The 57,671-nt window shown below is 34.7% G+C and carries 62 protein-coding genes (2 of these 62 only partly in view); 39 read left to right on the top strand and 23 right to left on the bottom strand.

All coding sequences use genetic code 11. The annotated features are described in order from the left end of the window. From QE431_RS11100 to QE431_RS10995, 22 genes are all read left to right on the top strand, one after another. On the top strand, window positions 1–152 hold the end of the coding sequence (locus QE431_RS11100; protein ID WP_307295748.1) for a sigma-70 family RNA polymerase sigma factor. 232 nt of this gene lie to the left of the window's left edge; 152 of the gene's 384 nt are visible here — the last part of the coding sequence; its start codon lies off the left edge, out of view; the stop codon is at window positions 150–152. 315 nt (window positions 153–467) lie between these two features. Next, the gene (locus QE431_RS11095) at window positions 468–923 is read left to right on the top strand and encodes a transposase (protein WP_307295746.1); all 456 of its coding nucleotides are present in this window, start codon (window positions 468–470) and stop codon (window positions 921–923) included. After that, a complete protein-coding gene (locus QE431_RS11090) occupies window positions 907–2,112 on the top strand; it encodes a phage terminase large subunit (protein WP_307295744.1) in 1,206 nt (401 codons plus the stop codon). Before QE431_RS11095 ends, QE431_RS11090 begins: the two co-directional genes overlap by 17 nt. Before the next feature lie 11 nt (window positions 2,113–2,123). Beyond that, on the top strand, window positions 2,124–2,363 hold the full coding sequence (locus QE431_RS11085) for a hypothetical protein (protein ID WP_307295742.1): 240 nt from the start codon (window positions 2,124–2,126) through the stop codon (window positions 2,361–2,363). Further along, window positions 2,364–2,753, top strand: a complete 390-nt coding sequence (locus QE431_RS11080) for a hypothetical protein (RefSeq protein WP_307295739.1) — start codon at window positions 2,364–2,366, stop codon at window positions 2,751–2,753. It begins immediately after the preceding gene. 273 nt (window positions 2,754–3,026) lie between these two features. Further along, window positions 3,027–3,479, top strand: a complete 453-nt coding sequence (locus tag QE431_RS11075) for a hypothetical protein (RefSeq protein ID WP_307295736.1) — start codon at window positions 3,027–3,029, stop codon at window positions 3,477–3,479. Continuing rightward, entirely contained in the window at window positions 3,473–3,895 is a 423-nt protein-coding gene (locus tag QE431_RS11070; RefSeq protein WP_307295734.1) for a hypothetical protein, read from the top strand. The genes QE431_RS11075 and QE431_RS11070 overlap by 7 nt, the downstream gene beginning before the upstream one ends. Further along, window positions 3,867–4,244: a hypothetical protein gene (locus QE431_RS11065; RefSeq protein WP_307295731.1), complete on the top strand. Its 378-nt coding sequence runs from the start codon at window positions 3,867–3,869 to the stop codon at window positions 4,242–4,244. The genes QE431_RS11070 and QE431_RS11065 overlap by 29 nt, the downstream gene beginning before the upstream one ends. Beyond that, on the top strand, window positions 4,237–5,442 hold the full coding sequence (locus tag QE431_RS11060; protein ID WP_307295730.1) for a hypothetical protein: 1,206 nt from the start codon (window positions 4,237–4,239) through the stop codon (window positions 5,440–5,442). The genes QE431_RS11065 and QE431_RS11060 overlap by 8 nt, the downstream gene beginning before the upstream one ends. Beyond that, entirely contained in the window at window positions 5,442–7,934 is a 2,493-nt protein-coding gene (locus tag QE431_RS11055) for a hypothetical protein (RefSeq protein WP_307295727.1), read from the top strand. The genes QE431_RS11060 and QE431_RS11055 overlap by 1 nt, the downstream gene beginning before the upstream one ends. Before the next feature lie 26 nt (window positions 7,935–7,960). After that, window positions 7,961–8,476: a hypothetical protein gene (locus QE431_RS11050; protein WP_307295726.1), complete on the top strand. Its 516-nt coding sequence runs from the start codon at window positions 7,961–7,963 to the stop codon at window positions 8,474–8,476. Further along, on the top strand, window positions 8,476–10,800 hold the full coding sequence (locus QE431_RS11045; RefSeq protein WP_307295723.1) for a hypothetical protein: 2,325 nt from the start codon (window positions 8,476–8,478) through the stop codon (window positions 10,798–10,800). The genes QE431_RS11050 and QE431_RS11045 overlap by 1 nt, the downstream gene beginning before the upstream one ends. Window positions 10,801–10,930: 130 nt before the next feature. Continuing rightward, complete coding sequence (locus QE431_RS11040; protein ID WP_307295721.1) at window positions 10,931–11,422, top strand: hypothetical protein; 492 nt, start codon at window positions 10,931–10,933, stop codon at window positions 11,420–11,422. Window positions 11,423–11,580: 158 nt separating this feature from the next. Further along, entirely contained in the window at window positions 11,581–12,681 is a 1,101-nt protein-coding gene (locus QE431_RS11035) for an XkdF-like putative serine protease domain-containing protein (RefSeq protein ID WP_307295720.1), read from the top strand. Between the two features lie 14 nt (window positions 12,682–12,695). After that, window positions 12,696–13,712, top strand: coding sequence for a hypothetical protein (locus tag QE431_RS11030; protein ID WP_307295718.1), 1,017 nt, complete (start codon window positions 12,696–12,698; stop codon window positions 13,710–13,712). An 82-nt stretch (window positions 13,713–13,794) separates the two neighbouring features. Next, window positions 13,795–14,346, top strand: a complete 552-nt coding sequence (locus QE431_RS11025) for a hypothetical protein (protein ID WP_307295716.1) — start codon at window positions 13,795–13,797, stop codon at window positions 14,344–14,346. A gap of 72 nt (window positions 14,347–14,418) precedes the next feature. Then, complete coding sequence (locus QE431_RS11020) at window positions 14,419–14,757, top strand: hypothetical protein (RefSeq protein ID WP_307295714.1); 339 nt, start codon at window positions 14,419–14,421, stop codon at window positions 14,755–14,757. After that, the gene (locus QE431_RS11015; protein ID WP_307295712.1) at window positions 14,717–15,916 is read left to right on the top strand and encodes a hypothetical protein; all 1,200 of its coding nucleotides are present in this window, start codon (window positions 14,717–14,719) and stop codon (window positions 15,914–15,916) included. Before QE431_RS11020 ends, QE431_RS11015 begins: the two co-directional genes overlap by 41 nt. Then, entirely contained in the window at window positions 15,916–16,398 is a 483-nt protein-coding gene (locus QE431_RS11010; RefSeq protein WP_307295711.1) for a hypothetical protein, read from the top strand. The genes QE431_RS11015 and QE431_RS11010 overlap by 1 nt, the downstream gene beginning before the upstream one ends. A 4-nt stretch (window positions 16,399–16,402) precedes the next feature. Beyond that, complete coding sequence (locus tag QE431_RS11005; protein WP_307295710.1) at window positions 16,403–19,075, top strand: pyocin knob domain-containing protein; 2,673 nt, start codon at window positions 16,403–16,405, stop codon at window positions 19,073–19,075. A gap of 77 nt (window positions 19,076–19,152) precedes the next feature. Beyond that, complete coding sequence (locus QE431_RS11000) at window positions 19,153–19,407, top strand: hypothetical protein (protein WP_307295707.1); 255 nt, start codon at window positions 19,153–19,155, stop codon at window positions 19,405–19,407. Further along, window positions 19,407–19,616, top strand: a complete 210-nt coding sequence (locus QE431_RS10995) for a hypothetical protein (RefSeq protein ID WP_307295705.1) — start codon at window positions 19,407–19,409, stop codon at window positions 19,614–19,616. Before QE431_RS11000 ends, QE431_RS10995 begins: the two co-directional genes overlap by 1 nt. A gap of 2 nt (window positions 19,617–19,618) precedes the next feature. On the opposite strand, the gene QE431_RS10990 is transcribed toward QE431_RS10995, so the two are convergent. Next, the gene (locus QE431_RS10990) at window positions 19,619–20,266 is read right to left on the bottom strand and encodes a hypothetical protein (protein WP_307295703.1); all 648 of its coding nucleotides are present in this window, start codon (window positions 20,264–20,266) and stop codon (window positions 19,619–19,621) included. A gap of 399 nt (window positions 20,267–20,665) precedes the next feature. Here QE431_RS10990 and QE431_RS10985 point away from each other — a divergent pair, with 399 nt between their 5' ends. After that, a complete protein-coding gene (locus QE431_RS10985; protein WP_307295702.1) occupies window positions 20,666–21,043 on the top strand; it encodes a hypothetical protein in 378 nt (125 codons plus the stop codon). A 42-nt stretch (window positions 21,044–21,085) separates the two neighbouring features. Next, window positions 21,086–21,412: an SOS response-associated peptidase family protein gene (locus QE431_RS10980; RefSeq protein ID WP_307295701.1), complete on the top strand. Its 327-nt coding sequence runs from the start codon at window positions 21,086–21,088 to the stop codon at window positions 21,410–21,412. A 78-nt stretch (window positions 21,413–21,490) separates the two neighbouring features. Here the strand turns inward: QE431_RS10980 and QE431_RS10975 are convergent, their stop codons facing one another. From QE431_RS10975 to QE431_RS10965, 3 genes are all read right to left on the bottom strand, one after another. Then, a complete protein-coding gene (locus QE431_RS10975; RefSeq protein WP_307295699.1) occupies window positions 21,491–22,222 on the bottom strand; it encodes a hypothetical protein in 732 nt (243 codons plus the stop codon). Window positions 22,223–22,426: 204 nt separating this feature from the next. Beyond that, entirely contained in the window at window positions 22,427–23,011 is a 585-nt protein-coding gene (locus QE431_RS10970; RefSeq protein WP_307295698.1) for a glycoside hydrolase family 19 protein, read from the bottom strand. Between the two features lie 6 nt (window positions 23,012–23,017). Continuing rightward, window positions 23,018–23,497, bottom strand: a complete 480-nt coding sequence (locus QE431_RS10965) for a hypothetical protein (RefSeq protein ID WP_307295696.1) — start codon at window positions 23,495–23,497, stop codon at window positions 23,018–23,020. A gap of 148 nt (window positions 23,498–23,645) precedes the next feature. Between QE431_RS10965 and QE431_RS10960 the strand changes: the two genes are divergently transcribed. Next, window positions 23,646–24,143: a hypothetical protein gene (locus tag QE431_RS10960; RefSeq protein WP_307295695.1), complete on the top strand. Its 498-nt coding sequence runs from the start codon at window positions 23,646–23,648 to the stop codon at window positions 24,141–24,143. 31 nt (window positions 24,144–24,174) lie between these two features. Here the strand turns inward: QE431_RS10960 and QE431_RS10955 are convergent, their stop codons facing one another. Further along, window positions 24,175–24,528 carry a hypothetical protein gene (locus QE431_RS10955; RefSeq protein ID WP_307295693.1) on the bottom strand — a complete coding sequence of 118 codons (354 nt, stop codon included), beginning with the start codon at window positions 24,526–24,528 and terminating at the stop codon, window positions 24,175–24,177. 40 nt (window positions 24,529–24,568) lie between these two features. Continuing rightward, window positions 24,569–25,327 (bottom strand): hypothetical protein, encoded by a 759-nt coding sequence (locus QE431_RS10950; protein ID WP_307295691.1) that lies wholly within the window; start codon window positions 25,325–25,327, stop codon window positions 24,569–24,571. 611 nt (window positions 25,328–25,938) lie between these two features. Between QE431_RS10950 and dcm the strand changes: the two genes are divergently transcribed. The 6 genes from dcm (at window position 25,939) to QE431_RS10920 (ending at window position 31,682) form a co-directional block, all read left to right on the top strand. Next, the gene (gene dcm, locus QE431_RS10945; protein WP_307295690.1) at window positions 25,939–26,838 is read left to right on the top strand and encodes a DNA (cytosine-5-)-methyltransferase; all 900 of its coding nucleotides are present in this window, start codon (window positions 25,939–25,941) and stop codon (window positions 26,836–26,838) included. A gap of 143 nt (window positions 26,839–26,981) precedes the next feature. Beyond that, entirely contained in the window at window positions 26,982–27,296 is a 315-nt protein-coding gene (locus tag QE431_RS10940) for a hypothetical protein (protein ID WP_307295687.1), read from the top strand. Window positions 27,297–27,558: 262 nt separating this feature from the next. Continuing rightward, the gene (locus tag QE431_RS10935) at window positions 27,559–27,891 is read left to right on the top strand and encodes a hypothetical protein (RefSeq protein ID WP_307295685.1); all 333 of its coding nucleotides are present in this window, start codon (window positions 27,559–27,561) and stop codon (window positions 27,889–27,891) included. A gap of 74 nt (window positions 27,892–27,965) precedes the next feature. After that, entirely contained in the window at window positions 27,966–28,304 is a 339-nt protein-coding gene (locus QE431_RS10930; RefSeq protein ID WP_307295683.1) for a hypothetical protein, read from the top strand. A 971-nt stretch (window positions 28,305–29,275) separates the two neighbouring features. Further along, complete coding sequence (locus tag QE431_RS10925) at window positions 29,276–29,926, top strand: recombinase family protein (protein WP_307295681.1); 651 nt, start codon at window positions 29,276–29,278, stop codon at window positions 29,924–29,926. Window positions 29,927–30,197: 271 nt separating this feature from the next. Beyond that, complete coding sequence (locus QE431_RS10920) at window positions 30,198–31,682, top strand: AAA family ATPase (RefSeq protein WP_307295679.1); 1,485 nt, start codon at window positions 30,198–30,200, stop codon at window positions 31,680–31,682. A gap of 343 nt (window positions 31,683–32,025) precedes the next feature. On the opposite strand, the gene QE431_RS10915 is transcribed toward QE431_RS10920, so the two are convergent. From QE431_RS10915 to QE431_RS10900, 4 genes are all read right to left on the bottom strand, one after another. Next, window positions 32,026–32,313, bottom strand: a complete 288-nt coding sequence (locus QE431_RS10915; RefSeq protein ID WP_307295677.1) for a hypothetical protein — start codon at window positions 32,311–32,313, stop codon at window positions 32,026–32,028. Next, on the bottom strand, window positions 32,313–32,678 hold the full coding sequence (locus QE431_RS10910; protein WP_307295675.1) for a hypothetical protein: 366 nt from the start codon (window positions 32,676–32,678) through the stop codon (window positions 32,313–32,315). The genes QE431_RS10915 and QE431_RS10910 overlap by 1 nt, the downstream gene beginning before the upstream one ends. A gap of 115 nt (window positions 32,679–32,793) precedes the next feature. Next, window positions 32,794–34,521, bottom strand: a complete 1,728-nt coding sequence (locus tag QE431_RS10905) for a recombinase family protein (RefSeq protein ID WP_307295673.1) — start codon at window positions 34,519–34,521, stop codon at window positions 32,794–32,796. 104 nt (window positions 34,522–34,625) lie between these two features. Continuing rightward, window positions 34,626–35,543, bottom strand: coding sequence for an OmpA family protein (locus tag QE431_RS10900; protein WP_307295672.1), 918 nt, complete (start codon window positions 35,541–35,543; stop codon window positions 34,626–34,628). Between the two features lie 184 nt (window positions 35,544–35,727). Between QE431_RS10900 and QE431_RS10895 the strand changes: the two genes are divergently transcribed. Together QE431_RS10895 and QE431_RS10890 are read left to right on the top strand one after the other, a co-directional pair. Next, on the top strand, window positions 35,728–36,201 hold the full coding sequence (locus QE431_RS10895; RefSeq protein WP_307295670.1) for a CYTH domain-containing protein: 474 nt from the start codon (window positions 35,728–35,730) through the stop codon (window positions 36,199–36,201). Between the two features lies 1 nt (window position 36,202). Next, window positions 36,203–37,174, top strand: coding sequence for a YpdA family putative bacillithiol disulfide reductase (locus QE431_RS10890; protein ID WP_307295669.1), 972 nt, complete (start codon window positions 36,203–36,205; stop codon window positions 37,172–37,174). Window positions 37,175–37,331: 157 nt separating this feature from the next. Here the strand turns inward: QE431_RS10890 and QE431_RS10885 are convergent, their stop codons facing one another. Together QE431_RS10885 and msrA are read right to left on the bottom strand one after the other, a co-directional pair. Further along, on the bottom strand, window positions 37,332–38,900 hold the full coding sequence (locus tag QE431_RS10885) for a YdiU family protein (protein ID WP_307295667.1): 1,569 nt from the start codon (window positions 38,898–38,900) through the stop codon (window positions 37,332–37,334). Window positions 38,901–39,004: 104 nt separating this feature from the next. Next, complete coding sequence (gene msrA, locus QE431_RS10880; RefSeq protein ID WP_281865675.1) at window positions 39,005–39,538, bottom strand: peptide-methionine (S)-S-oxide reductase MsrA; 534 nt, start codon at window positions 39,536–39,538, stop codon at window positions 39,005–39,007. A gap of 182 nt (window positions 39,539–39,720) precedes the next feature. On the opposite strand from msrA, the gene QE431_RS10875 reads away from it, so the two are divergent. Continuing rightward, window positions 39,721–41,208: an aminotransferase class V-fold PLP-dependent enzyme gene (locus tag QE431_RS10875; protein ID WP_281865674.1), complete on the top strand. Its 1,488-nt coding sequence runs from the start codon at window positions 39,721–39,723 to the stop codon at window positions 41,206–41,208. Window positions 41,209–41,421: 213 nt separating this feature from the next. Here the strand turns inward: QE431_RS10875 and QE431_RS10870 are convergent, their stop codons facing one another. The 6 genes from QE431_RS10870 to QE431_RS10845 all read right to left on the bottom strand — a co-directional run bounded on the left by QE431_RS10870 (window position 41,422) and on the right by QE431_RS10845 (window position 46,150). Then, complete coding sequence (locus QE431_RS10870) at window positions 41,422–43,164, bottom strand: APC family permease (protein ID WP_057117923.1); 1,743 nt, start codon at window positions 43,162–43,164, stop codon at window positions 41,422–41,424. Window positions 43,165–43,258: 94 nt separating this feature from the next. Continuing rightward, window positions 43,259–43,729 (bottom strand): nuclear transport factor 2 family protein, encoded by a 471-nt coding sequence (locus QE431_RS10865; RefSeq protein ID WP_134141227.1) that lies wholly within the window; start codon window positions 43,727–43,729, stop codon window positions 43,259–43,261. 48 nt (window positions 43,730–43,777) lie between these two features. Continuing rightward, the gene (locus QE431_RS10860; protein WP_057117925.1) at window positions 43,778–44,302 is read right to left on the bottom strand and encodes a hypothetical protein; all 525 of its coding nucleotides are present in this window, start codon (window positions 44,300–44,302) and stop codon (window positions 43,778–43,780) included. An 11-nt stretch (window positions 44,303–44,313) separates the two neighbouring features. After that, entirely contained in the window at window positions 44,314–44,796 is a 483-nt protein-coding gene (locus QE431_RS10855) for a hypothetical protein (RefSeq protein ID WP_307295665.1), read from the bottom strand. A 6-nt stretch (window positions 44,797–44,802) separates the two neighbouring features. Then, window positions 44,803–45,480: a peptidoglycan DD-metalloendopeptidase family protein gene (locus tag QE431_RS10850; protein WP_057117927.1), complete on the bottom strand. Its 678-nt coding sequence runs from the start codon at window positions 45,478–45,480 to the stop codon at window positions 44,803–44,805. Window positions 45,481–45,484: 4 nt separating this feature from the next. Further along, window positions 45,485–46,150 (bottom strand): spermidine synthase, encoded by a 666-nt coding sequence (locus QE431_RS10845; RefSeq protein WP_057117928.1) that lies wholly within the window; start codon window positions 46,148–46,150, stop codon window positions 45,485–45,487. Window positions 46,151–46,214: 64 nt separating this feature from the next. On the opposite strand from QE431_RS10845, the gene QE431_RS10840 reads away from it, so the two are divergent. Beyond that, window positions 46,215–46,766 carry a 1-acyl-sn-glycerol-3-phosphate acyltransferase gene (locus QE431_RS10840; protein ID WP_307295660.1) on the top strand — a complete coding sequence of 184 codons (552 nt, stop codon included), beginning with the start codon at window positions 46,215–46,217 and terminating at the stop codon, window positions 46,764–46,766. Window positions 46,767–46,851: 85 nt separating this feature from the next. On the opposite strand, the gene QE431_RS10835 is transcribed toward QE431_RS10840, so the two are convergent. Further along, window positions 46,852–47,298, bottom strand: coding sequence for a helix-turn-helix transcriptional regulator (locus QE431_RS10835; protein ID WP_057117930.1), 447 nt, complete (start codon window positions 47,296–47,298; stop codon window positions 46,852–46,854). 312 nt (window positions 47,299–47,610) lie between these two features. Here QE431_RS10835 and QE431_RS10830 point away from each other — a divergent pair, with 312 nt between their 5' ends. The 4 genes from QE431_RS10830 (at window position 47,611) to QE431_RS10815 (ending at window position 52,544) form a co-directional block, all read left to right on the top strand. Further along, window positions 47,611–48,765 carry a M14 metallopeptidase family protein gene (locus tag QE431_RS10830; RefSeq protein WP_307295659.1) on the top strand — a complete coding sequence of 385 codons (1,155 nt, stop codon included), beginning with the start codon at window positions 47,611–47,613 and terminating at the stop codon, window positions 48,763–48,765. Window positions 48,766–48,842: 77 nt separating this feature from the next. Continuing rightward, entirely contained in the window at window positions 48,843–49,322 is a 480-nt protein-coding gene (locus tag QE431_RS10825) for an Lrp/AsnC family transcriptional regulator (RefSeq protein ID WP_008468989.1), read from the top strand. Window positions 49,323–49,414: 92 nt separating this feature from the next. Then, window positions 49,415–52,000, top strand: a complete 2,586-nt coding sequence (locus QE431_RS10820; RefSeq protein WP_057117932.1) for a phosphoenolpyruvate carboxylase — start codon at window positions 49,415–49,417, stop codon at window positions 51,998–52,000. 28 nt (window positions 52,001–52,028) lie between these two features. Then, window positions 52,029–52,544: a DinB family protein gene (locus tag QE431_RS10815; protein ID WP_307295616.1), complete on the top strand. Its 516-nt coding sequence runs from the start codon at window positions 52,029–52,031 to the stop codon at window positions 52,542–52,544. Between the two features lie 48 nt (window positions 52,545–52,592). On the opposite strand, the gene recQ is transcribed toward QE431_RS10815, so the two are convergent. From recQ to QE431_RS10795, 4 genes are all read right to left on the bottom strand, one after another. Next, entirely contained in the window at window positions 52,593–54,707 is a 2,115-nt protein-coding gene (gene recQ / locus QE431_RS10810; protein WP_307295614.1) for a DNA helicase RecQ, read from the bottom strand. Window positions 54,708–54,853: 146 nt separating this feature from the next. Then, a complete protein-coding gene (locus QE431_RS10805) occupies window positions 54,854–55,264 on the bottom strand; it encodes a DNA primase (RefSeq protein ID WP_134141247.1) in 411 nt (136 codons plus the stop codon). A gap of 8 nt (window positions 55,265–55,272) precedes the next feature. Further along, window positions 55,273–56,241, bottom strand: a complete 969-nt coding sequence (locus tag QE431_RS10800) for a deoxyhypusine synthase family protein (protein ID WP_057117936.1) — start codon at window positions 56,239–56,241, stop codon at window positions 55,273–55,275. A gap of 99 nt (window positions 56,242–56,340) precedes the next feature. Beyond that, on the bottom strand, window positions 56,341–57,671 hold the 3' portion of the coding sequence (locus QE431_RS10795; protein WP_281865664.1) for an arginine decarboxylase. It continues 73 nt past the right edge of the window; the window shows 1,331 of its 1,404 coding nt (coding positions 74–1,404); its start codon lies beyond the right edge, outside the window; it ends in the stop codon at window positions 56,341–56,343.

The following is a 57,671-nucleotide window of genomic DNA, read 5'->3' as shown; positions in this document are numbered from 1 at the left end:
ACCCCGAAAAGAAAAATAAGTTTTCAACCTATGCAACGAGGAGCATCACCAACGAAATAAAAAGAGGGTTGAGGCAGGTTAACAATATCGTAACAGTACCACTTGCGGCCCAAAAGAAAGAAGACTACACCAAACCCAGCTCAGCTTTTTAGAAATTGAAGACATTGAAATCGACCCCGAAAACCAAAGCGATTTTGACAGGCAACTATTTTGGATAATTGTACAGCAGATTTGCAATGAAGAGGAAACCGATATTTTGCTTAAGAGGTTTTGTTATGAGGAAAAACTAACACTTCTACAAATCGCCAATACTTGGAAAAACGACCCCGAAAATGAAAGGAGCGCACCGAAACAGTCAATGTGGGGCAAGCTAAATCGAATCCTTAAAAAGCTCAGAGATAACGAAATATTGAAAAAACACTATCAATAGGTTTTACTTATCTCAAACCTCATACTATAATATCAGTATGAGTAAATACAAAAAATACACAGAAGAAGAAAAACAGGACGCAGTAAGACGTATTTGTGACGATATAGCCAGCGGTAACCCGCTAACGGTTACGTTGCAGACATTCGGGGTTGTTTCACCGTCAACGTTTACGATGTGGCTTAAGAAAAATCCTGAGTACAACGAAATGTACAAGGAGGCGCAAAAGCATAGGGAGAATTTTTTGTTTGATGAAATGATGCGAATTGCTTTCAGTGAAAGCCCAAAGGAAACCAAAAAATACCGCAACGGTGAACTTGTCGAAACCATTGTAAAAGACAGTGTTGATGATAGACGATTAAAAATCAATACTCTTAAATGGATGCTTGGGAAAATGAACCCAGCCAAATACGGTGAAAAAGTAATCGTTGATGAAGCAGCCACAACACCAATAACAGCTATTAGATTTATTGATGTGAATGATTCTACAGATTAAACCACTTAAACACCAAAAAGAATTTTTACTATCCAATTCGGTACATACGGCTTTAATAGGTGGTTACGGTGCTGGGAAGTCGCACGCAGGTGTACTGAAGACCGTAATCAAGAAAATAGAATTTTGCGGGCTGAATGTGGCGTATTATCTACCAACATATGCACTTATCAAAGATATTGCTTTGCCAAAGTTCAGTGAGATTCTAACCGATTTTGGTATTAAGTTTAAAATCAACAAGCACGATAATACAATTACTACGGATTACGGTAAAATCCTATTGCGTAATATGTCCGACCCTAACAAAATAGTAGGTTACGAGGTTGCATATTCAATGATTGATGAAGCCGACACGCTACCAAAGGGCAAAATGAGCGATATTTTCGTTAGAATCCTTGGACGCAACAGGTTAAAATTGCCAAATAACCAGCCGAATTGCGTCGATACGGTTTCAACGCCTGAGGGTTTCGGCTGGTTGTATGAGTTTTTTGTCAAAGAATGGACAACCAACAAGAAAGTTATTAGAGCGAGAACATATGACAATCCGTATTTACCTGAAAATTACATTGAAACACTAAGAGAGTCTTACAGCGAGGCGTTATTTAATGCGTATATCAACGGTGAGTTTGTCAACCTGAACAGTGCGAGCGTATATAAATCGTTCAACCGCAAGATTAACAAGAGCGTTGAAACAATTCAACCTAACGATATTTTGTATATCGGGCTGGACTTCAACGTTACCAAAATGAATGCCGTAATACACGTGTTGAGGGATAACGTTTTGCACGCAGTGGACGAGATAGCCAACGGGTTTAACACTCAGGACATTTGCGATATTTTGAAAACCCGTTTTGCTGAGTTCAAAATCTATGTAATACCCGATGCGTCAGGGAATGCAAGAGCCAGCAACGGGGCGAGCAATTTCGATATTATTAGAAGCAACGGTTTTATTATCGATGCACCACGTAAAAATCCAAGTATCAGCGACAGGGTTAACGGTTTGAACCTAGCTTTTGAAAACGGCACATACTACGTCAACGATGACAAGTGCCCGAATTTCACCGAAGCACTGGAAAACCAAGTTTACAAAAACGGTGTTCCTGACAAGGCGGGCGGTTATGACCATATCACAGAGGCGGGCGGTTATGCTTGTTTCAAAAAGTTGTACGGTATGAAATCACAAGTACTTTAAAAACAGCTAAAATGAAAAATTCAAGTTGTACAGGTTGCAAATCGCAACCGACCGACACAAAAGAAAATACAATAAATATGCTTATTAACTTTTTCCCGATTCTGAAAAACGAATACAGGGAACTAAAAAAAGCAGAGCTAGAAAGCGAAAAGGTTTTCAAAGAACTTTTTCCCGATAATGATAAAATCGATTTGGGACTACTTACCGCAGTGTACCAATACCAACGATTAAAAAATGATACCAGCAAGTAAATGAAAGTCACTGATAGAATCTATAAAACAAAAAACGACATTCCATATTTGACGCTCGTTAAGTTTGGCGAAGAAATCAAAGGTAACGAAGCAGATATTGAACTGGTTACGGCAAAGGTTAAGGAACATTTCAAAACAAGCGATTTGGAAGCGTTTAATAAGGCGATAACTACCAACCCAAAGCGTGTTAAATTCCGATATAAATACGACGGTGATTTGAGTGTTATTGAAAAGTTTATTGACGTTGATACATTCCAGCGTGAAAATGATTTTGAGGCACTTTTGCAAATCCTGCTTAAGCCTAAATACAAGCTTATACCCGTAGATGTCCATAAAGTGAGCCTTGCCGAAGTTGAAGTAATTACGAGGTCTTTCTTACCTGCTTATTAAGCTATAAAGAGCGTTACCCGTACATCTTTAACCCGCCTTTTATTCATCAACCACAACAGGAGGAAACACAGGGATTGTACGAGCGTAGGGCGTTTAATGAGCATTATGGCGGCTATATGGAAATGTTTTATTTGCTAACAGCTGGCGACTTTACAAAATTCCCTCAGGTTGAAAAATGGGACACAGACCGCTTTTTATTCCAAGCCGAATACTTGCTAAGAAAGCGACTTGTTGAAAGCATAAAATAAAAGAATACTAACACTTAAAGAGTTAATGAATGAAATATACAATATCAACGATTGGTTAATAAAAGAGTTTCAAAAAGATGAATTGGTAAACACAATTTCAACTTTGCCAACGCTTCAAATCGATACGCAGATAGCTAACATTTACCCGCTGGTAAACCTTGACCTGCTAGATACTGACATAACAGCAACGCAAATCTTGGCAAACTATCGCATTACTATAGTCCAACAGCGTGACACAAGAACAGACATAACAGACAACAAACTGCTTACCAATTCGAACTACATTGACAACCTGAGCGAGACACATTCAATCGCTCACAAGCTATTAAATAAACTGCTTAGAGGCTATAACGATTTGAACATCGAAATTGCTTCACAATCAACTCTTAGACAATTAAAAAACTGGTCTCGCAATTCGCTTGATGGTGTACAATTCGAATTAGAGCTATCAATACCAAACGAGGGTACAATATGTTAACAGATGCGGAGATTAGAGCAATAGCCCAGCAGATTGTTGACGAATCGAAGCGAACCGCACACGTTGACCAAGGTACGCTTAAGCGTTCCATCAGCTACACAGTTGACAGGGGCAAGTACATTTTTAGACAGATGTATTATGGGTTTTACGGAGAGGACAACCTAAGCGGGATAAACTCGCAATTGGAAGCAAATGCACGACGTTTGATGCCGAAAGGGGTCGAATATCAAGTAATAGGTACAGACTTCAACGGCAAGACCAAAGAAAAGACAGTATTAAGAAGCGGGCGTGCGTTGGAGAAATCACCGACGGCAAAGACCGAAAATAAGCAAACAACATCGAACCTCAGAAAGTTGTTAGACACACTTAAAAGAACACGTGCGAAAGATGGCGATAGCGAGAACGAGAAGAACTAAAGAACAGATTCAAGCCGACAAGATTATCAAAGAAGAACTTTTAAAGCTGGGTGAAATAATCTATGAAGAAGCAAAACAAAATTCACGTGTTGCACGTGACACGTATTACACGACCGACCGAGTGCGCCCAGCTGGAACACTCAACAAAGCAGGGGGAACGCTAAGAGATAGTATAAACTACAGAGTGCAAGGCGATACAACGCTAATGCTTGGACAAGTTTATTACGGAGCATACCAGCAACCAAATGAGTTATTAATGTCAGTTGATAGGCATACGCCCGAAGCGACCAAGACCATTATAACCAACATAACGCAAATACTTTTACAGCCTTTTACAAGTAATGCCTAATTTAACAAATGACTTAAAAACAATAATCGATACACCTGACAAAATCCAATTTTGCAACAGTCCAATCCACATTAGACAAACGGCACTTAACGTTGGCAATCAGATAAAAAAAGTAACACATTATCTTTGGATTTGGAACACCGACCAAAGCAAAACACTTGGCGATGCAAACCAAATAATTGCAAAAGAAATTGTAAGCCGTACAGATGAATACATTACGGTAAATATTGCGGATTTAATCAAAGCTTGGCTTGTCAGTCCTGAGAATGCAAGAAACACAAACCAACCGCAATTTGCTTGGAATCCCTACGCATTGCCAGCCCAAACAGGACAAGGCGTATTTTATCAGTTAATCAGCGAGGTTTTAGAAGAAGAGCCAACAACCAGCGCAATTGTTGCCAGTACGGTTGTCAGCCCTACATATTTTGCTACGCTAGGCTATCGCTGGAACTACGAACAAAATTCGGGTTCAAATAATGGATTGACACCGAATAGTTCAGACATATTTAAAAACACACCTTGCCGATTTTACAACCAGTCAATTGACAACTATTTTGAAAACACTTTCAACCTTGGTCAAAGCGTTGAAACCTGTACAAGCGGTAATATGATATTGCAAAGTAAAATCACACCACCAGCTAGACAAACATTTTGTGCATTGGACAGTTATTTGATTGTCTTTTTAAATAAGCTTGGCTTATGGGATTATGTGACACCGTTCGGTAAAACCATCATTTCGAATAAAGCGGAGACAGCCAACTCTAACCGAATGTTTAGAGACCCAAGCACAATTAACAACTCGCAAGTGCATTCGAGCCTTAGAGATACGATAAACGTTTCTCTGTCTTATATCATTAATACGGGGCATATCGACGAAACAGCAACGCAGTTAATCGAAGAGCTGGTTTACAGTCCAAAGGTTTATTTAATTCGTTTCAGTGGTGAGAAAGTGACCAGCACATTAACTGGGATTACAGTTGATAACACATTTATTACGGTAGATAACACCAACATCACAGTTGACAATGATACCATTACGAGTGAAAGCGTTGGTTATTTTTCAACGTTCCAGCAAATACCCGTAATCATAACCAATCCAGAAGAACTTATAAACCTAACGAGGCTAAACAATAAAGTTAACATCGAATACACCTTAAAATTCGATGAAACTAACAACAAAATATTAGATATAAAATAATGCAACAGGTAGTTACAGAAATTTATATAGCGCCTTTCAGCGGTTCAACGGATTACGTAAAACTAGACCTTTTCAATAATGAATCAATCAATTTAAAATATACTCAAAAAGACCTTACGGATTTGAGCAAAGTTTTTGCGCCTTATTCGCTTTCTTTTACAATTCCAGCAACACCGAAGAACAGACAGGCACTCTTATTTTTTGGTGATACTGACGTACAGAAAGCCAATATTACTGGTTCGTTTCCCTGCAAGATTTATACGGATGGAAATTTAAACTTAACGGGAAATTTCACCGTTGAAGATGCAAAATATGACTTAAATGGAATGACCAATATACAAGGTTCTTTCGAGACAGATTTTAAAAGCCTTAAAGAGCGAATTGGCGATGATTTAATTACAGATTTGGGCAGTGTTTTAACAGGTTCAACAAGCTTGCAATACTCACCAACAGTTGCAAAAAATAGCATTGAATCAAAACAGTTGCTTTTAAAGGAGCTGGGCACGACTAGCGTAGGAACTACTAGCAGAAATGATATTACAATTAATTACATAACACCGCTTGCATCAACTAACAGGGTTTGGAGTTATGACACTACCAGCGACGTAATCGACAACGTTGCATATAGCACGAGTTTTAGCGGGGTAACCAATCAGACTGCTATTTTAACTGAAGAATTAAGACCAGCAATAAGTTACAGGGCTTTGGTTGAAATGATGTTTAAAAAGTATGATTTAAAAGTCAATTTACCGCTTAGAAATGACAAGCTATTTAATGAAATGTATGTTTGGGTTAACGGTGCAACCTCAGACGAAAAATTGAGCAATGACAACGTTTTAAAATTCGGTTCAACTTTCAATACAGCATATCCACAAACGTTCAGCGGTAACATTTTTGGCGTGCAATATCCTTTAGTACCTGACAAATACGAGGGTTCAATTGATTTTGATGGTGCATTGCCTAGAAAATACACAACATCTTATTACACAAGGAATGATTACGATATTATTAAAGTCAATATTGGTGACCGAGCAACCCAAACATTGCCAGGATTCGACGCAATGCTGAGAACCAGCAAATCAATACGAATCAACGTAAGGCTTAAGAACTTGATTTCACAAACGCCAAACGGAAAAATTACAATTTCGTTGCGTAAGCCAAGCGGTAACACATTGCCAGCGGATTGTGAAGAAATTTTAAAATCAACGATTGATTTTAACACGCAGGAGAACAACATTTTTATTGATGTTCCTGACACTGTTTTTGACAACTATACAGTAGATTTTTCACTATACCCAACGTTTGAAGCATACATTTTATTTAAAACAGATTTGGCAGTTTGGGAAGTTACAGACATTTTCACGCAGTACATCTATTTTGCTCCTTATACTGGCGGTATGTTCGACGTTTACGAGGTTGTAGCACAGCGTGCAGTTAGTAACGGAAGCGAAAGAGACAAATCCAGTGGAACACTTGACGTTATCCAGTCTTTGCCAAAAATTAAGGTCGTTGATTTTTTCCAATCATTTCTTAAGACGTTCAATTTATCTATTTACAACCCAATTGTAAATACAAATGAATTGCAGATTTTGAACGTTGAAGACATTAACGAGGTTGATAAGATTTACGGAAAAAAAGAGGTTGATTACACACCATTTGTCAATGCTAAAAGCTTTACAAAATCGGTGCAGGACAAATACACCAAATACAATTTTAAACACGCTACCAGCAAATATAAATCTAACGTTGATTACGTGGCGGGCAATACTGCTAGCTTGGAATACGGACAAGTAACACAAGACAATGGAGCAGTAAAGAAAAGTGAATACAGCGTAATAACAAACTATACGATAATACCGCCCAGAGGTGTAGTAAATACCAACTTGGTCACGTATTACGGATTCAGTAACGAGTTGGAAGAACAGGAAAACCGATACAAGCCGATTAACAACGAATTGGTTCTATTTGTCAACAATGAACTTGCTTTTTTAAATGCTGGCGTACAGCTTGGGTATTTACTTACCGACACAACCGTTGTACCATTAAACAGATATATGTTAATGTTGCCTTGGTTGGTTAATGCAAAGCAATCTTTAGGCTTTAGCGTGCTGGTTGACGATGTAACAGGTAATTTAACCTACAAGGAAAAAACTAGCTCTTTGTACGAGCGTTTTTACTCATCACAAACCATAAGGTTACTTAACGTAAATGTTTTGTCGCATAAGTTCGACTTGTTTTTGCCTAGTTCAGAAATCTATGTTAACCCAACTAGAACAAACGAACCGCCAACAGGGTTTAGACTTCAAAATGATATTATAATTGGTGAAACCCGTTTTAGCGTGCTAGATGCAAACATCGACATTACTACAGGGAAGACCAAATTAACCTTACTTAACTACGTAACACTTGACGATACGGACAAAGAAGTCATTCCAACACCTAACCAATACAGCCCCGAGGGTTACGATTCTACACAATATCAAATACAATAACGAAAACAAAAATATTATGCTAAAAAATGGCTTTAACCATCGCACAATTAAAAGATTTAGTAAATGAAAACTTAGCGGACAATAGTAATATTGAACCTATAGAACATAGAGCCGTTGAATTGGCTTTAATCGACTATTTAGAAACACTTCAACCAATTTCTAGCAGTAACATACCACTAAACAAGGGAATGATTACAGCTAATAACCTTTCAACTGGCGGGGTTGAAGTTGGTATTAACCTTTCAACAACTTTAACGGATAAGCTTAGAACGATAGGCAATATTTCCAGCGTTAGCGTACAGGCTGGGGGTGACTTCTCTATATTTACGGTTACTCTTCAAAATGCACACCCAAATAACAACTACGTTGTTAAGAGCTGGATAGAGATTTGTCCAGTGACCTCGGTTACACTTCCGAATACTTCAACACTATCAAATGCGGTATTTAAGGTTATTTCAAATAACCAGTTTCAAATCATAGTAAAGGAATATTCGAACCAAACGCAAGCCATAAGATTACACTTTGAAACAATGGGTTGCTAATGGCAGAGCAAAACGAAAACATCGAACAAAATATTAATTTACGCTTTGATACCAACGCCAATGAAATACAAAGAGAAGTAAACAACCTAGGTGACGCTATCGACGGAACGACCGAAAGCATAAGCGACAACACTAGCGAGACACAACGTAATGCAGACGCTCAAAAAGCCCTTAAAGCGCAACTAGATGCGGCAATCAAAGAGCTTGCGAAAGCGGCCCAGTTGCACGGTGCGACCTCAAAAGAAGCTATTACAGCGGCCAAAGCAATTAATGACCTGCAACAGCAGATAAACGCGACAACCAGCAGTACGAGAGACTTAAACGCAACCTTTGAACAGGTTTATGGCGAGTTGCAACCACTTACAACACGTATGGGTGAAGCCGAAGACCGTCTTTACGAGTTGGCACTTGCTGGACAAGAAGCAAGCGAAGAATACCAAGGACTTTTACAGGTTGTTGGGGAGTACAGACGTACGCAAATACTAACAGATAGGGCAGTAGATGCGGCGGCAGCGACTTTTAAAGAAAAATTAGGAGCGGCCACACAGATTGCAGCCACTGGGATAAACTTTGCAGCTGGTGCAATCGGTGCTTTTGCCAGCGAATCAGAAGACGCAACCAAAATCCTTGCAAAGATGCAAGCGGCGATGGCTTTCGCTGAGGGTTTAAAAGGAGTTGCGGAACTTGGTGAACAATTCAAGATTTTAAAGATGGCAATTGTTGCCAGTGCGGCGGCAACGAACTTGGACACAGCAGCCGAAGAAAAAAATATCATTCAAAAGGGTATAAACGCAACGGCTACGGGAATACTTACAGCGGCCCAATGGGCGTATAACGTCGCTTTGGCGGCCAATCCAGTTGTGGCAATAGCTTTGGCAATTGCGGCCCTAACTGCTGGTATTTGGTTGCTGGTTTCAGCACTTGCAGCAAGTGAGGCTGCAGAGAAAAAGCAAACAAAAGCGGCCGAAGACAATCTTAAAGCCCAAAAGAAGCTTACAGAAGCTAGAAAAGAAAGCTTTAAAGAGTTGGAGCGACACAACAAACTGCAAGAAGACCTTGCAACGGCATCAGGCAAGAGCGCAAAAGAGGTTAACGCCTTGGCAAATGCTCACATCAACGAAGCCAGCCGATTAAGTCAAAAAAATGCAATGATTGCGAGAACAAACTTTTTACGTGAGCGTTCAATCCTATTAGATTTAAAAGAAAAGGATGCAAGCGAAGAAGCTTTAAAGGCGCAAAAAGATGCAATGTTGAACGCTTACAACGAATTGCAGGATTACAACAAGAAAACCAACGATTTAAAAGAGAAACGAATTGATTTAAATAACCAGTTTTTAGTTGATGAAACAAAGAAAGAAACCGAAGCGAGAAAAAAGGCAAGTGATGACGCTTTAAAAGCGCAACAGGATGCCAATAAAAAGAGACTTGAAGAAGCTAAAAAAGCGGCCGAAGCCGAGCTTGCACTAAAAAAGAAAAATCTCGAAGACCTCAATAATGCAGAATTAGCAGCATTTAGGGCAAATCAAGATATGAATGCCAAGACAGCGCAGGAAAAATTAGACCTAGCCAAAGAACGTGACCTTTTAGAGATTGAAGCATTCAGACAAAAAGGTCAAGACACTGGCGATTTGGAAGCGTTAATTACAGAAAAATATAATACACTTCAACTCGAACTAGATGCAGAAAACAAAGCTAACCAGTTAAAGCAAGACCAAGACTATTGGGCGGCCCAAGCGGATTTAGCCAAAGCGAATGCGGACAAAGAAAAAGAAATCGCAGATAGAAAACTAGCCCAAAAGAAAGCCGAACAGGATTCAATTAACGCTTTGGGTAATGTAGCACTAACCGCAGGTAAATCTTTGTTTGAAAAAAACAAAGCAGTACAAAAAGGGATAATTGTTGCAGATGGTGCGGTAGCTTTGGGAAAAGTTGCGATTAATACGGTTGAAGCAGTTTCAAAAGACAATGCAGCCAGCCCGTTAACGTTCGGTTTGCCTTGGTCAGCGGTTCACATTGCAACGGGTGCGCTTGGAGCGGCCAGCATTATTGCCAGCACTTCAAAAGCATTGCAAGCAGTGGGCGGTGGTTCGGCTGGTTCAGCACCAGCAATGCCCGATACACCAACGGCAAGCGGTGGAGGAACGAGAACACAGGCAACAGCAACACCGCAGGTAAGTTTTCAAGCATCTAGCGAAAATCAAATTGCCAGTTCGATTGCTAAGAACGCACAAGACCAACCGCCAATACAGGCTTATGTTGTTTCGAGTGCAGTTACAGACCAACAAGCATTAGACCGTAAGAAAGTCGAAGCAAATAGTTTCTAAAATAAAAACCCAGAGAAATGTATTAAAATTTAATTTTTTGGATTTTTTAAAAATAAACTAATTAGTACGTTGATATGTGGTTATTTATGTTATTTTTATATCTTGAATTTAACATTTAAACCAGCTAAATATGAAAAATTTTATCTTTTTTTTATTAGTATTATTCTCAAGCCAGATTTCAGGTCAAAATACCTATTCTGGAGACCATTACAAATTAACTATACCAACTGGTTTTGTAGTTTCCTACAAAGAAGGTATGGACGTGTATGCGGCAAATAGTAGTAATAGTTATATTGGATTAGTAGTGGCAAATTTAAATAATAACCCTACACCATCAGATTTTAATAGTCAAGTTCCAAATGAAATGCTTGTTTCAGGTTTATCACAAACACTTCCTAATGTCCAAATTACAAGTCGAGGTACTGGAACTAATTCTAGAGGTCTGAGTTATGCATATTATGTAGTTAATGCTGGACATAATAGCAATAAACTAAAGATGGTTTGCTATTCTTTTTTTAGAAATTATAAAATGTATACACTACTGACAGCGGCAGGAGACAATTTTTATCCATCTACAAGACCTGATTTTCAAATTGCTCTAAACTCATTTAGATTTGAATGATGGTGAGTAATTAGAACCACAATTAGATTATCAATTTTTTAATGAATTGATAATACCGCAATAGAAAGAAATAAAACCCGCAAATAGTGCGGGTTTTTTTATGCTTATTTTTTACGCATAGCGTTTACTTTCAGGCTTTTCGAAACTATAATATATTTATGAAAAAGTATGAATTAGTATTTAACAATGAAGAGCAAGGAGTGTTTAGGGTTTCACTTGTGAAAGACCCAGCAATCGAATCTACTTTGCTACACTTCAACGCTGAGAAACCGCAGATTTTTCACTTTACACAGGACGAAATGCAAATAGTTTACGCACCTGCAATGATACCTAACAAGTTAATCTTTCGAGCAGATGTAAACGGTGAAAATGCACAAGTATTCTACACGTCCGACACCATCGACCAACTACAAAAGAACTACTTCAAAAACGGTCACAACTCAACAACAAACATTAACCACCAAACAGAAGACACAACGGGTGTTTACCCTTTCGAATCTTGGATAGTTCAAGACCCTATAAATGACAAATCAAATGCAATGGGCTTTGATGTGCCAGCAGGTACTTGGATGATGGGTTATAAAATCGACAATGACCAAGTTTGGCAAGACGTAAAGAGCGGAAATCTTGACGGGTTGAGCATTGAAGCAAGGCTTGGTTTTAAAGAGGTCAACAATAATGAAAATTACAATAAGCAGACAATGAACAAAAAAAGCATTCTAAAAACAATTACTGATTTTTTTATGGCTAATGAGGACAAAAAAGAGTTCGAAAGCGGAGATAAAAAAGTATTTGCGATTGAATTAAAAGAGGGCGAAATCTTGACAGATGAAGCGGGCGAACCAATAGCAAATGCAACCGTTGAAATCGATTCAAAGCTTTACAAAACCGACGATTTGGGAACAATTACCGCAATCGAAGAAAAAGCATCTGAAGAAAAACAGGACGCTGAAGAAATGGCTGACGAAAAAACAACTGAAGAAGCACCAACAGAATCAGAAGCGGAAACACAAGAGCCAGTAAAAGCACCGCAAGAAGACCTAAAAGCGGAAAATGAGCAGTTGAAGAAAGACTTAGCAACAGCACAAGAAGAACTAGCAAAATTACAAGCTGAGAAAATCAAAGCCGATACCGAATTAACGGAAATGAAAGCACAGACCCCAGCAACGGAAGCCATCAAAAACGTACCGCCAGCAATCACAAAATCTTATGATGAAATGAGCAACTACGAAAAGATGCAATACAATAAAGGAAAGTAAATATTAACTAAAAAATGGCAATAAATTATAGTGGGGGCAAAAAAAATCCAGACTTAGAGGCAATTCAATCAGAATTATATGCAGATTCTAAAACACTTAGAGATAGAGTAATCGATATTCAAGAGGGCTTTAAATCAGGTGCAGACGTTTACGAATCAAAAGTAAGCGTAACAATGAAAGCAGGTTCAACCGATGCGGTAACAGCTGACGGTTCAATCGGTTTAAACGTTCAAAAAACGGGTGTAGCTTTAAAATCAATCGAGTACAGCGATGTAATTGACGATGCGGTTTTATTCGGTACAAGATTTGAAAAATCAATGGCGACAGGGGCTTTTAACCAAGTATCAAGCGAGTTTGATAAAAAAGTATTAATTCAAGTTGCGCCAGCAATTGGTGAAGACTTAGAAAATCACCTTTGGAACGGTGCAACAACAGCGACAAAATCAGCAGTTGCAGCAACTACAGGTTTAACAGCATCTTTTAAAGCTACAGTTGCAGCAATGCCAACAAGCGAATTTGATTCAATCCCAGTTCGTGCCCTTTGGAATGATTCTAACAGTAAAACAGTTGCGGGTGCAGGTGTTGCGGATTCTGTTAGATTAACTGGTACTACAATCACAAGCGCAAACATTGCGGCTGAATATTCAAAATTATACGCTGGTGCTCCTGACAAAGTAATCAACTCTACAAGTTCAGAGCCTAGAATTTTTGCACCATTGGCACACCGCCAATTAATCAAAATCGCCAACAACTCAGTTGGAGCAGCTCAACAAATCAACTTCTTGGTTGAGGGGTCAGGAGCCAACGAAAAAATCTCTTACAACGGTGTTGCAATCGAGTTTCATCCAATGGTTAATGTTATGATTTTAACATTGCCTGAGTACTTAAAAGTTCTTTTAGACTTAAGCGGTGATGCTTCTTATTTGGAAGTTGACAAGATGGCAAACGGTGCGCAAAAAAGATACTTGAAAAACAAGCAATCAATTGCAACGTGGGTAACTAACCAAAGATATATCACTATCCAAGGATAAAAATAACGATAGGGCTTTTTAATCCAGCATTTACAATGCTGGGTTGATGCTTTATGACAAAAGAAAAATACAGTAAAAATAAATGGGTTGTACTTCAATTTCAAAAAGCCGTAAATTATCTTGTATGTCTTCAATGGCAGGGGTTAAGGCGGTAGGGGTTGCACCTTTCGACAGCTTAAAAAGAATTAGCGTAACTGGTTCAGGTGTAACTTCACTTGCCAGTGTTTACAGCGGTTCAACTATCGCAAGGTTAGAACTTAAAAATACAACTGTTAACTATCTTGAAACTGCAACAGTGGGAGGTGATAACCGTAGCACGTCAGTTGTTGGTGATATTCCTTGCGTTTTCAACGTTGCAAAAGGTGAAGATTTAGACACAGTAAAATTAATAAATGAACTTATAAAGGGCGAGGTTGTTTTATTTATAGAAAAAAATGACGGCTCAATCGTTGCGGCTGGTTCTCAGTTCGGAGCGGTGGCAATTACGACAACCGACCAAACGGGTGGGGCAATTGCAGACTTAAACGGGTTTACCGTAACATTCCACACAGAAGAAGCAGAACTATCACGTAACTACGTATTGAGTTCAGCAGCTTTGGTTGATTATGCGGCAGCAATTAAGCCATACGTATAAGCAACATTTTAAACTAACAAATTAAGGCAGGCAATTAATATGCCTGCTTTTTTTTTCTCAAACAACATCAATATGAAAGTTATAAAATTAAACCAGTTGGAGCAGTTTAAATGTGTTCCTAGACAATACCCAAATTCAACGGACGAGTTAAGCGTACAGCTTAAAAATGAATTGACCAATACAATGATTGATTTGGTGTTTACTTTTTCGGTTTCGACTTCATATTTAACTATAGCAATTACGGACGTTCCCGCAGATTTTGAGAGCGGCAACAAGTATGAAATTACTATAAGCAACATAACGAATAACAACAGCTTGGTTTACTTAGGTAAGCTTTTGATTGTTGACGAAAATACAGATGTACAAAACTATGAGTACAAACAACAAAGCAACAGCCGTTTCGAGTTCTAACTTTTCTTTCGAAGCGAATTTTTTAATGTCTGCTTTTCAACCGATTGATATTAAACCAGCATACGGGCGAAAATGGGTCACAAACGGTGTTAACAATTCAAATTACAAAGTTTATATAGATTCGTACGACGACAGCCCAACAAATGCAAGTATTATAAACGCATTCGTAAACTACATCTACGGTTGTGGTCTTTACGATATAAACGGGCAAAACATAAAAAGGTACATAAGCGATGAAGATGTTTTGCTTTTGTGCCAAGATTACAAATTGTTTGGCGGTTATGCGATTCAGGTTATTTGGTCAATGGCAAAGAAACCGCTGAGAATCGAACGTATTGACGTTTCCAAGCTTGCAGTTAATCTTGACGACTTCAACAATATTAACGGTTATTGGTATAGTTGGGATTGGACAATGCAATACAAGTACAAGCCAAAGTTTTTGCCAGCTTACACGGGTGTTTATAAAGGCGATGATTTAGAAGTGCTTGTTTGCAAGAGACCAGCGAGAGAGCCGTTTTTCCCAATACCTGACTATTTCAGTGGGTTGCCTTGGGCAAGCGTCGAGGGACAACTTGCCAACGCAGCGAAAAACCACTTTTTAAATGCAATGAGCGTGTTAACGGTTATCAACTACAACAACGGACGTATTTTAGATACAGACGAAGCAAAAAAGCAAGCCGATAAGGTACGAAACGATGTAGTAGGAACGGACAACCAAAGTGCCGTACTGGTATCATTCAACGAGGGAATCGAGACAGCCACAACAGTTGACCAGCTTTCACCACCTGAACTTAACCAGCAGAATGTCTTTTACTCCGAAGAAGCCGAAAGAAAGCTAATTATCGCACATAGTGCACCGCCTATCTTATTTGCGGGTAGTACTGGCGGTAACGGTTTCAGCTCCAACGCTGATGAGATAGCAACGGCAACAAGAGGTCTTTTCAGAAGACACATAAACCCAATGCGTGAGGTGATAATCAACGGACTTAACAAGGTTTTTAATGTAATCGATTCAACTATCGAATTGGATTTTGAAGACTTTAAAGAAGAAACAAAACTAGAAAACACCAACAATTCAACAAGGTCACAGGACTTGGAAAATATCAATCTGATTGATAAGCCTGAAAACAATAACGACGAGCCTAAAATCATTGAATAATGGGAAAAATTAAAATCTTAATCAAACCCAACACGATTAGCGAGACGGTTGGCTTTGGTGGAAATATCGACCCCGACCAATTAGCACCTAGCATCGTAATTGCACAAACTACACAGTTGAAAAGGATTTTAGGGATTGATTTATACAACAAAATTTCAACAGATTATAGTGCTGGAACGTTAAGCGGAACTTACGAGACGATTTACACCGATTATGTTATCGATACGCTCGCATTTTTCAGTTGCTCGATATACTTATCCATCAACACCAGCAAGACCACCAACGCAGGAACTTACAAAGTTGGTGCTGAGGGTTCGCAAAATACGCCAGCAAATGAGCTTACAATCTTAGGGAAGACCTACGAAGCGATAGCAATTAGCTACGAGCAGAACTTTTACGACTTCATAGCTAAAAATCCAGTTCCTGAATATGGACAAAATAACGATACTCAAAATACAACCAACCTCATAGGTTGGTACTAATTATATGGCTCAAAAGCATATTAACACATCAACCCCAAATGACAATTTGGGCGACACTTTACGTGATGCTAACATAAAATGTGAGGATAATTTTACCGAACTATACGCTAATAAAGTTGATAAAATCAGCGGTAAAGGTCTTAGCACAAATGATTACACGACAGCGGACAAAACAAAGCTTGCGGGCATTCCATCAGATGCCGAAAAAAACGTGCAAGCGGATTTTTTAGTTAACGACCCCGACAGTGATGCATACATTAAAAACAAACCGAATCTTATAACCTTGATAAACTGGGGCGATATTCAAGGAGATATTGCTAACCAATACGACTTGCAAAATGCCTTAGACCAAAAGCCAGGCTTTGATTACGTTGACGATAAAATTACCCAGTCCGTTAACGCAAATACTTATGACTTTGCACCAAGCGAAGATGCAGTTTATAACGCTTTGACGTTGAAAGAGGACATTGCCAATAAAAACAATGCGAACGGTTATGCTGGTCTAGATTCAAGCGGAAAATTGTTTTCTAGCCAATTGCCAGCACTTGCAATCAGTGAAACATTTGTTGTTGCTTCACAGGGGGCTATGCTTGCAATCTCAGGAGCAGAGTCGGGCGACATTGCAGTTAGAACAGATATAAATAAAACATTCATTTTAAAGCAAAGCCCAGCTTCCACGCTTGCAAATTGGCAGGAGCTTTTAACGCCAACTGATGCAGTTACAAGCGTGTTTGGTCGTACTGGTGCGGTAGTTGCCAATGCTGGCGATTATACAACGGCACTGGTAACAGAAACAACAAACAAAAGATACCAAACAGATGTACAAGCGGCCCGAAATGATGCTACAAGCTCAATTCAAACACAGTTAGACAGCAAAGCTTTAGATTCGAATGTAATTCATAAAACAGGAGATGAAAGCGTAGCAGGGGTTAAGACTTATTTAAATACTCAGGTTTTGAATACTGGCGCACAAATTGGGATGCAGATAACCACAACAAATCATAGAGGTATTCTTGTAAATGTTGGCGGTTCAAACACTGCTATTGATGGAACAAGTGTTGGTTTGATTGGCGTTGCTGGTCGTTCAACAAACAGTACAGGTGTGCTTGCTCAGACAACTAACGGAGTTTACATTGCTGAGTTTTACGGCGGTGGTTCAAGACAAGCTTATGTTAGTTCTGCTGGTGATGTTTTAGCCAAAAACTTTGTTAAATCGGGCGGAACTTCAACGCAATATCTTATGGCTGACGGTTCAGTATCAACGCTTACAAACCCAATTACGGGTAGCGGCACAGTTGGAGTTTTACCAAAATTTACAGGAAACTCAGCATTAGGTAATAGCCTTTTACGAGATAGTGGTGCGGTAGTGACTATAGAATCAACAGGTGACCAAGTACCGTTACGTATAGTTTCAACACTTGGAGCAGACGAATCAAGTATTGGTTTTCAATCCTTAAGCGGAACAAATAGTTATCACGTTCGTATCGGTGCGAAAAAAGAAGATTTGACTTTTACTACTGGAAACAATGAAAGAATGAGAATTTTAGAAAATGGCAGTATTGGTGTTGGTATAAACCCAACTGCAAAATTCGACGTTAATCTAGGTAATGGTGCGGTTTTAAAATTTATAGGTAGTGGCTCACAAGGTGAAATAGTTAGTACAGATGTATCAAATTCAGATTATAAAGATTTATCATTGAATGGTAAAACAATCGTATTTAAAACAGATAACGGTGCACAAAAAGCTGTAATTGATATTAATGGTAATGTTGGTATTGGAATTAACCCACTTGCAAAGCTTGATGTTTATCAAAATAATAATACAACGGCTCTTTTAGTTAAAAATAGTGTAAGTTCTTTTTATGCGGGTAATGATGCAGACGGTGCATATATTGGAGGTTATAGAACAGACAATGTAAATTTTGTTCCATTACAGTTGCAGAAACACGGCGGATATGTTGGTATCGGAACAGGAACACCAACCGAACGATTAGACGTAGTTGGAAATATTAAAGCAAGTGGAAATTTAAAAGCAGGTAGTATTGAATATGGTACGGGTATAAATATTGGTGGAACAAATTTAAACAGTCTATCACGAGGAGGTTTTTTTATTGGTTCAGCTTTAACAAATGCACCTAACGCTGAATGGTGGTATGTAACTTGCGAAATTCACGACGGGGGCGGTTATATAAAACAAACAATAACTTCATACGGTGGTGGAGCAAACCCAATTCCAGCAGGAACAACTTACATAAGAAATTATTTCGACGGTGGTGCTTGGACAGCGTGGCAAAAAGTATCTTTCGATGGGCAAGGTGTTGAAAGTGGGACATACACGCCAATAATTACTTCAGGTTCGAATTGTTCTAGTTTTACACTTGGAACAGCAACGTATATGAAAATCGGAAACGTTGTTAACGTAACTGTTTCAGTAACCTATACGACAACAGCACCTAACACAGCTACAAATTTTACAGTTTCAACACCGTTTAATAAGACAAGTACATCAAACTATTATTGTGGTACTGCAAACATATCATTGTCAACAATTCAAACAATTGGTAAAGTATACTTTCTAGGGTCAAATGGTAATGTAAGATGTGAATATACGTCAGGAGCGGGAAGTGGCAACCCTACTTATGCAACATTACAATTTCAATATTCAACAACACATTAATAATAATAAAAACTTTATTAAGGGCTTGCGTTTACGTTAGCCCTTATTACAACTATAATAACCATAAACAAAATAAAATGAATATAGAACAACTGGCGTTAACGGTTATTTCATTGCTTATCTCAATAATTGGATATTTTTTAAAACAATTGTTTGAGAAAATCCAAAAGCACGATGCTATGATTAACCAACACGCAACATCAATTAAAGTAATTGAAACAGAACATACCAACCTCAATAATAAGATTGATGATTTATTTACGGCAATCAAAGAAGTGAGTCAAGAGATAAAACAGCTTTCAAAAGAACTAAGCAAAAAAAAAGATTTGTAATGATACTTATAAACTACTTAAAGAAACTTATTGAATACAACTCGAATCCGTCATCAAAACGATTCATTGGTTTGCTGGCTGGATTGAGTTTATGCGTTTATATGTTTGTTTTCCCAAGCGATGCGGCCAATAATTCGGTTCTAATTCTTGCATTGGGTGCGTTGGGGATTAATGCGGCTGAGAAGCTAATAAACATCAAGAAAAAATAAAATTAGTCAACTAACTCTTTGAAATAAGATTCAATTAAATTTCTAAAGGTGAGAATGTCACTTTCGAAACTAGCTCCAACAGGGCTTTTGTAAATCCTATTTACCGCCATAGTAATTGATTCAACTTCTTCTATTGGATTGTTGTACAAAATCTCAGGGTTAAATGAACTTTTTTCGTCTTCTAAGTGATTTAATTTATAAAATTCTGTTCTACATACTGCATCGATTTCATCAAATTTATTATGAATTATTCTAAGTTGTACAACAAAATCTTCAGGTAAAAGAATTTTGTTTTTATGACTAAACGCCATCATATTATCAAAATTATTTTGAAAAAATATTATATTATCCTTTAAGCCATTGTGAGTCTTGTAGCGGGGCTGAGTTAAACCAGTAAAAGCAAAATGAAAGTCCACTACCTTATCATATAGGTTCTTTAGTGACTCAATTTGCAATTCAGTATATCTAGTGAATTTGAATTGATTTTTAGCTAAATCATTTTTGAACTTTTCAACTGTTTTTTGAATCCTTTGATTTTGCCATAGTTGGTATAAATTAATTGCAATAGCAATAATTATCAAAATCCAAGAAATTTTATCAGTAGGATTTTTTGCCAGTTTTTCTATTGGTTCGGTTAGAGTTTGAGTCATTTATGTTTTTCTTAATTTTAGAAATGATGTTAGTTAATTTGCCTTCAATATTTTTGTTTTAAACAAATATAATAATGATATCGATTATATTAAAATCAGAAAAGTAAGACCAAAGAACAGTAATATAATTAATGCTTTAATGATTATCATTTCAATTTTTGATTCTTTTTCAAACTCATTAAAGTGGTTTCGTATTTCATCTTTTACATCAATGTATTGTTGTTCAAGTGACTTTTTCATTTGGCTTGTAGTTAAATTCAACATAAAGTAAAACGTAAAAATTTTAATTTAATTACGGTTTTCCGTACCTCAGATATTTTGTTATAAATTGGAACAGTGATTTTTATTTCGAGTGTTACGTGTTGTGCTAATTTTGTCTTTTTTAAAATTTTAGTGAAGATGAAAACAGATGTAGAAAAAGCAGTTGAAGTAGATGCTTATGTACTTAAAGCGTCAGGATTGATAAAGGATAAAAGAAGCTATAATGCCCTTATGAACCTACTTCAAACAGGTGTATTGATGAATGAAAGACTAGGCGAAGACGATACGGTGGTTCTTTGTAAAATTTTAATTGTGATGAAATTTTCTTATGAATTTATACCGTATGGCGTAAGGTTAAAGGAAAATTCAAAGCTAGATTTTTATAATAAGGTGATGTACCCGCCAAAGGTGGAATATAGAAATTATAGTGATAATGTGCTTCGAGTTGGTAAAGAAGAAAGAAGCACAAGGCACTGGGCGCAAGATATTTTAGCCAACAAAGAAGATTCAAAATAATTTTGTAAATTTGAGTATAACCCATAAAAAGTGAATCTATTTATGTGCTATTACGTTGACCAAAAAGGTAGTAGGAGAGATGTAAAAATACGTTTCAACATCGCCATTAACGATACGGGTAAGTTGTACAATGGTGTATTTGTAAAAGGATTCGATTATCCAAACTTGCCAATTATTTCAAATGACAATCCTAAAGAGCTAACAACAAATTTAAATTGGGGGTTAATGCCGTCTTGGGCTGGAATTGGTCTATTAGAATTTAGAAAAGGAAAACTTAACGCTCGAATCGAAGAACTAAACGAGAAACCAAGCTATAGAAACATAATTGAAAATCGTTGTCTTATAATTATAAGTGGATACTATGAATAGCGACCACTCTAAAAAAAAAAAATAATGAAAAGGATTTTATTAAAGGTACGAGTTATATTAGACTATAGATTGTCTTTACTAATAATCATTTAAAATCATCACAAATGCTTTTTTCAATTTTTCATTTGGTATTATATGAAATTTGATTCCTTTCTTTTTTTGTATTGCCCCTTCAATCAGCATATTTACACTTTCAGCACTGGTAATTTTGTATCCCATTCTGTTTAAGCTTTTTAATATTTCATTACTATAATTAATTGTTTCTTCACCGCTTTCACACGTAATATTAACATCATAATTCATAGGTATTTTACTCTTAATCAAGTCGATATCTTCGGATGTCAGATGTCTATCAACGATTGGGATTTCACTGTAGTTGTTCACTGTTTGAACACCATTATTGACACCTGAATTTATGATTCCATTGTTTATAATATTTTCTTGTGGTTTGATAGCTTCACTTTTGGTTTCAGAACTTTTTGCTTCGTATTCCCTTGACGAAGTACTAAGTTTTACAGGTGTATTTTTGTTCGAGTTATTTTGAACATTTTTATCTCGATTGATAAAGTCACCTTTTATATGATAAACATTGCTCGGTTTTTCAATTTCCTTCTCTACTTTTTTATTTGATTTTTCTTCTTTCTTTTCTACCAATTGTGTTAAAGAAGCAAATGCAACACTGAGTATGGTAAATACTGAAGCTAAAGTTTTGTATGTTTTTTTATTATTTCTGAGAAATAATGCAAGGATGCCGAATACGGCAATACAAATAAAACTAATTGCACTAAGGATTAATAAAGTGGTATACATAAAATATTAATGGGAGTATTTTTTATACGAAAATAGTAAAATATATCTGACACCATACTAAAAAGATAAATGATATATTTGAAAAATATTACATTAAAAATAAAATGTGTTAGTAATAAGTGTTAGTAACTTTCTATGTTATTACATAGTTTATTGATAATCAATTTTTTAAACTAGTTTAGAATCAAATTTAGCATTTTAATTTTAAATCAGTTTAAGTTTACTTACTTCTTTGAAGAGTGCTTTTCGGTCTTCAATTCCATTTGAACCCCCGTTTATTTTCTTGGTTACTTTCTCGATACTTAAATCATTGTTCGAAGTGATAACTGTATTAATGTTGTTCCTTTGCCAGTACCATAATGCGCTAACTAAAGCGTTAACTTCGCTTAGTAATAGTTCGGACTCACTAATTATGTTATCGTTGTTTAAATGTTTTGCTAATGCTTCATAATTATTGCGGCCTGTTAACTGTATAAACCCACGACCACGATAACGCCAGCCGTCACCGCTTTCAACGTCCCCATTTCCCATTCTGTTTGCGTAAACTAGGTTTGCTATCTTTTCGGGATTGCGCTCATATTGTTTTGCAGTCTCTAAATCTTTGAAGTATTTAGGGAATATCTTTAAAAGCCTTTCGGCTGAGTAGTTGAGATTTTCGGCACGTGGTACTAATTTCGATTCGTGGTAGAGTTGCGACCAAAAATGAACACGTTTTAGTTGCGTATCTAATCCGTAACGATTCAGTACGGTATTGTATTTTGTATTTAGTTGTTGAATTAGTTCATTCACTTAGTTTTAAAGGTTAATAGCTTCGTTATTTTTTAGCATTGTTGAAAGCTTTTCGACTATTTTGGCATTTGGGTCGAATGAGTTTTTAGGATAAGCGTTACTTTCAAAATCAGGAATCAGATTTGTAATATCCCAAAATCTCGGTTTGTCGGTATTGTTGTAAAAATTGATGTAATGAATGTAAATTTTAGCATTCGGATATTTAAGCTGTAACTTTCTTTTAGTTTCAAATAGTCCTCTGATTTTTATTTCTTCTAGAATCCAGCTGTCATATTGGTTGTCGCCTTTGTATCTGTTTTTTATTTCACCAATTACCATATCTCTAGTAGAACCAGTGTAATAACCAACATCCCAAGAAGCTGATGTGGTTCTTGAAAATCTATTGATTTGCCAATCAGGTTGCTGGTTGGTTTGGAAGTTTTGGAACTTATCACGTCCAATCTTTTCGTCTATTGATATGCTTTGGTTTATTTCATTTGCTGTCATAATTTATCGTTTATTAATAAATATAAGCTACAAGTGAAAAAACTAAAGTTTACTCAAAAAAAACAAAAATAATTAGGTAAGATTAGTATCACACATAGAAAAAAGAATAACTTTGAAATTAACAAACAAATAAATTGCAGAACCGCAGATGAGACCAAATAAATTTACACAAAAAACGACAACAACTTATTATCACATCTCGGCAATAAAAAATAAAGAAAGTATACTAGCTAATGGTTTAATCTCTGACGAATCAGAAATTTTTCTTTGTACTAGTTTTGACCAATTAAAAATGATTGCTTTCAATCAGTTGTTTTTAAATGAATATTCAATTTTCGAAGTGTCAACAGAGGGGTTGACAGGAGAAATTATTCAAGATAACGTAGCAGAAGTTGGTTCAGGTTTTCAATATATTGTAAAGCAGAATAAAATTGAAAGTAAGTACTTGAAATTTGTTAATGATGCTAAATTTCACTACTTCGATTTGGCAGAAGATACCAACAGAGTTAAAGCTAGAGTTTTTGGGATGGATGAAGACCAATACATTGAAATGCTGGTAAGCACAAACGAAAAGTGGTGTGAGCATTATAATGCTAAGTACAATAAGAATATATCTTACAATCAACCAAAAGTATTTAATCCATAAATAGAAAACCGTCTTATTAGACGGTTTTTTGTTATATGGCTTCGAAGAACATTTTTAGAGCATTTAAGAATCTCTTTTGCTTTTCTTGTCTTGTTGGTTCGCTTATCGCTTTTTCGATTGCTTGCGGTCGTCCTGCGTGCGAATCTTGAATGTCTTGTATTAAAGATTGGCGGGTTTTGTTTTCGGTCACCGTGCAACCAATTAGCGTGCCGTTGATGTATTTGTATTCTAAACAGTTGTTATTTTTGAATGTGTATTTGTAAACGATGCCCGTTTCGAAATACATTGCAATCATCCGTTTGTAGTATCTTATTCTTATTGTTTTGTTGTGCTCATTTACGATTGTCGTTACAAGCTTGTTTTTGTTGAACTTTCTTTTTGTCATTCATACTTGAAATTATTTCTCGTTATTGTTGCGCTGGTTGCTATTTGGGTAGTTCTTTTTTTAGGTCTTGAACTGCTGACCAAAAGCCCTCAAAATCATTATTTACTAAACCTCGTATTCTATCCATTATTATCTTGAAGTGTAGAGCGTCCCTAAATATATTGTTGGTCAGGCTATGAAAATCGGCAGGGATAATTGGCAGACCTTTTGTGCCGAAATGAAACTTACTTTCAAACTTGGCTTTCATTTCCGCTTTCTTTACGTCTAGCTTATCCGTAGCGACCTGCTCAGGTTGTTGGACTGACTCGATTGGTTCGGCTGGTGCTCGTTGTTCCACATCAACCGCTGGCGTTGGCTGAGGGTCTTGGACTGGTTCAGGCGTTGAAGCTGGTTCTTTCTTTGTTCGAGGCTTGCGTGATGCTTTCGGTTCGGCTGGTGCTTTAACCAATTCGATTATTCTATCAATATCGATAGCTAAGTCGGTCGATGAACCACGCCCAACACCGTTAACAACATCGTTTGCTTTGTGGTCGGGTATAACAATCCCTAACGTCGAAAGCTTAAGCACGATATTGCTAACGGTCTTTGATTCAATCCCTAAAAGGTCGGCAATCTTGCCGAACGACATTTTAAATGGTTGGTCGTTATCTTGGTAGGCTAAAACCAATTCGATTAACTGCTTATCGGTTGAAGATATTTTGCTAATCTTATTTAGAACTGGGTAGCTCTTTATGAAATTTCGTTGGTCTGTTTCTTGTTGAAGTTGTTCAAGTCTTGTTTTTTTTCGTTCTGTAGACATTCATTTTTATTCTAGTATTGTGTTATGGTCTAGTTTTTTACTTGGACTAGAAGCTGGCAGGAGCTACCCGCCAGCACCAAGGATTTTTAAATCTTTTCTGATTTAAGCAAGTATACTTTTTTAATTTGGATAAGTCAACTTTTTTAAGCTATTATATTTTTTTACAGCAGATATAAATTCATTTATAACAGAAAATGGTTTGGCTATCACTTCCTATTTTTGGGAACTGATTTTTATATCATATCCTATTTTTAGGAAGTGTTTAAATTCGGTATTATGTCCCTTATTTGGGTAATCAGTTCCTATTTTTAGGCTGACCACTTCCCAAATTTAGGAAAATCACTTCCTATTTTTAGGAACTCTATATAATAAAAATTATAATACAAAAAATAAGATATAATGATAAATATATACAAAAAGGAAAAAGAACTAAAATATTTTTATTGGTAATGAAGTAATAAATAATGATTGAAGTATTGTTATTCCACTACGTTACATAACATACTTCAATGTAAAATGCGGGTTGGTTAGATTTTAATTTGTTTTTCATTTCAAAGTAAGATAATCTTTACTTCAACGCATAGCTGGTGCATACTTGTTGAAAAGCAAATATGACAACCACAGACTTCAACATATTGAGCCTGTACGATGGTATGAGTTGCGGGCAACTGGCACTTAACCGAGCAGGAATAAACTACACCAACTATTATGCAAGCGAGATAAACCCAGCACCAATAAAGATAACACAATCCAACTACCCGAACACTCACCAGCTGGGCGACGTAACCAATATCAACTCAAAGGAATTACCACACATCAACTTACTTCTTGGCGGTTCACCTTGCCAAAACCTGAGCATAACCACAATCAACAACATCAAACACAACAAGGGACTGCAGGGCGAAAAGTCCAAGCTCTTTTACGAGTACTTGCGGATACTCAACGAGACCAAACCGCAGTACTTTCTGTTCGAGAACGTGGCAAGTATGACCAGCACCAACAAGGAACTGATAACGCAAGCCCTCGAAGTCGAACCGATACGCATCAACAGCAATCTAACCACAGCGCAAGACAGAGACCGTTACTATTGGACAAACATACTCAACTTGACCCAGCCAGCGGATAGTGGCGTAATCCTTGCCGATATTATCGAGCCAAGCGTTGCGGACAAGTATTACTACACGCAAAGCCATACGTACCACGGTGACCACGAAAAGGTGCAAGCAACACTTCACATCAACGGTCACGATATTCTTAAGCGTGTGTACAACCTTAACGGCAAGTGTGGGACGTTAACGTGCGTAACTGGGGGCAACCATCAGAAAAAAGTTTTTGAGGGCGGAAAATGCCGAAAATTAACCCCAACGGAATACGAGAGGTTGCAGAACGTGCCCGACGGCTATACGGTAGGGGTCAGTGATACGGAACGATACAGTATGTTGGGTAATGGGTGGACTATCGATGTGATAGCTCATATTCTGAGGGGAATAGCAGAAAACACACAATGGTAGTTGCATATCTCAAAAGAAAAGTGTACCTTTGTGTTGTGGTTTATTAAAATTTATCTAAAGTATGGTTTACGACCACGACAAAGATATAACTTATTTTGATAACTCAATCAACTTATGTAAAAAAAAATAAAAATTTAACATTTATGGCAGTAACATTAAAATTAAGCCTTACGGCAGAAGAAACAAATTACATTTCAGGATTAATAGAAATGGATGTAGAAACAGCAAACGAAGCAATTACAGAAGCAAAGCAGGACGGAGAAAAACCCGAGAAGTTTTATTTGGATAGAGTCAAGTTCTTCAAATCTATCAAACAAAAGATTGATGCCGAAAACGAGAAAGAATACCAAAGAATCCTAGCATTGGCACGAACAGTCGAACCAAAGCCGAACAACAGAGCAACCAGCAAAATTGTATTCAAAGAAGTTCAGGAGGTAAAAACGAATAGAAATAAATAAAATAGCCAATGACAGAAAGCCAAGGGGCGAATAACGTAAATCAAGAGCTAACGCAGATGTTAGCAGATTTCAAAGTTATCTTTGACAATAGATAAGCGTTAAACCCATCCTTGGGCACAACACCAAGTAAATCGACAACAATCAGCTAAAACATATATTAAGCCCGTTTTCGTGCCAAAAACGGGCTTTCTATTTTCGACCCACATCAAAAACAACATCAACAAACAATATTTTAGTTATTTTTACTGTAAATCTTGGAATTATGGACGATGAAATCAAAGTATTAAAAGATTACTTGAAAGACATTTCAAGCGCAATAGAAGCAACAAAGAAGTACCAACCTGCTTGGGTAGCTGAGAACTTAAAAGCAAACTTAAATCCTAAGTTTCGATTTGGTACGGATGGTAGGGCAGAACTAGTTTTCGGAATCGATGAACCTTTCGAACTGGAACTAAATTTTAAGGATTCGGGCAAGCACCATAAACGCCACATTTTACAGGCTCTACAATCTAAATTAGACAAGAAATCCCAGGAATTGAAAGAGCTACGAAGAAGACCCAAGCCGAGCGACAGTGACCCACAGGGCACAATTTAGTTACAATTCGGAACACAAAAACAACATCAACGACCAACGGCAAAGGAGTAATTTTGTACACAAAGAACAGAGTTATGGAACAAGATAAATATAGCCAAAGTGCCGTAGTAACAATCTTTGAAAGAATGGTTTATTTGCTGGATTGCAAGAGCCGAATAGATGTTATATTTCAGACTGGCGCAATACCGCACGACAAAAATGAACTAGATATGCTACTGACTCAATACAAAGACAACGTTACAAAATATGTTGTAGATGGTGACGACGTTTATTATTTCCGCTTTGGTGTTCCTGAATATTACACTAGCAAACGCTTTTTTGGCTTCCCAATGTCAAGACTAAAACAAGAGGTGTTAGACGGCATCAACCCCTCCCCCCACCACCAACAGGTGAAACAGGAGCGGAAATTATAGAACGTTTAATGTTTAAGTTTAGGAGTCAGATTGATATATTTCAAGGTTTTTGAAATTTCATTTAACATTTTTGCATAATTTACTTGCAAGGTGCACGGGAGTTTGTATATTTGCAAAGTATATTTTATATACATTTAGAGAATCTCTAAGTGGCTATAAATAAGAAACGTAACCTAAAAAGATTACGTCTCAAAAGAAATTAATTAAAGAATTTTATTCTAATCCATTCAATAATGATGGCCGTCATTATTTCGATTAGAATGTCTTTGAACTTTTTTTCATCTTCACTTTTCATTGTGATGGTGGTTTAAGTTTTTTACAAAGTTTGTGAAAGCGACCTTCACTGGTCTTAAATGATTTTTGAGTTGTTTTCATAATCTTGATTTTAAAGTTTTAAATTAGCCCTCTTGTAATTGCAAGTAGGGCTTTCTTGTTTGAATACAAATTTAATCTATTCTCAAATTTCACGCAAGCCTTCAAATCTTGTAAAGTGCCGTAATTATTAACATTGTTATATAAAATATACATTGATTTTTCATATTTAACAGATTTTTTGTTATCAAGGTGATATAATACTATATCTAAAATGGGGGTTTTTGTATCATCTTCCAGTGCACTTATCCTTGTGTTAATAACTTTCGTACTTTTTTATAATATTTTTTTATTTCACCCGAAAATTTACTTTTTTTCTTTCTTAATCTATAATAATAAAAGTTACGGTTTAAAAAAGCATATTAAAACCTTTTTAATCAAATTGTTTTAAATCAGCGCACTACAGCAGGGTGCGTTTTTTTATACCTTTTTTGTATGCTGGTCAGGGTGTTGTAAAAACGTACAGCTGGAGTACCAGTAAAACCGTTGAAATAATAAGTTAAGCAAGGAAATAAATGTTCGTAATTTAGGGTAAACCCTAACACGATATAGAAGATATTTATAATTTTGTTTTAATCCAGTCTCTAAAAGAAAAATTTATGATTGCAAAATACATTAGAATCTCTGATAAGAGCCAGCATATAGACCGACAAGTTAACGACACCGACAAGCTATATATAGATGTTATCAGCGGAAAAACCAAGTTCGCTGACCGACCACAAGCGCAACAGTTGATACAAGATATTGAATCGGGTTTGATAACTCAAGTCACAGTGCACGAGGTTTCGAGGCTTGGTCGTAATTTGCTAGATATTTTGACCAGCATCCAGTATATGCACGATAAGGGCGTAAATATCTACGTTCACAATATAGGTATGCATTCGCTAATTGATGGTAAGGAATCGCCAGCCTTTACGATGGTCGTAACGATTCTTGCAAATATATCACAGCAAGAATTAGCCACTTTACGAGAAAGACAGTTAGAGGGGGTTCGACTTGCTAAAGAAAAGGGCGTATATAAAGGTAGAGAAGCAGGAAGTAAGTTTACGCCAGCTGAACTGTGTGGTAAGCATCCCGATATAATTAAGTATCTTCAACGTAGAGCCAAACAGAAAGGTAAGTCTTATAGCATCAGAGAGATTGCGAGCATTACCAAAAAGAATGCTTCAACAGTTCAACGAGTATCTAAAGCTTTCAACGAACTGGGAGGTAAGTTCTATTACAACAAGCTGGTTGACCCGTTCGCGTAAAGATAGCACCAATGCATAAAAGAAAGAGATAAGCCCTTAACGAGGCTTATTTTTCGTCAAATAGTCGGTTGTTTTGGTGTTTTTACGCATTTTGGAACACACGCACATCTTATTCCCTCTAAGAGGTAAAAAGCCAAATATGTGATAAAAAAATAAAAGTAGAAGTTAAAGATTGTTAGTATAAAAAATAGTAATTTTCATCCCAAATAAATTTTAATTAACTTAAGCAAATTAAATTATGATTGATGAGGAGTTTAACATTTTTGTAACTATGTCAAACGATGAAACGTTAACAGTTCCATTAAAGGTTGGCGAAAGCCTGTTTATATTAGGAGCAAATGGTATGGGGAAATCAGGGTTAATGACTAAAATTAGTTCTCTAAATCCTGGTCGTTGCACAAGAATTTTAGGTCATCGACAAAATTGGATTCAAAACTCAGCTGTATCCATAACTTCTGCAGATAGAAAAACATATAATGATTATATAAGTCATTTTGATACTCTTTCCGATTCACGATTTAAAAATGATTATTCTAGTCAAAGGGTTGATATTTCAATTTTTGATTTAATTTTAAAGGAAAACTCTCGTGCACGAGAAATAACAAAAGCTCTAGATGCTGAAAATTCTGATAAAGCTAAAGAACTTTCCCATATCCAATCACCAATTAATGCTTTAAATGAAATTTTTGCAATTTCTAACATTCCAATTAGATTTTTTTTTGGAGATGATGACAGTTTAATGGCTTCAAAGAATAATGGGGCACCCTATAACGTTTGGATGTTATCAGATGGTGAAAGAAATGCGTTGCTAATTGGAGCTAATATTTTAACAAGCAAACCTAATTCGTTAATACTTATAGATGAACCTGAAAGACATTTGCATAGGTCTATAATTTCTCCGATGATTACTGCTTTAATAGCTAAAAGAAATGATTGTGCTTTTGTTGTTTCTACACACGATATTAATTTGCCAACCGATAATTCCTCAGCATCTACTCTTTTGGTAAGAGGTTGTGAGTTCGATGGAGATGATATTAAATCTTGGGATATTGACCTTTTATTTCCAAATGATTCAGTTACAGATGATATTAAGCATCAAATTCTCGGAGCAAAGAGAGAAATTCTATTTGTTGAAGGTGATGCCACAAGTTTAGATATTCAAATCTACCCGCTTTTATATCCAAAAGTCTCGGTAATACCAAGAGGAAGTTGTTCACAAGTTGAACGAGCAATTGATGGCATTAATGGCGTTGCAGAATTATCTTGGGTTAATGCATTTGCAATAATTGATGCAGATGATAGAACTGATGAGCAAATAGAAAAGTTATATGAAAAAGGAATTGTTGCGCTTCCAGCTTATTCGGTAGAGGCACTTTATTATAATTTGGATATAATCAAAAGAGTAGCGAAAAAGATTTCAACTGTCACTGGTGAAAATGAAAATGAAATTTTTGAAGCATCAATATCAACAGTCGTTGCAGATATTTCATTACATCGAGAAAGAATGTGTGCAAGACTTTGCGAAAAAAGAGTTAGAAATGCAATTATGATAGGACTTCCAAGTCATCAAACGATATTGAATGTTCCTACATTGACTGTAACTCACGATTTAGCTCAGACACTAAATGGTGAAATTGCTGTTTTCGACGGTTTGGTTTCCTCAAATGACATTAATGGGCTTATTTCTCGTTACCCAATTAGAGAAACTCCAGTTTTAAAAAAATATAACCAAAAAATTAGAAATGAGTACTGGTAAGTACGAGCTTGCTGTTAGAAATTTAATTGTTAATGATGAAGAGGTTAATAACTTTTTCAGAGGTCTTTTGCGACCGTTGACCGATTTAATCGGATAGTTACATAGAAGAAAGTCTGTAATTAACAATCCCAACACCTTAATACTGGGGAGTTCTTAATTTTTCATTTAACTTTCCGTATAAGGTAGTTAAAGAAGTCTGCAAAAATAAAATAAAAAATCCCGATATCTATTGCTATCGGGATTTTTTAATAACATAAAATTAAATATAAAACTTGGATAATTTTTAAACAAGTAAATAAATAATACTTTATTTTTCGAAGTGGTCAAGACTGACAATTATTTTTTATGGTAAAATTTGAGCTCTTATCTTCGGAGGAAAACGTAGTAGTCTCTCTTTTATATATGCAGCTAGAGCTTTTTCAAGTTCAATATTATTTGCGTTTAAATCTTCATATAACCTGTACATACTAAATTCTTCATCGTGAATTATTATTAGCGACGTATTATGAGTTAGTCGATAAGTTTGTAATCCTTCAATTACCAAATATTCAGTCATTTCAGGTAAATCTTCTTCAATTGCAGAAATCGGTCGTAACCTATATTTTTCAGTTATATAATTATTTTCTTCCATTAACGATTATTTACTTTTTTTAGCTTTAAGGTTAGTGAATTAATAGTGTTTTCTAAATGTGTAATTTCACGATTTATACTTTTAAAGCAAGCAAGTATACCACCTTTTAAGTATTCATTAGGAACAACAAATTCTGCCATTTTAATAACACCATTTTTTTTTGTGGTAAAAATGTTTTCCCCCGCCTTTATGGATTCGTCTTTGTAGTAATCGATACCTGTGGTAGTCCAGTACATTTGACGACCTTCATCACCTTCAGTTTTTAAATCTTCATCGTTTAGCTCTAAAACAGCATCTGCAAATTTTTTCCAAATTACAATTTTTTCATTGAAATCTCTTATTTGTTTTTTTACAACTTCGCTCATTCTTATTAATTTAGATTTATTTATACATTTCTTGGTAGTCAAATTTAAATTAAAGTTTTTAGTAAAATACTATTGCATATGTTGAAAGAAAATTATCACATAAAATTTGTTTGATTTAGGACTCAAATAGAATAATTTTGTTTTCATTAACAGTGTTCCAATCGGTGATTGATTTATACTTGCTGTCGTCATAATAATCAGGTGTATAATAATCTTCATCAGCCTGTTCTCTTGGGTCAAAATCCTTAAGTAAAAAAGTCTTGTATCTGAATACTTTTGGTGATTCTTTAATTCCTTTTCTATTCAGGATAACTACAAGTGTGTGTGGTACTGGATTGCCAGCAATTTGAAATTTAATATCACACCTTGCAATACTTGATGAAAGTTTGTAAACGGTAATAGATTTGATTATCTGTTTAAAGATTGATTGAAGTTTGTTTCTATCGTTTTTCGCATCAACAAGTATTTGTCGATTTGTAGATGGTTTAGCTAAATCAATAAGTGTTTTCCTGCTTGATGCAAGTTGTTTTTGTTGAGTGTAAATTTGGCTCGTGAGGTTTTGTTTTTCGGTTTCCCATTCAGCAGATTTATTTTCATAGAAGTTCGGCAGGTGGTCGATTTTTCCATCATAGTAATCGGTAACTAATCGCTTTATTCTATTGTCTAATTTTGCCAGTTCAGCAGTGAGAGTTGGTAGCGACGTTTCTAAAACAATTATTTTGGCTTGAATGTCTTTCTTTATCTGCTCGGTGTCACTCAAAAATTCTAAGACTGTTGGGGTATTACAAAGTATATCATAAATAGAACTATCAAGAGCATCAAGATTTACGCCTATGTTTTCACAATTCTTTTGTGTTACAGTTACACGTGAGGAACAGCAATAAACCAAAGCAGATGTGGAAATAATATGCGTGTAATTTCGACCACAAACCCCGCATTTTATTAAGTACTGTAATAAAACAACATTTTTGGTGTGCATATTTCGTCCTTTACCTCTCTTGTTAAGTCTAATTTCTGTACATTCATCAAATAGTTCCTTATTAATAATTGCAAGGTCAGGACTATCGTAAGCCTCGATAAGTTCGGCTTTCTCTTTTAAATATTCCCTAACACCATAGTACAGTTTGTTTGACAAAAGTCGTCGTACTTGCTTACCATCCCAAAGTGTACCCGTCATTAATCCAATACTTTCAGCTTTAGTGGGTATTTTTTTATCGTTCAGCTTGTTAGCAATAGCAAGACAACCTAGGCCACTTTTGTAATCATTGAAAATATCTTTGATAACCTGCGCCTCAACTTCATCAATTACAAGCTTTTTATTTATTCCAACATAACCGTACGGTTTGTATGTTCCACCTGCAGTTCCACCTTGGCGCACCTTGTCACGTTTTCCTGACAGAGCACGATTTTTAAAAGTTTCGGCTTCAATATCGGCAAACTCCATCATCAATTGAAAAGCGGCCAATTGTATTTTATTTATCTTTCTATCAGCAGTCAAAAAGAACGTTCCACCGTTGGAACTTGTAACACAAATATCGATTTGGTTTTCTAAAAGTTCGTTCACCAATACACGTGTTTCAGTCGGATTTCTTCCAAGTCTCGAGAGTTCCGTAACATAAACGCAGGTGTAAAAACTTAAGTCATTTCTAAATTTGGTAACAAGCTTGTCCAGTTGCGGGCGTTTTTTAGTTTTACTGTAACCTGAAATCTTTTCGTTATAAATTTCAATATTAATTTCTTGGTCTTTATACTGTCTATTAATGTAGTTGGTTATATCACTTATTTGCCTATCATATGATTGTTCAAGGGATGACACACGCACGTAAATAGCTAGGTTAATCATTTTTTTTATATTTGTTTGAGCAAATATAAGTATTAAAACCGACCAATAGGTATGTGACTTATGTTAAGATACAAGGTATATTCATGATCATATGTTTTGATTAGTTATTTAATTGTAATTACTGTTCTTCTGTTTGATGCCTTTCCTTCTGAAGTATTATTGTCACCAATTGGTTCATCAGGTCCTTTAGACTGAGTTTCGATCTTAGTTTGGTCAATGCCATTTTTAGAAAGATAATTTTTAGAGAATTCTGCTCTTTTTTGTCCAAGAGCAATATTAGCATCACGGTTTCCAACATTATCAGAATGGCCAACTGCTAGAATAACAGCATCTTTAACGTGCTCAGCATATTTAATAATATCAGCAACTTTTTGTTTCTCAAGACTGCTTAAAGTTTGGCGTGATTGATTCGTATTAAAATGAAGAATCAACGGATCTGCATTTATTTTATCTTTCAAAACGCTCCATTCATCATTTGGCGTTGCAGCTGCAGTAGAATCAATGGTTTCAAATGAATAATCAGCAGGTCCTAGAAGCGTGTCTGCGCTCATTTTCCATTTTTCTATAATTTCTCCTTTAGTAATAAATTGCTTTTCAGACAACCCCTCAGTAACAAAATAATTTTTGATCTCATTTGCCCTTGCGAGACCTAGATTTTCAAAAGAAGTAGAATTTGTTTCATCAGATGTAGCGTAACCCGTTATCGTTATTTTCTGTTTTGGATTTGAAACTAAGAATGTCTTTAATTTAGCTATACCAGTTAAGACAGAATCACCAACAGGCATTATTAATGCTGCGCTGTTTTTGAGGAACTTGAGATTATCATTCGTATGATATTCAATTCCAGAACCATTCAATACAAACGGAACAAAATTAGGCTCCACGACAGGTGTTGAAACTGTTTTAGGAGTATCATCCGTTATTGTTTTCTCAGAGCAATTGCAGCAAAATTTAAGATATAAAAAAGTACCTAAAATGATGGTTATTGCAATGCCTAATAGATAAAGTGCTTTTTTAGACATAGATGATAAAGTTTAGATTCTATCAAATTTAACGAAAAAAATAACACATAACACGTTAATAATCAGTTATTTTAATGTTTTAAATTTGTGCTTTAAAAAGTAGTTTAATACGTTTTTACCTTTTTAAACTTTTAAGAGCTTGATTAAAATGAGTAACTTGCATAAAAAATAATGCACATTTAAAATGGTCGAAATAGAAAGAAAATTTCTTGTAAAATCTGACGACTTCAAGAAACAAGCTTTTACTCAAAATAAAATTGCACAAGGTTACTTGAGTTCTGTCCCGGAAAGAACTGTTAGAGTAAGAGTTAAAGGAAATAAAGGCTTTATAACCATAAAAGGTATAAGTCATAGCAGCGGTATGTCTCGGTTTGAATGGGAGAATGAAATTCCGCTGGATGAAGCGATAGAACTTTTAAAATTATGTGAGAAAGGTAAAATCGAAAAGACCCGGTACGAAATAAAATCTGGAATACATGTGTATGAAGTAGATGAGTTTTATGGTGAAAACGAAGGATTGGTTATGGCAGAAATTGAACTAAATTCTGAAAATGAAGCTTTTGAAAAACCAGATTGGCTTGGCGAAGAAGTCACAAATGATGAAAGATATTATAATGCTTATTTGAGTAAAAATCCTTATAAAGACTGGGAAAAATAAAATGACAGAATCCATATATGACCTTGTTATAGTAGGCGGAGGGCCAATTGGTCTTGCCTGCGCAATCGAAGCCGAAAAGAAAAAATTAAAATATTTAATTATAGAAAAAGGTGCAATTGTAAATAGTATTTTCAATTATCCGCTTTACATGACTTTTTTTTCTACTGCAGAAAGATTAGAAATTGGTGACATTCCCTTTAATTGCTTAGCGCCAAAACCTGGGCGTCAGGAAGCTTTAGAATATTACAGAAACATTCATCGTTATTTTAAATTCAATATTAATTTATTTGAAAAAGTAAATGAAGTTCGAAAAGAAAGCAACGGGATTTTTAAAATTGATACCGATAAACAAAATTACGAAGCTAAAAATGTGGTGATTGCTACAGGTTTTTATGACATTCCGATTGAGATGAATATTCCTGGAGAAAATCTGCCGAAAGTTCGTCATTATTACAAAGAAGCACACGAGTATGCTTTTAGAAAAGTTTTGGTTGTTGGAGCTAATAATTCATCAGTTGATGCAGCTTTGGAATGCTGGCGAAAAGGTGCTGACGTAACAATGGTTATTCGTAAAAACGAAATCAATAATCGAGTAAAATATTGGGTCAAGCCCGATATAGAAAATCGAATCGCGGAAGGAAGTATAAAAGCCTATTTTGAATCTAATATTACAGAAATCAGAGAAAATGAAGTTGAAATTGAAACAACAAACGGCAGAATTACAATTGAAAACGACTTTGTTCTGGCTTTAACGGGCTATAAACCAGATTTAAGCTTTCTGGAAAGAATGGGAATTCATCTTTCAAACGATGAATTAAAAATTCCTGTATATAATCCTGAAACGATGGAAACTAATGTTGACGGATTATTTCTTGCAGGCGTTGTATGTGGTGGAATGCAGACGCATAAATGGTTTATAGAAAACTCAAGAGTGCATGCCACAATGATTTTAGATTATATAACTTCGAAATAAAAAGGTTTGCCACGAATTTCACTAATTATCACAAATTATTTCTATAGAATAGATTTCACACTATGTGACAATCTATTATATCTGTCAATTCGAGCGAAGTCGAGAACTTTGTATGATGCATTTCGACTTCGCTCAATGTGACATTAGAATAAATAAATTAAGAGCTGCAAGAAAGCATCGAACAGCCTACTTTAGATCTAGCCCAATCAGGACGTTTTGCAAACCATTTTTCAAATTCTGGTTGTTCATCATACGGATTTTGTAATAGCTGAAATAATTCATCCACTAAAGAATAATCGCCTTTGTCTGCTTCATCAATGGCCAGTTGTGCCATATAATTTCGCAGTACATATTTTGGATTTATGAGATTCATTTTCGCAGTACGCTCTTCGTCAGAAAGTGTTTCTACATTTAATCTTCTGAGATAAACAGAAAGCCATTTTTGCCATGCATCTAGAATTTCAACCTTTATTTCTTCTGGTAAATAGAATGCATATTCAATTTTTTCAAATGCCTGTTCTACAGAATCATTCTTTTTAATCTGGCTTAGGTTTCTAAAAAAGATAGTCATATCAGTTTCTGATAATTGTAAAATTTCTTCAATTCCTTGAATAATTTTATCATCAGTTTCACTTGAAGTAAAAAGCCCTAATTTACTTAAAAACATATTTTTATAATCCTCTTCGTAATCATTAATAAATGAATCTAAGATTTTTTCTAAAGGCTCTGCTTCATTAATTAAAGGATAAAGAGCATTTGCCAATTGGTATAAATTCCACTGGGCAACCTGAGGCTGATTTCCGAAACGATATCTTCTATTTTGACTGTCTGTAGTATTTGGAGTCCAGTTGGGATCGTAGTTTTCTAACCATCCATAAGGTCCATAATCAATCGTAATTCCGTGGATAGACATGTTATCGGTATTCATCACACCGTGAACAAATCCGACACGCTGCCAGTGCAGAATCATTTCTCGAGTTGTATCTGCCACTTTTTTAAAGAATTGTAAATATTGTTCTTTAGGCTCGCCGGTAATTTCTGGAAAATAATGTTTGATTGTAAATTCTACAAATTCTTTTAGATTTTTGAGCTCATTTCGAGCAGTCAGCATTTCAAAACTTCCAAAACGAATAAATGACGGCGCTACACGGCAGACAACTGCACCTTTTTCATAAGCTGGATTTCCATTGTATAAAATATCTCTCAAAACCTGATCGCCTGAAAGAATGAGAGAAAGTGATCGAGTAGTGGGAACTCCTAAATAATGTATCGCTTCGGCACATAAATACTCTCTTATAGACGAACGTAAAACGGCTAAACCATCTGCGGTTCTAGAATAAGGCGTTTTTCCAGCACCTTTTAATTGAAGTGTATAAAATTGATTGTTGTTTTCAATTTCAGTTAAATTAATCGCACGTCCGTCTCCCAATTGTCCTGCCCAATTTCCAAATTGATGTCCGGCATAACACATGGCATACGGCTGCGTGCCAGGAAGAATATCTTTTCCAGAGAAAGTATTTAAAAATTCTTCTGATTGGATTTCATCCTTAGAAATTCCAACTAATGCAGCAACTTCTTCTGATGCATGAATTAATTCTGGATGTGAGGGTTTTGTTGGATTTACATATGAAAAGAGCGTATTCTTTACTTGACGAATTTCGTTTGTCAAATCTGGATCTGCTGGCAGTTCGGCAGTAAATCGATTATTTATTTTGAGATTTTTCATTTTTTATTTCTTTTCTTTTATTGCCAACAGATTAAAGGATTTTAAAAGATTTTTTTTTTAACTAAAAATCGTTCAATCAATATAATCTGTGGCTTAACTTAAAATTAGCCAATTAATTTATCAGCATACATTTTTTTAAGTTTTTGAATTTTTGGATCAATAACCACTTGGCAATATCCAGCTTCCTGATTTTCATTGTAATAATTTTGATGATAATCCTCAGCTTCGTAAAAAACTTCAAAAGGTTTCAATTGGGTAACAATCGGATCAGCATAAGCAGGCTGTACTTCTTCAAAAACTTTTTCTGCTATTTCTTTCTGCTCATCATTATGATATAAAATGATCGAGCGGTATTGCGTTCCGCTGTCACCACCTTGACGATTCAAAGTTGTTGGATCATGACTTGTCATAAAAATGAAAATTAAGTCATGATATGAAATTATGTCAGGATTAAAGGTAACTTGAATAACTTCTGCATGTCCAGTTCTGCCAGTACAAACTTCGCGATATGCTGGATTTTTTATAAAGCCATCTGAATAACCTGATTTTATTGATTGTACACCTTTTAAACGCTGAATTACAGCTTCGACACACCAAAAACAACCGCCACCAAAGGTAGCTACTGATAAATTTCCCATAAATAATACTTTCTATTAGTTTAATGCCTATTAATTCGATAGGATATTATGATAATTTATTAAAAAAAAGATCTTTTAACTAAAGATACCCGACAGGAATGTAATGTTTGAAGTTTACTATTGATAAATTCGCAATATTATAAAAAAGCGATATATTTGCAGTCAAACACAAGGCACAACTAATGAATAGCAAAAATAGTACCATCACTCTAGAAACTTATTTTCAGGAATTTAGACAAAACATTGTCGGAATAAATCAAGAATTTACGTCACCTTATGGCAGAAAATCAATCATTTATACTGACTGGACTGCCAGCGGAAGATTGTATCGCCCTATCGAAGAAAAACTTTTAAATGAGTTTGGACCATTTGTGGCCAATACACATACAGAAACTACTGTCTCTGGTACTGCCATGACAAAAGCGTATCATCATGCAAGACATATTATTAAACGTCATGCGAATGCAAGTAATGATGATGTTTTAATTACTGATGGAACTGGAATGACAGGAGTTATCAATAAATTCCAGCGTATTTTAGGTTTGAAAATTCCAGAAAATTTGAAAAGTTTCACGAATATTCCAGAAGAAAAGAAACCTATTGTTTTTATTTCGCATATGGAACATCATTCTAATCAAACTTCTTGGCTGGAAACTATTGCTGATGTGGAAATTATTCCTTCTTGCGAAAAAGGACTTTTCAATTTAGAAAATCTAGAAGCTTTATTGCAAAAATATAATGATAGAACCATAAAAATTGCTTCTATTACAGCATGCTCGAACGTTACGGGATTAAGAACTCCTTTTCATGAAGCTGCAAAATTAATGCACCAATATAATGGTGTATGCTTTGTTGATTTTGCTTGTTCAGGCCCTTATGTTGAAGTTGATATGCATCCAGCTGATCCAGAAGCTTATTTGGACGCTGTATTTATGTCACCTCACAAATTTTTGGGCGGACCTGGAACTTCTGGTGTTTTAATTTTCAACAAAAAATTATACAAAAACATGATTCCAGATTGTCCTGGAGGAGGAACGGTAAGCTGGACGAATCCTTGGGGCGAACATCAATATATTGATAATATCGAAGATCGTGAAGATGGCGGAACACCTGGTTTTCTTCAAGTTATAAAAACTGCTCTTGCCATTGAGTTAAAAGAAGAAATGGGAATTGAAAACATTATGCAGCGTGAACACGAAATTGTTGATTATGTTTTTAGTGAATTGGAACCCGTTTCAAATATTAAAATCTTAGCAGGACAACATAAAGAACGTCTTGGTGTCATTTCATTTTTTATTGATGATCTTCATTTTAATTTAGGAGTTAAACTTCTGAATGATCGTTTTGGAATTCAAACTAGAGGTGGTTGCAGTTGTGCGGGAACGTACGGTCACTATTTACTTCACGTTGATCAAGAAACTTCTAATAAATTGGTAAACGAAATTACAATTGGTGATTTGATCAAAAAGCCAGGATGGATTAGAATGTCTATTCACCCAACGACAACAGATGAGGAAATTGCTTATGTATGCCAAAGTATAAAAGAAATGGCCGCAAACCATAAAACTTGGGCTTTGGATTATTCTTATGATAAAAACAGAAATGAGTTTATTCATAAAAATGCAACTTCTTTTGAAGATGAATTGGTAGCAAGCTGGTTCAAATCATAAAGTTTAAAAAAGTTTATATAAAAGTAAACCCGACAAATTTTTAAAATTCGTCGGGTTTCTTGTTTCTTATGAAAATGATATTTGTGATTTAGCCCCGATAGAAGTGGAAATCCTTTTGTACTGCCCGAGGATTCGGGACCAGTACAAAAGATTGTAACGGATAGCGGGACTTCAGGTCTTGAAAAAAACGAAAATTTCTGCTTCTGTATATAATTACATAATCAGCCTTACACCGCCAAGATCTGAAACGCGATATGAAAATTTATTTCCAGGTGAGCCAATAAACATGAAATTTTTGGGAATTTTCCATTTTTGAGAAAGTTCATCAATTATTTCTGGACCGAAAACTCCTTCTATTTCCAGATATTCAATATCAAGTCCGTCGTAAGCGCGGTCTAAAACTTCTAGATCTTTTTTTAAAGCTTCATTGTTTGTAGAGCCATTTTTAACGTGGACGATCTTGAGTTTTTTGGTTGTTTCATTGTCTTCCACGTATTGCAAAACTTTATTGAGAATCGTGATGTCATCGCCTTTGGTGAAAAACACAAATTCCTGCGAATTGATTTGTGTGCTCAAATTTTGCAGATAGCGGTTACTCACAATAACCATTCTACGCAGCGGCTGATAAAAATATTCTAAAGCCTCAATTAGTAAACGAATTAAAATAACGCGATTGAGCATGATTCCTACAAAGATTAATGAAGGAATCATATATTGCAGAAATGTATAAAACGAATTGATATTGAGGCGCATATTTCCTAGAAAAGCAGCTATAACAAAAGTTACCGCGGCAAGTACTGCGATGCCTCGGGCACGTTCTGGTCTAGGAAGTTTTCTTCGTTTGTATTTTAAAAGTAAATTACCAATTCCGAATAATGCCATTACCGCCAAGAACGAAAAAGTGTAAACTCCAGCCAAAGATTCTAGATGTCCGCTAGTTGCAAAAAGTACTGAAATACAAAGAATTAAAAAGCTAATTACAATTCTGTAATGTGATCCTCTGCTATTTTGTTTCAAGAAATAATTGGGAAGAATTCTATCTAATGTCATTCGGTTTAAAAGTCCAGAAACTCCAACGAAAGAAGTTAAGACGGCTCCGCAGAGGACCATAACTGCATCTATAGAAATAAGCCAAGCCAGCCATGATCCGCCGGTTGTCTGTCCTAAATGTGCTAAAAGAGACTCTTTGTTTTCGCCGACTTCTGTTAGCGGAATTACACTTATTAATAATATCGCAATAACGGGATTGAAAAAACTGACGATTGCCCACATGTTTCTGAGTGTTTTTGGAAAAACACCATGTTCTTGTTCTTCAACAAAATTGGCAGAACTTTCGAAACCTGAAATTCCGAGCATTGCCGCCGAAAAGCCTAGAAATAGCGCAGTTTTAATATTTTCATAAGCAATTGGAGTTTGCCAATTGATATGAAAAGTTTCTAATCCGTTTGTAAGAACAAACCAAATCGATGCAAGAACTAATAAAGTTAAAGTTCCAATATGGGTAAGGAAAATGATAACTGCCACAAATGCAGATTCTCCTATTCCTAAAATGGCTAATCCGGTAAATAAAATTAAAACAACAACGGTAGCAATGGTAACATTTAAGCCTTCAAAAATTCCGTGTAAGTAATGCATTCCTTCTGAAGCTGAAATTACAGCCGTTGCCATATACGACAAAACGGTTAAAGTTGCAGCCAAAGATGCCAGTCTTTTGGTAGAAGTATTTAGCAGAACATTGTAAGCACCTCCATTTAATGGAATCGCCCCAACAACTTCTCCGTAAATTTTTCTGAAAAGAAATAATACCACGCCAACAATTAAGAGTGAGATCCAAGCGTATTGACCTGCATATAAAATGGTTAAAGCAGATACATAAAGACAAGAAGAACTAATATCGTTACCGCAGATTGCAGTTGCCTGTAATTGATTTAATTTTTTGTGTACGATTTCTTTCATCAGTATTTGAGATTAACACTTTTAGTAAAAAACAATGAGTAACAATAAATTATAATCAGGCAAGAAGACTGGTGTTGAATTCTAAATTGGAAAACTATTTTGCTTCTTGAAATTTTTGTAAAGATAATAATGCCTGTTTTTGAACTTTTTTCTGAAAAAATCCTGTCCATCCTAATAAATATCCTGTTGGGCCAAAAGCTTGTTTGGACCATTTCCAGACATCAAAATTATCAGTATGTTTAATGATTAAGCCGTCTTGAAAGATAAATTCGGCATAAATTTTATTAATAACCTTTCTGTTTGTTTTACTAAAATTGTATGTAGCAGTCCAATTGGCAGAACCTGTTGCATCGTCAGCTTTAACGTTCGAAAATTCAATTTTTAAATTTCCTTTACTTTTTAAAAGTAACATTTCCCACATTTTTGAAACCTGATCTTCTTTTAATAAACCAAATGCCGGATCAATAAAATGTACCTTCGGATGGTAGCATTCGCTCATGGTTTTGGCATCTGCATTTGCAAAAGCGGTATAGAATTTTGTAATTAAGGCTTCGTTTGCGTTCATAAGAAAATATTTAATGTTAAATATAAGATTTATTAGATTAAAAAATCATTATAGAACACTAATTTCTTTTGCTGTATCAAATGTTTTTTTGGATTTATCGAATGCTGTCGAAAAGTAGTTCATTTTATTATAAGCTGTAAAATAACCAGTTTGATTGCCAAAAGTTGTTGGACCGCCAGCAATTATAAACCTAACAGCATAAATATCATTCTTTTTAAGCTTAAGCCATTCAGCAGGCGTAAAGTAATAATAAGAAGTTGTCTTACCGTCTGTAGATTCTTTTACATTTTTGTCTGTACAGGCAATAACATCGGCATTGGCTAAATCTACATAAAGTCCACCGGCAATTCTAGCTTTGTCGTTTGCTGTTGCAACTGTGATTTTTAAAACACCACCTTTATCTGTTTTTGCTATTTGAATATTTACTTGCCCGGTGTAAGCATATTTTTCACATATAAAAGTGTATTCTTGCGTAGCAGGAAAAGGAGCAGAGCCTTTTACACTTATACTTTGCTGTGCTGCGGCAAAAGTTGAAACAAATAATAATAAGAGAAGCGGTAATTTAAAATTCATAATTTATATGTTTATTGATTGGCTAATTTAGCGTCAAATTTTTCATCCCAATCCATTGATTTTATAGCTGAAATAAGATTCTCGTCGTTTACAAATACTCGTAATTCTTTATTTGCAACTTTTTTACTGTACAAAGCATGGTAACGGTAAATGACTTCATCTTTGGTTTTGTAAACTCCGTCTAATTTTAAATCAATAAAGCTTCCGTAATATTGTCTAAATCTTTGGCAGGTTTTGGTTAAACGATCTTCCGTTGTATTTTCCATAACCGATTTAGTTACTTCAGTTTCATTAAAAGGTTTAAATTTTGAAGTGTTACAAGTTTCTAAAACTCTTTTTCCTAAATCATAGGCTTTTTGCTGCTGATTGGCATTTACTTCTGCTCCAGAAACTTTTTTAATTTTTAAATCTTCCGTATCTCTACTAACTGTTGCTGTTTTAGATTTACATCCAATTAATAATAACAAACATATAATCAATCCTGCTTTCTTCATAACTATTTAAGTAATTTTTAATAATAAGTTAGGATCGGGACAATTTTCTATATAAAAGTTAAGGTCTTTTGTGTTGCAGACACCTGGATAATCTCCCCAGTAATCTTCAATATTATGAATGATTTGAAAATGGACATGCGGCGCATAATCACCATTTACTGAGGCATTTCCTAAAGTGGCAATCTTTTCACCCTTTTTAAAATAGTCTCCGATATTTAAGTTTTCTATACTTTCTAACGACAAATGTCCGTATAAAGTATAAAATTTTTGATTTTCTACTTCATGTTCTAATATTATAGTAGGCCCGTAATCACCCAAGCCAATATTGTTTTTAAAACTATGAACTTTACCGTTTAGAGCTGCAAGAACAACGGTTCCTGCTTCTGCCCACAAATCTAGGCCAATATGTATATTGCGTTCTGGTTTAGAATCATTCAAAAAAATTGAGCTTCGCTGGTATAAAAAACGTCCCTCAATATAACCTCCAAATGCAACTTTAGCGTTATTTTCTCTTAGATAATTTGAAATGTATTTTTCAAAATCTTCTGATGTATCAAGTTTTGCTTCGACTAATTCTTTATTGAAAACCGACAAATTCAATGGCGTATATTCTGAAATCTTGATTGATTCGTCAATTACTTTAGTAGGTGGTAAGGCGTTTAAAATGGAGGCAAGGGGTTTCATAAAATTAAGCAACTTTTTTTATAATTATTAATTCATTGTGTACTTCAATGCGAGGCAGCATCTTGGTCATAAACAATTTTGGATTTACTTCTGAGATATATTTTCTGTTTCGAACATTGTGTGCTTCGTCAAGAATCATAGTATTAAACAAAACGTAGCCGTCATCTTTTAAAAGAGTACAAATTCTATCTACAAAAAACTTCTCAAACAAAAAGTTCGGCATGTGAGTATCTTCAAAAATGTCTATAATTATAAGATCGTATTTGTCTTTGGTTTTTAAAACAAACTCAAAAGCATCATCAATAACGAGTTCCAATTGTTTAATTTGATTCAGGTTAAAATACTCATTTGCAACTTGAATCATATCTGGATCTATTTCAACTCCAGTTATTCGGTCTTTATATTCAATTTCGTCTACTAATGTTTTTACTACGCTTCCGCCGGCAACTCCTAATAGTAAAATGTGATCCATTTTTAGAATCGTATCATAACCAATATTTCGAAGTCCATATCGCAATATACGCTGCAGGCTTCCATAAGAATAATTAGTGTTTTCAGAATCTAGTACTAACTCTCCATTTGCCCAGGTAACTTCAATAATTTTACTTCTGGCAGATTTCTTTTTATAAATTTTTATGGGAATTAAGTAACTAAAAAATTTTCGAATCATTTTGAATGCTTTTACTCAAATTTAGTATTAAATCTTTTATTTTGCACCAAATATTAGATCTTTAATGAAAAAACTCTTGTACAAATTCATATTTTTTAGGCTAATGGGCTGGAAAATAGTGGGAATGGAAAATGCCGAAGTGAAAAAATGTGTATTAATGGTAATGCCGCATACCAGCAATCATGATTTTTATATAGGAATTTTTACTCGTGGTATATCTGGACGACAGATGAATTGGGTAGGAAAGAAGGAATTATTTAAATTTCCGTTTGGATATTATTTTAAAAATGTTGGAGGAGAACCCTTAGACCGCACCGGCGGATTAAATAAAGTAGATTCTATTGCTGCAATTTTTGACAGAAAAGACGTTTTTCGTTTGGCAGTTGCACCAGAAGGAACACGAAAAGGAGTAAACGAAATTAAAACCGGTTTTTATTATATTGCGCTTAAAGCTAATGTGCCAATTGTTCCAGTAGCTTTTAACTGGGGTAAAAAAGAAGTGAGTTTTGGCAAACCATTTTTTCCAACTGGAAATTACGAAGCTGATTTTGAAATTTTGAAAAAACACTATAAAGGTGTTTTGGGTAAAATTCCCGAAAATGGCGTACAATTCTAAAATTCAACTAATTTTTCCAAACGCGTGAGAATCGCGTAAATGAAAATTATTTGTACGAATGTTCAAATATGCGATAATTTTTGAATTACGGCGAATAGGTTTTAAAAGTTCCGTTTTTATAGAAAAAGACAATTTTTTCAATTTCGTTATCTGCCACGTTTAAATTTGACGTTTTTGATTCCGTTGCATCCTTTGTTTTAGCTTTTTCATTTTCATCAAATTTTATTTCTGAAAATAAATCTTTTGACAAATTTTCATTCGAAATAGGTGAGATGATCTTAGTTTCAGAAATTACTACTTCATCATTTTTAGGAAAATTTCCTCTTCCAATCAAAATCCAATATAGGTCAACATCTGGAAAAACTTCTAAAATTTTCATCACAAAATCTAAACTTGGTTTGTTTCTGCCAGACAAAAGATGCGACATGCTAGATCTTTGTACACCAATCTTATCTGCAAATGCAGAGGCATTTAAACCATAATAATCTAATACAATCTCAAGCCTTTTTACGAAATCATCTATGTTTACCATTGTAAATTATTATTTTAAATTTGCTTATTTACAAATGTAAACAAAAAGAATAACTATCACAATTTTACAGTTGTAAATATTATATAAGTCTTGAATTTTATTAACTTATTACATTATATAAAGCATGATATTTAATTAATAAACAGTTATTTATGTTTAATTATTTAAAGTTGTGACATTTGTAAGCCAATTGTCTACAAGTGTGGATTAAATAACTCTGAAATATGTTTACATTTATAAATTTTCTTTCTTTTTAATAGTTTACAATTGTAAAAATAAAGATGTTTACTTTTGTAAACTAATCAAAACACAATGAATTTAGAAGCACTTTTTACCCAATACAAAGAAAAATCTATATCTGGAAGATATTTGACTTTAGATCATATTAAACCACTTTTGGATAAACTAAATACAAACAATCAAGTACAAATTATTGGAAAATCTGTTTTAGAAGAACCTATATATAGTTATCAAATTGGTACTGGACCAACCCGTGTTTATTTATGGTCGCAAATGCACGGAAACGAAAGCACCACAACAAAAGCTTTATTTGATTTCATTAATCTGCTAAATGATGAAACTGATTTTGCAAAGAGAATGCTCAATACTTTTACTTTTTACTGCATTCCTATATTGAATCCAGATGGCGCGAGATTATATACACGTGCAAATGCAAATGAAATTGACCTAAATCGTGATTCGCAAAATCTAACACAGCCAGAAAGCAATGTTCTGAGAGAAGTTTTCGAAAGCTTTAAACCTCATTATTGTTTTAACCTTCATGATCAGCGAACTATTTTTGGAGCTGGAACAACAGGAAAGCCGGCTACCGTTTCTTTTTTAGCACCATCCTATAATGAAGAGAGAGAAGTTAATGAAAATAGATTAAAAGCAATAAATATCATTGCAGGAATCAATAAAGAGCTTCAGAAATATATACCAGGGCAGGTAGGTCGCTTTGATGATTCCTTTAATATTAATTGTATTGGAGACACTTTTCAATTTTTAGGAGTTCCTACTATCTTATTTGAGGCAGGGCATTACCCAGGCGATTATGAAAGGGAAATTACTCGTAAATACATATTTTTCTCGTTAATTTTGAGCTTTAAATTAATTTCCGAAAACGATTTAGTTGATAATCGATTTGGTGAATATTTGAATATTTCACAAAATAATGTGGTTTTTTATGATTTTATGTATAAAAATGTCAAAATAAATTATGATGGTATCGAAATTATTACGAATTTTGTCGCACAATACAAAGAAGAATTAATCGAAAATAAGATTCATTTTAACGCTTACATAGTTGAAGTAGGTGAATTGGAAAATTATTTTGGACATTATGAATACGATGCAAAAGGGCAGGAATATTCGGATGATTTCACAAATTTTCCAAAAACGGGTCAGGAAGCAAATTTTTATTTAAATAAAAATGTTAAATTTGTTAACGGATTAATAAAAAGTTAATTTTTATGTGAATTTGTTGTTTTTTATATATAATTTTATACTTTGTAATAGCAATTAGTAATATTAATTAAACAATTATGAGTAAATTTCGTTTAGATGAAGTAGATCACCAGATTTTAGATATGTTAATAGACAATACGAGAGTTCCGTTTACTGACATTGCAAAAAAATTATTGATATCTGCTGGAACAGTACATGTTAGAGTAAAAAAGATGGAAGACGCAGGTATAATAATGGGTTCTTCTTTAGCCTTAGATTACGATAAATTAGGGTATTCATTTATTGCTTATGTAGGTGTATTTCTGAATAATACCTCTCAAACAAAATTTGTATTAGAGCGAATTAATCAAATTCCATTCGTTACTGTAGCTTCTGTAACAACTGGGAAATTTAATATTTTTTGCAAAATTAGAGCAAAAGATACTAAACACGCGAAAGAAGTTATCTTTATGATTGACGATATTGACGGTGTTTACAGAACAGAAACAATGATTTCACTAGAGGAAAGTATAAACGATAAGAAGCGTTTGATGCATACTATTTTCAAAAATATGTAAGAACTTTTCTTGAATGCTATATTAAAATATAACCTCAAGTTTATTCTTGGGGTTTTTTTATGACTAATTAACCAACCAACTATAACACGATTATGTATACGTTGCCAAAAATTGAACGTTTTAATCAAGACGTTCTCTCAAAATACCACATCTATAATAGTGTTTTTATAACATTACCATTCGATTCTATAGATAATACGGGAGTTTTACTTCCTTTATTTACAGAGACTTGCGAAACGGGTTTTAAAAAACAGGAAACACCAAAAGAAATTTTTGATTTTTTCTCTAGTAAATTTCTGAACAACGCTTCAGAAACTGAGAAAATCGATTTAATGTTTCGATTTATCCAATACATAGAGCGTCAAATTGTATTATTTGATGCTATTGAAGATGCAGCTTTTCCTGAGGTTAACAATATGGAGGGACGCGGATCTTTGCGTGATATTAAAGAAAAATCAGATGCAAAGGAAAAAGATGATGAACTAATTGAATTTTTAGAAAGCTTTAATGTTCGTACTGTTTTAACAGCGCATCCAACTCAATTTTATCCTGGACCAGTTTTAGGAATTATAAATGATTTGACAGAAGCAATTCGTCAAAACGATTTATTGCAGATCAAACAATTGTTAGCTCAATTAGGAAAAACACCATTTATTCAAAACGAAAAACCAAATCCGTATGATGAAGCGGTAAGTTTGATATGGTATTTAGAAAATGTGTTTTATGCCACAGCTGGTGAAATTGTACATTATCTACAAAAAAATATTAAAGAAGGCGAGCCAATCCATAATCAACTAATCAAACTTGGTTTCTGGCCAGGAGGTGACCGTGACGGAAATCCTTTTGTAACTACAGAGATTACGCTTAAAGTTGCAGATCGTTTACGTACTTCAATTTTAAAGTGTTATTATGTTGAAATGAGAAATTTAAAACGTAAGTTAACTTTCTCTGGTGTAGACACTTTGGTGGCTGAACTTGAACATAAGCTTTACCGTTCTGTGTTCTATTCTAAAGGTGAAATTTTCATCACTTTAGAAGAATTATTGACGCAGTTAAATACTATTAGAACTATAATTATTGAAAAACATCAGTCATTATATTTAGATGAATTAGAAGCGTTTTTAGTTAAAATCAATTTGTTTGGTTTCCATTTTGCAACTTTAGATATTCGTCAAAATAGTAAAATTCATAACGCAGTATTTAAGGATGTCGTGAATTATTACTTGAATTCTGGTTCTACTATTTTTCCAAATAATTATTTTGAATTAACTGAGGAGCAAAAAATTGATGTTTTATCTAAAATCAAAGGCAATTTAAATCCGAGTGATTTTGAAGATGAAATCACCAGATCTACTTTAGAATCTGTTCAGGCCATTAAAACTATCCAAGCCAATAATGGAGAAGAAGGTGCTAATCGTTACATTATTAGTAATAATGAAAGTGCATTAAACGTAATGGAAACTTTCGCAATGATTCGCTTGAACAATTGGGAAAATCCTACGGTTGATATTATTCCGCTTTTTGAATCTGTTGATGATTTGCAAAACGCTCATTCAATAATGGAGCAGTTATATACAAATGCTGAATATTCTAAACATTTAAAATCTAGAGGAAATAAACAAACTATAATGCTTGGTTTCTCTGACGGAACGAAAGATGGCGGTTATTTAATGGCGAACTGGAGTATTTATCAAGCTAAAATTGCCTTGACTGAAATTTCTAGAAAATACGGCATTAAAGTTATTTTCTTTGATGGACGCGGCGGGCCTCCAGCGCGTGGTGGTGGAAAAACTCATAAATTCTATGCTTCTCTAGGTCCAAAGATTGAAAATAACGAAATTCAAATTACAGTTCAAGGTCAAACAATTAGTTCTAATTTCGGAACTCTTGATTCTTGCCGTTATAATATTGAGAATTTATTAAGTGCCGGCGTTACAAATCAGGTTTTCAGTAAAGGAAAAAATGAGCTTACAGCTGAAGAAACTGAAATTTTGACGCAGTTAGCTAATTTGGGTTATGATAAATATTTAAGTTTTAAGAATCATCCAAAGTTTATTCCTTATTTGGAAAAAATGAGTACGTTGAAATACTATTCTAAAACTAATATTGGCAGCCGCCCATCGAAAAGAAGTAAATCAGAATCGTTAGATTTTGCTGATCTAAGAGCAATTCCATTTGTTGGATCTTGGAGTCAACTGAAACAAAACGTTCCTGGATTCTTTGGAGTTGGTTCAGCTTTAAAACATTTTGAAGAGAGCGGGCAGTGGGATAAAGTAAGTGATTTGTATCATAATTCATTATTTTTCAAAACTTTACTTGAAAACAGTATGATGTCATTGGCAAAATCATTTTTACCATTAACAGCGTATATGAGAAAAGATCCTGAGTTCGGTGAATTCTGGCAGATTATTTATGATGAATTCTCAGAAACAAAAAGACTTTTATTGAAAATTGCTGATCATAAAACGTTAATGGAAAATTATCCTGACGGTATAGCTTCGATTCAAATAAGAGAGCGTATTGTATTGCCATTATTAACAATCCAACAATATGCTTTGCTTAGAATCAATGAGTTAAATAAAGAAGAGTCACCAAATGAAGAGTTGATCAAAGTTTACGAAAAAGTGGTAACTAGATCTCTTTTCGGGAACACTAATGCAAGTAGAAACTCGGCTTAAAACTGAGTTTCTAATATAATTTTAAAAAATGAAAGTAAGCGATATATTAGAAAATGAGTATGCAGGACATTTTGGTACTTATATCAAACAAGCCGGCGATGGAATATTGATAGAAGAGTTAGAAATTTCTCTTCACGAATTTATCAGGTTTGTTCAAAATATTCCGATGGATAAATTTGATTATCGTTATGCTCCAGGCAAATGGACGATTAAAGATATTATCCAGCATGTTATGGATACTGAGCGTATTTTTGCTTATCGTGCATTGCGATTTTCAAGAAATGATAAAACGCCTCTTCCTAGTTTTGAAGAAGATAACTATGCAAATAACACCAATTCAAATAGTCGAAGCATACAAGATTTGTTAACAGAATTTTCAGCTCTAAGACACTCAACTTTATTATTTTACAAAAGCTTATCTGAAGAACAACTTAAAAGAATTGGTACAGCTTCTGGAAATCAAATTTCAGTTCGGGCTTTAGGTTTTGTTATGATTGGACATCAAAAACATCATCAAAAAGTTTTTGAAGAAAGATATTTGTAAACCTTCCAAAATAAAAAATCCTGTGAAATATTTCACAGGATTTTTTATTTATACGATTTGATTTTTCCTTTCTAAAAAAGCCAATCCAAAACGAATTTTATCATAAGACATTTTTTCTTCAAAATATTCGTAGTAAGGTCTCAATGCCTCAGGCTTTTCTAATTCAATCTGAGCTTTTTCAATTTTTAAGATTTCGTCTTCTGAAACGAATTGACTCAAATCTATGTCATTCCCGTCAACATACAGTTTAGCTAAATGAGAAATTATAGTAGTTTCTCCTAAATTTCGTTGCCCGGCAATTTCTTCGACAGAAAGTCCATTTTGAAATAATTCTAATGTTTTAGCATAAGTGCTTTCTTTTTTATCTTTTTTGACAACAGATTTATTCTTGTAAAATTCAATTATAGTCTTAATAAATTCTGAACCATATTTTTCAAGTTTAGCTTTACCGACACCTTCAACAGCAAGAAAATCTTCATCTGTCATGGGTCTTAAAATTTCCATCTGTCTTAAAGAGGCATCACTAAAAATTACATATGCAGGAACTTCTTCTTCCTTTGCAATTTCATAGCGTAATTTTCGAAGTGTTTCAAAAAGAGAATTCTTAGCAATCTTTGTTTTCGTTTCTTTAATTTCAGATTTATCGATAACTTTTTTAACAACAGTTGTCAATTTTACTTTTTCGCCTTCAAACAAAACTTTCTTTGCAAAAGGAGTAAGGAGTATTTTATTGTGTTGATGAAAAGCAATTTCGCAATATCCTAAATTAATAAGCTGAATTAAATACTGATTCCAGTCGTACCAAGAAATGTCATCGCCAATTCCGTACGTTTTTAGCGTTTGATAATTTTTTTCGTAGATATACGCGTTTCTCGAGCCTCGTAAAAAATCTACAATCACTGCCAAAGGCTCAGATTCCTTTAAACGGGTAATTGCAGATAAAGCTTTTTGCGCTAAAACGGTTCCATCAAAGAAAGTTGGCGGATTTTTACAGATATCGCAATTACCACAATTTTCAGTTACCAATTCACCAAAATAAGAAAGCAATATTTTTCTGCGGCAGCTTACAGCATCAGCATATTGTTTCATACGGTCTAATTTAGCCAGCTGGATATCAGCATTTAGTCCATCTGAAGCAAATTTTTGAAGTTGAATTACATCTGCATAACTTTCGAATAAAACAGTTTCTGCCGGAAGACCATCGCGGCCCGCACGCCCAATTTCCTGGTAATAACCTTCAATGTTTTTTGGGAGATTGTAATGAATTACCCATCGAACATTCGATTTATCAATTCCCATCCCGAATGCAATAGTCGCACACACGACCTGACAATCGTCGTTTATAAACTGATCCTGCGTTTTGGCTCTCGTTTCATTATCTAAACCAGCATGATATGCTTTTGCCGTAATACCGCTTTTCTTTAATTTCTCGGCTAATTCTTCGGTGGTCTTGCGGCTTAAGCAATAGATAATTCCAGATTCATTTGGTTTATTTTCAATGAAATCGATAATTTGTTTCACACGATCTAATGCTGGTCGCACTTCTAAACTCAAATTTTTACGATCAAAAGAAGCTATAAAAGTTTTTGGTCTTACTAAATTTAACTGCTTTGTAATATCCGTACGAGTTGCTTTATCTGCTGTAGCAGTCAATGCTAAAACAGGAGTAGAAGGGAAGCGGCTTTTTAAATATCCTAAATTTGTATAAGCCGGTCTAAAATCATGACCCCAAGAGGAAATACAATGTGCTTCATCAATAGCTATTAAGCTGATATTTAACTCATTGAAAGCAACTTCTAAATAAGAGAGACTTTCGGGAGCAATGTAAACTAATTTAAAAGTATTAGATTTTAAATTGTCTATATAATATTGCTGTTCTTGTGCAGATTGTGAACTGTTTATGTAACAAGCTGAAATTCCGTTTGTTTTCAAACTATCAACCTGATCTTTCATTAATGCAATTAGAGGAGAAATTACAATTGTAATTCCTGGTAAAATTAAGGCAGGAAGCTGAAAACATATTGATTTACCACCTCCTGTAGGCATAATAGCCAAAGCATCTTGTCCAGATAAAATGGTATTTATAATAGTTTCTTGATTGGGTCTGAATTTTTCAAAACCAAAATTCTCTTTTAATGCAGTATGTAATATTTCTGAAGTCATAGGGCGCATAATCTTTTAAATAAAAGATTAAAAATAAAAATAATCTTACAAAAATCAAAAATATAAATTTCGTCTAATCGTGTTAATTGTACTTATAAAAAAAGGAACTCATATAGAGTTCCTCTTATTTATTTTAAAGAAATGAATTAATCTTCATCTTCTTCATCCTCTTCGTCATAATCAGTATCTGCTTTGTCATCATCATCTTCATCGTCGTCGTCCCCGCCGTCTACATCAGGTTTGTCTTGATTATCATCTTCGTCATCATCGTCAATATCATCATCAAGATCCATTCCTTTAACTGGAACGATTGTATCTACATCAACATCAATATCATCATCTTCATCGTAGTTTTCAATTCTATCAGCAAGTTTAGTACTAATTTTTACTAAATAAATGGTGTCTTCTGTTCGAACTTCAACAGCTTCAACCAATTCGTTTTTAGCATTTCTAAAACGGATTACATCCGAATCATCATAACCATCAGGAAATTTCTCAACCAAAAGGTTTAAAATTTCATTGGTAAGTTTAGCGTAGTCTACTATAACTCTTTTCATAAATTATTTTATAAATCTAATAAATATGCGAAAATTAACGGAGCAACAATTGTAGCATCCGATTCAATAATAAATTTAGGGGTTTTGATATCTAACTTACCCCAAGTGATTTTTTCATTTGGAACCGCTCCAGAATAAGAACCATAACTAGTTGTTGAATCTGAAATCTGGCAGAAATAGCTCCAGAATGGAACATCATGCATTTCCATATCTTGGTAAAGCATTGGCACCACACAGATAGGAAAGTCACCAGCAATACCACCACCAATTTGGAAGAATCCGATTCCGTTAGAGCTGTTTTTAGAATACCAATCTGCTAAGAAAGTCATGTATTCGATTCCAGATTTCATGGTAGATGCTTTCAAATCTCCTTTAATTACGTATGAAGCAAAGATGTTACCCATAGTACTATCTTCCCATCCTGGTACGATAATAGGTAAGTTTTTCTCTGCAGCTGCATACATCCAGCTATCTTTTAAATCAATTTCGTAATATTCTTCTAAAACGCCAGATAACAACATTTTATACATGAATTCATGCGGAAAATAACGTTCTCCCTTATCATCTGCATCTTTCCAAATTTTGTAAATGTGTTTTTGTAAACGACGGAAAGCTTCATGCTCAGGAATACAAGTGTCTGTAACACGATTTAATCCTCTTTCTAGCAAAGCCCATTCGTCTTCTGGTGTAAGATCACGGTAATTTGGTACTCTTTCATAATGAGAATGAGCAACTAAATTCATGATATCTTCTTCTAGATTTGCACCGGTACATGAAATGATATGTACTTTGTCTTGTCTGATTACTTCTGCAAAAATTTTACCAATTTCTGCTGTACTCATTGCGCCAGCCATACTCACAAGCATCTTTGCACCATCTGCTAATTGCTGCTCGTATGCTTTTGCAGCATCTACTAATGAAGCAGAATTAAAATGCAAATAATGTTTTTCAATAAACTGACTGATTGGTCCTTTCATTTTTTTTTGTTTTTTTTTGAATTAAAAAGTTTAACCTTTTTGGATGTTAATGCAAATTAAGAATTTTCTAAATACTAATCTTACTTAATTTGACGTTTTTTATAACTTTTTTTTGTAGCCTAAAATCTTCAATACATCGTCTGAAGTCTGTTGTTCTGAAAAAACTTCTGTTGCCAGAATACCGTTTTCATCACGATCTATCAAAATATGTTTCGGCTGCGGAATCAAACAGTGGTGAAGACCACCATATCCTCCGATTGTTTCTTGATAAGCGCCAGTATTAAAGAAACCAATATATAATGGTTTTTCTTTATTGTACTTAGGAAGATAAATTGCGTTCATGTTTTGCTCAGAATTGTAATAGTCGTCACTATCACAAGTCAGACCCCCTAACAGAACCCGCTCGTAAGTATCATTCCAGCGATTTACCGCCAGCATGATAAAACGTTTGTTTATAGCCCAAGTATCTGGTAAAGTGGTAATGAAAGATGAGTCGATCATATTCCATTTTTCTCTATCATTTTGTTGTTTTTGATACAAAATCTGATAGATTGCACCACCGCTTTCGCCTACAGTAAATGATCCAAATTCCGTAAAAATATTTGGAACATCAACTTCAGCTTCATCACAAGCAATTTTAATTTGATTGATAATTTCATCAATCATATATTGATAATCATATTCAAAAGCAAGCGAATTCTTAATTGGGAAACCACCGCCGATGTTTAATCCATCTAGAGTAGGGCATTCCTTTTTAAGAGCAATGTATACTTTAATACATTTTACAAGCTCATTCCAATAATATGATGTATCGTTAATTCCAGTATTGATAAAAAAGTGAAGCATTTTAAGCTCTAATTTATCATTCTCCTGAATTTGTTTTTTATAAAAAGAAACTATGTTTTTGTAACCAATTCCTAGTCTTGAAGTATAAAACTCGAACTTAGGTTCTTCCTCAGCAGCAATACGGATTCCAATTTTGAATTTCCCTTTAATTTCTGTCTGAAGCAAATCTAATTCCTCATAATTATCAATAATTGGAATAGTATTTTTATGTCCGTTATTGATTAATCTAGCAATATTAGAAATGTATTCGTCTCTCTTAAAACCATTACAAATTACATAAGTACTTTTGTTAATTTTTCCGTTTTCTAATAAATTCTCAACAATATTTACATCAAATGCAGACGATGTCTCGATGTGAATGTTATTCTTGAAAGCTTCATTCATAATATATTCAAAATGAGAGCTTTTTGTACAATAACAATAGTAATATTTTGCTTCGTACTTATTTTTTTCCATCGACTTTCTGAACCAGGCTTTTGCCTTATTGATATTTTCAGAAATTTGAGGAAGGTAAGTAAACTTTAATGGCGTGCCATATTGTTCAACCAATTTCATCAAATCGATATTGTGAAATAAAAGGTTGT

The sequence above is a fragment of the Flavobacterium sp. SORGH_AS_0622 genome (genome assembly GCF_030818825.1).
GTDB lineage: Bacteria > Bacteroidota > Bacteroidia > Flavobacteriales > Flavobacteriaceae > Flavobacterium.
This window is presented reverse-complemented; position numbering and strand designations above follow the sequence as displayed.

Excerpts from the sequence above, each read along its gene's own strand:
- QE431_RS11095 (WP_307295746.1), top strand. The coding sequence starts at position 468 with ATGAGTAAATACAAAAAATACACAGAAGAAGAAAAACAGGACGCAGTA.
- QE431_RS11090 (WP_307295744.1), top strand. The coding sequence starts at position 907 with ATGATTCTACAGATTAAACCACTTAAACACCAAAAAGAATTTTTACTA.
- QE431_RS11085 (WP_307295742.1), top strand. The coding sequence starts at position 2,124 with ATGAAAAATTCAAGTTGTACAGGTTGCAAATCGCAACCGACCGACACA.
- QE431_RS11080 (WP_307295739.1), top strand. The coding sequence starts at position 2,364 with ATGAAAGTCACTGATAGAATCTATAAAACAAAAAACGACATTCCATAT.
- QE431_RS11075 (WP_307295736.1), top strand. The coding sequence starts at position 3,027 with ATGAATGAAATATACAATATCAACGATTGGTTAATAAAAGAGTTTCAA.
- QE431_RS11070 (WP_307295734.1), top strand. The coding sequence starts at position 3,473 with ATGTTAACAGATGCGGAGATTAGAGCAATAGCCCAGCAGATTGTTGAC.
- QE431_RS11065 (WP_307295731.1), top strand. The coding sequence starts at position 3,867 with ATGGCGATAGCGAGAACGAGAAGAACTAAAGAACAGATTCAAGCCGAC.
- QE431_RS11060 (WP_307295730.1), top strand. The coding sequence starts at position 4,237 with ATGCCTAATTTAACAAATGACTTAAAAACAATAATCGATACACCTGAC.
- QE431_RS11055 (WP_307295727.1), top strand. The coding sequence starts at position 5,442 with ATGCAACAGGTAGTTACAGAAATTTATATAGCGCCTTTCAGCGGTTCA.
- QE431_RS11050 (WP_307295726.1), top strand. The coding sequence starts at position 7,961 with ATGGCTTTAACCATCGCACAATTAAAAGATTTAGTAAATGAAAACTTA.
- QE431_RS11045 (WP_307295723.1), top strand. The coding sequence starts at position 8,476 with ATGGCAGAGCAAAACGAAAACATCGAACAAAATATTAATTTACGCTTT.
- QE431_RS11040 (WP_307295721.1), top strand. The coding sequence starts at position 10,931 with ATGAAAAATTTTATCTTTTTTTTATTAGTATTATTCTCAAGCCAGATT.
- QE431_RS11035 (WP_307295720.1), top strand. The coding sequence starts at position 11,581 with ATGAAAAAGTATGAATTAGTATTTAACAATGAAGAGCAAGGAGTGTTT.
- QE431_RS11030 (WP_307295718.1), top strand. The coding sequence starts at position 12,696 with ATGGCAATAAATTATAGTGGGGGCAAAAAAAATCCAGACTTAGAGGCA.
- QE431_RS11025 (WP_307295716.1), top strand. The coding sequence starts at position 13,795 with ATGGGTTGTACTTCAATTTCAAAAAGCCGTAAATTATCTTGTATGTCT.
- QE431_RS11020 (WP_307295714.1), top strand. The coding sequence starts at position 14,419 with ATGAAAGTTATAAAATTAAACCAGTTGGAGCAGTTTAAATGTGTTCCT.
- QE431_RS11015 (WP_307295712.1), top strand. The coding sequence starts at position 14,717 with ATGAGTACAAACAACAAAGCAACAGCCGTTTCGAGTTCTAACTTTTCT.
- QE431_RS11010 (WP_307295711.1), top strand. The coding sequence starts at position 15,916 with ATGGGAAAAATTAAAATCTTAATCAAACCCAACACGATTAGCGAGACG.
- QE431_RS11005 (WP_307295710.1), top strand. The coding sequence starts at position 16,403 with ATGGCTCAAAAGCATATTAACACATCAACCCCAAATGACAATTTGGGC.
- QE431_RS11000 (WP_307295707.1), top strand. The coding sequence starts at position 19,153 with ATGAATATAGAACAACTGGCGTTAACGGTTATTTCATTGCTTATCTCA.
- QE431_RS10995 (WP_307295705.1), top strand. The coding sequence starts at position 19,407 with ATGATACTTATAAACTACTTAAAGAAACTTATTGAATACAACTCGAAT.
- QE431_RS10990 (WP_307295703.1), bottom strand. The coding sequence starts at position 20,266 with ATGACTCAAACTCTAACCGAACCAATAGAAAAACTGGCAAAAAATCCT.
- QE431_RS10985 (WP_307295702.1), top strand. The coding sequence starts at position 20,666 with ATGAAAACAGATGTAGAAAAAGCAGTTGAAGTAGATGCTTATGTACTT.
- QE431_RS10980 (WP_307295701.1), top strand. The coding sequence starts at position 21,086 with ATGTGCTATTACGTTGACCAAAAAGGTAGTAGGAGAGATGTAAAAATA.
- QE431_RS10975 (WP_307295699.1), bottom strand. The coding sequence starts at position 22,222 with ATGTATACCACTTTATTAATCCTTAGTGCAATTAGTTTTATTTGTATT.
- QE431_RS10965 (WP_307295696.1), bottom strand. The coding sequence starts at position 23,497 with ATGACAGCAAATGAAATAAACCAAAGCATATCAATAGACGAAAAGATT.
- QE431_RS10960 (WP_307295695.1), top strand. The coding sequence starts at position 23,646 with ATGAGACCAAATAAATTTACACAAAAAACGACAACAACTTATTATCAC.
- QE431_RS10955 (WP_307295693.1), bottom strand. The coding sequence starts at position 24,528 with ATGACAAAAAGAAAGTTCAACAAAAACAAGCTTGTAACGACAATCGTA.
- QE431_RS10950 (WP_307295691.1), bottom strand. The coding sequence starts at position 25,327 with ATGTCTACAGAACGAAAAAAAACAAGACTTGAACAACTTCAACAAGAA.
- dcm (WP_307295690.1), top strand. The coding sequence starts at position 25,939 with ATGACAACCACAGACTTCAACATATTGAGCCTGTACGATGGTATGAGT.
- QE431_RS10940 (WP_307295687.1), top strand. The coding sequence starts at position 26,982 with ATGGCAGTAACATTAAAATTAAGCCTTACGGCAGAAGAAACAAATTAC.
- QE431_RS10935 (WP_307295685.1), top strand. The coding sequence starts at position 27,559 with ATGGACGATGAAATCAAAGTATTAAAAGATTACTTGAAAGACATTTCA.
- QE431_RS10930 (WP_307295683.1), top strand. The coding sequence starts at position 27,966 with ATGGAACAAGATAAATATAGCCAAAGTGCCGTAGTAACAATCTTTGAA.
- QE431_RS10925 (WP_307295681.1), top strand. The coding sequence starts at position 29,276 with ATGATTGCAAAATACATTAGAATCTCTGATAAGAGCCAGCATATAGAC.
- QE431_RS10920 (WP_307295679.1), top strand. The coding sequence starts at position 30,198 with ATGTCAAACGATGAAACGTTAACAGTTCCATTAAAGGTTGGCGAAAGC.
- QE431_RS10915 (WP_307295677.1), bottom strand. The coding sequence starts at position 32,313 with ATGGAAGAAAATAATTATATAACTGAAAAATATAGGTTACGACCGATT.
- QE431_RS10910 (WP_307295675.1), bottom strand. The coding sequence starts at position 32,678 with ATGAGCGAAGTTGTAAAAAAACAAATAAGAGATTTCAATGAAAAAATT.
- QE431_RS10905 (WP_307295673.1), bottom strand. The coding sequence starts at position 34,521 with ATGATTAACCTAGCTATTTACGTGCGTGTGTCATCCCTTGAACAATCA.
- QE431_RS10900 (WP_307295672.1), bottom strand. The coding sequence starts at position 35,543 with ATGTCTAAAAAAGCACTTTATCTATTAGGCATTGCAATAACCATCATT.
- QE431_RS10895 (WP_307295670.1), top strand. The coding sequence starts at position 35,728 with ATGGTCGAAATAGAAAGAAAATTTCTTGTAAAATCTGACGACTTCAAG.
- QE431_RS10890 (WP_307295669.1), top strand. The coding sequence starts at position 36,203 with ATGACAGAATCCATATATGACCTTGTTATAGTAGGCGGAGGGCCAATT.
- QE431_RS10885 (WP_307295667.1), bottom strand. The coding sequence starts at position 38,900 with ATGAAAAATCTCAAAATAAATAATCGATTTACTGCCGAACTGCCAGCA.
- msrA (WP_281865675.1), bottom strand. The coding sequence starts at position 39,538 with ATGGGAAATTTATCAGTAGCTACCTTTGGTGGCGGTTGTTTTTGGTGT.
- QE431_RS10875 (WP_281865674.1), top strand. The coding sequence starts at position 39,721 with ATGAATAGCAAAAATAGTACCATCACTCTAGAAACTTATTTTCAGGAA.
- QE431_RS10870 (WP_057117923.1), bottom strand. The coding sequence starts at position 43,164 with ATGAAAGAAATCGTACACAAAAAATTAAATCAATTACAGGCAACTGCA.
- QE431_RS10865 (WP_134141227.1), bottom strand. The coding sequence starts at position 43,729 with ATGAACGCAAACGAAGCCTTAATTACAAAATTCTATACCGCTTTTGCA.
- QE431_RS10860 (WP_057117925.1), bottom strand. The coding sequence starts at position 44,302 with ATGAATTTTAAATTACCGCTTCTCTTATTATTATTTGTTTCAACTTTT.
- QE431_RS10855 (WP_307295665.1), bottom strand. The coding sequence starts at position 44,796 with ATGAAGAAAGCAGGATTGATTATATGTTTGTTATTATTAATTGGATGT.
- QE431_RS10850 (WP_057117927.1), bottom strand. The coding sequence starts at position 45,480 with ATGAAACCCCTTGCCTCCATTTTAAACGCCTTACCACCTACTAAAGTA.
- QE431_RS10845 (WP_057117928.1), bottom strand. The coding sequence starts at position 46,150 with ATGATTCGAAAATTTTTTAGTTACTTAATTCCCATAAAAATTTATAAA.
- QE431_RS10840 (WP_307295660.1), top strand. The coding sequence starts at position 46,215 with ATGAAAAAACTCTTGTACAAATTCATATTTTTTAGGCTAATGGGCTGG.
- QE431_RS10835 (WP_057117930.1), bottom strand. The coding sequence starts at position 47,298 with ATGGTAAACATAGATGATTTCGTAAAAAGGCTTGAGATTGTATTAGAT.
- QE431_RS10830 (WP_307295659.1), top strand. The coding sequence starts at position 47,611 with ATGAATTTAGAAGCACTTTTTACCCAATACAAAGAAAAATCTATATCT.
- QE431_RS10825 (WP_008468989.1), top strand. The coding sequence starts at position 48,843 with ATGAGTAAATTTCGTTTAGATGAAGTAGATCACCAGATTTTAGATATG.
- QE431_RS10820 (WP_057117932.1), top strand. The coding sequence starts at position 49,415 with ATGTATACGTTGCCAAAAATTGAACGTTTTAATCAAGACGTTCTCTCA.
- QE431_RS10815 (WP_307295616.1), top strand. The coding sequence starts at position 52,029 with ATGAAAGTAAGCGATATATTAGAAAATGAGTATGCAGGACATTTTGGT.
- recQ (WP_307295614.1), bottom strand. The coding sequence starts at position 54,707 with ATGACTTCAGAAATATTACATACTGCATTAAAAGAGAATTTTGGTTTT.
- QE431_RS10805 (WP_134141247.1), bottom strand. The coding sequence starts at position 55,264 with ATGAAAAGAGTTATAGTAGACTACGCTAAACTTACCAATGAAATTTTA.
- QE431_RS10800 (WP_057117936.1), bottom strand. The coding sequence starts at position 56,241 with ATGAAAGGACCAATCAGTCAGTTTATTGAAAAACATTATTTGCATTTT.